At 71.2% G+C, this 53871-nt stretch carries 58 protein-coding genes and 3 pseudogenes (1 of these 61 only partly in view); 28 read left to right on the forward strand and 33 right to left on the reverse strand.

Annotation, left to right across the window (positions count from 1 at the left end; translation table 11 throughout):
- Positions 1–170: 170 nt before the first annotated feature.
- The 3 genes and pseudogenes from ABZ434_RS21135 to ABZ434_RS21145 all read left to right on the forward strand — a co-directional run bounded on the left by ABZ434_RS21135 (position 171) and on the right by ABZ434_RS21145 (position 2227).
- The gene (locus ABZ434_RS21135; RefSeq protein ID WP_359138905.1) at positions 171–1448 is read left to right on the forward strand and encodes a thymidine phosphorylase; all 1278 of its coding nucleotides are present in this window, start codon (positions 171–173) and stop codon (positions 1446–1448) included.
- Between the two features lie 53 nt (positions 1449–1501).
- Positions 1502–1836, forward strand: a pseudogene (locus ABZ434_RS21140) (Uma2 family endonuclease); the annotation flags it as partial.
- Positions 1837–1891: 55 nt separating this feature from the next.
- Entirely contained in the window at positions 1892–2227 is a 336-nt protein-coding gene (locus ABZ434_RS21145; protein ID WP_359138908.1) for an STAS domain-containing protein, read from the forward strand.
- A 26-nt stretch (positions 2228–2253) separates the two neighbouring features.
- On the opposite strand, the gene ABZ434_RS21150 is transcribed toward ABZ434_RS21145, so the two are convergent.
- From ABZ434_RS21150 to ABZ434_RS21165, 4 genes are all read right to left on the reverse strand, one after another.
- Complete coding sequence (locus ABZ434_RS21150; protein WP_359138910.1) at positions 2254–2565, reverse strand: hypothetical protein; 312 nt, start codon at positions 2563–2565, stop codon at positions 2254–2256.
- The gene (locus ABZ434_RS21155) at positions 2562–3560 is read right to left on the reverse strand and encodes a sigma-70 family RNA polymerase sigma factor (RefSeq protein WP_359138913.1); all 999 of its coding nucleotides are present in this window, start codon (positions 3558–3560) and stop codon (positions 2562–2564) included. The genes ABZ434_RS21150 and ABZ434_RS21155 overlap by 4 nt, the downstream gene beginning before the upstream one ends.
- Before the next feature lie 99 nt (positions 3561–3659).
- On the reverse strand, positions 3660–4376 hold the full coding sequence (locus ABZ434_RS21160) for a L,D-transpeptidase family protein (protein WP_359138916.1): 717 nt from the start codon (positions 4374–4376) through the stop codon (positions 3660–3662).
- A gap of 85 nt (positions 4377–4461) precedes the next feature.
- Complete coding sequence (locus tag ABZ434_RS21165; protein ID WP_359138919.1) at positions 4462–5778, reverse strand: MFS transporter; 1317 nt, start codon at positions 5776–5778, stop codon at positions 4462–4464.
- A gap of 63 nt (positions 5779–5841) precedes the next feature.
- Here ABZ434_RS21165 and ABZ434_RS21170 point away from each other — a divergent pair, with 63 nt between their 5' ends.
- On the forward strand, positions 5842–6795 hold the full coding sequence (locus tag ABZ434_RS21170) for a LysR family transcriptional regulator (RefSeq protein WP_359138922.1): 954 nt from the start codon (positions 5842–5844) through the stop codon (positions 6793–6795).
- Positions 6796–6799: 4 nt separating this feature from the next.
- On the opposite strand, the gene ABZ434_RS21175 is transcribed toward ABZ434_RS21170, so the two are convergent.
- Both ABZ434_RS21175 and ABZ434_RS21180 read right to left on the reverse strand, forming a co-directional pair.
- Positions 6800–6997: a DUF397 domain-containing protein gene (locus ABZ434_RS21175; RefSeq protein ID WP_359138925.1), complete on the reverse strand. Its 198-nt coding sequence runs from the start codon at positions 6995–6997 to the stop codon at positions 6800–6802.
- The gene (locus ABZ434_RS21180) at positions 6994–7842 is read right to left on the reverse strand and encodes a helix-turn-helix transcriptional regulator (protein ID WP_359138928.1); all 849 of its coding nucleotides are present in this window, start codon (positions 7840–7842) and stop codon (positions 6994–6996) included. The genes ABZ434_RS21175 and ABZ434_RS21180 overlap by 4 nt, the downstream gene beginning before the upstream one ends.
- A gap of 144 nt (positions 7843–7986) precedes the next feature.
- Here ABZ434_RS21180 and ABZ434_RS21185 point away from each other — a divergent pair, with 144 nt between their 5' ends.
- The gene (locus tag ABZ434_RS21185) at positions 7987–8436 is read left to right on the forward strand and encodes an ATP-binding protein (protein WP_359138931.1); all 450 of its coding nucleotides are present in this window, start codon (positions 7987–7989) and stop codon (positions 8434–8436) included.
- Between the two features lie 24 nt (positions 8437–8460).
- Here ABZ434_RS21185 and ABZ434_RS21190 read toward each other — a convergent pair whose 3' ends face one another.
- Positions 8461–8778, reverse strand: coding sequence for a hypothetical protein (locus tag ABZ434_RS21190; protein WP_359138935.1), 318 nt, complete (start codon positions 8776–8778; stop codon positions 8461–8463).
- A 69-nt stretch (positions 8779–8847) separates the two neighbouring features.
- Between ABZ434_RS21190 and ABZ434_RS21195 the strand changes: the two genes are divergently transcribed.
- Positions 8848–9744 carry a LysR family transcriptional regulator gene (locus tag ABZ434_RS21195; protein WP_359138938.1) on the forward strand — a complete coding sequence of 299 codons (897 nt, stop codon included), beginning with the start codon at positions 8848–8850 and terminating at the stop codon, positions 9742–9744.
- Between the two features lie 62 nt (positions 9745–9806).
- Here ABZ434_RS21195 and ABZ434_RS21200 read toward each other — a convergent pair whose 3' ends face one another.
- Positions 9807–10214, reverse strand: coding sequence for a hypothetical protein (locus ABZ434_RS21200; protein WP_359138941.1), 408 nt, complete (start codon positions 10212–10214; stop codon positions 9807–9809).
- 114 nt (positions 10215–10328) lie between these two features.
- Here ABZ434_RS21200 and ABZ434_RS21205 point away from each other — a divergent pair, with 114 nt between their 5' ends.
- On the forward strand, positions 10329–10739 hold the full coding sequence (locus ABZ434_RS21205) for a hypothetical protein (protein WP_359138944.1): 411 nt from the start codon (positions 10329–10331) through the stop codon (positions 10737–10739).
- 40 nt (positions 10740–10779) lie between these two features.
- On the opposite strand, the gene ABZ434_RS21210 is transcribed toward ABZ434_RS21205, so the two are convergent.
- Entirely contained in the window at positions 10780–11541 is a 762-nt protein-coding gene (locus ABZ434_RS21210) for an alpha/beta hydrolase (RefSeq protein ID WP_359138947.1), read from the reverse strand.
- Positions 11542–11711: 170 nt separating this feature from the next.
- Here ABZ434_RS21210 and ABZ434_RS21215 point away from each other — a divergent pair, with 170 nt between their 5' ends.
- Both ABZ434_RS21215 and ABZ434_RS21220 read left to right on the forward strand, forming a co-directional pair.
- The gene (locus ABZ434_RS21215; RefSeq protein WP_359138950.1) at positions 11712–12866 is read left to right on the forward strand and encodes an adenosine deaminase; all 1155 of its coding nucleotides are present in this window, start codon (positions 11712–11714) and stop codon (positions 12864–12866) included.
- Between the two features lie 134 nt (positions 12867–13000).
- The gene (locus ABZ434_RS21220; protein ID WP_359138952.1) at positions 13001–13315 is read left to right on the forward strand and encodes a hypothetical protein; all 315 of its coding nucleotides are present in this window, start codon (positions 13001–13003) and stop codon (positions 13313–13315) included.
- 71 nt (positions 13316–13386) lie between these two features.
- Here ABZ434_RS21220 and ABZ434_RS21225 read toward each other — a convergent pair whose 3' ends face one another.
- From ABZ434_RS21225 to afsQ1, 5 genes are all read right to left on the reverse strand, one after another.
- On the reverse strand, positions 13387–13593 hold the full coding sequence (locus ABZ434_RS21225) for a PspC domain-containing protein (RefSeq protein ID WP_148020372.1): 207 nt from the start codon (positions 13591–13593) through the stop codon (positions 13387–13389).
- 93 nt (positions 13594–13686) lie between these two features.
- Entirely contained in the window at positions 13687–14250 is a 564-nt protein-coding gene (locus tag ABZ434_RS21230; RefSeq protein WP_359138956.1) for a VanZ family protein, read from the reverse strand.
- Positions 14251–14339: 89 nt separating this feature from the next.
- Positions 14340–14957, reverse strand: a complete 618-nt coding sequence (locus ABZ434_RS21235) for a hypothetical protein (RefSeq protein WP_359138959.1) — start codon at positions 14955–14957, stop codon at positions 14340–14342.
- Positions 14954–16492: a HAMP domain-containing sensor histidine kinase gene (locus ABZ434_RS21240; protein ID WP_359138963.1), complete on the reverse strand. Its 1539-nt coding sequence runs from the start codon at positions 16490–16492 to the stop codon at positions 14954–14956. Before ABZ434_RS21240 ends, ABZ434_RS21235 begins: the two co-directional genes overlap by 4 nt.
- Positions 16489–17166 (reverse strand): two-component system response regulator AfsQ1, encoded by a 678-nt coding sequence (gene afsQ1 / locus ABZ434_RS21245; protein WP_185095372.1) that lies wholly within the window; start codon positions 17164–17166, stop codon positions 16489–16491. The genes ABZ434_RS21240 and afsQ1 overlap by 4 nt, the downstream gene beginning before the upstream one ends.
- Positions 17167–17358: 192 nt before the next feature.
- Between afsQ1 and ABZ434_RS21250 the strand changes: the two genes are divergently transcribed.
- Entirely contained in the window at positions 17359–18120 is a 762-nt protein-coding gene (locus ABZ434_RS21250) for a SigE family RNA polymerase sigma factor (RefSeq protein WP_359138965.1), read from the forward strand.
- Between the two features lie 266 nt (positions 18121–18386).
- On the opposite strand, the gene ABZ434_RS21255 is transcribed toward ABZ434_RS21250, so the two are convergent.
- Positions 18387–19037, reverse strand: coding sequence for a uridine kinase (locus tag ABZ434_RS21255; protein WP_359138968.1), 651 nt, complete (start codon positions 19035–19037; stop codon positions 18387–18389).
- A 141-nt stretch (positions 19038–19178) separates the two neighbouring features.
- Here ABZ434_RS21255 and ABZ434_RS21260 point away from each other — a divergent pair, with 141 nt between their 5' ends.
- Positions 19179–19595: a hypothetical protein gene (locus tag ABZ434_RS21260; RefSeq protein ID WP_359138970.1), complete on the forward strand. Its 417-nt coding sequence runs from the start codon at positions 19179–19181 to the stop codon at positions 19593–19595.
- Between the two features lie 56 nt (positions 19596–19651).
- On the opposite strand, the gene ABZ434_RS21265 is transcribed toward ABZ434_RS21260, so the two are convergent.
- The 3 genes from ABZ434_RS21265 to deoC are packed head-to-tail and all read right to left on the reverse strand — an operon-like array spanning position 19652 to position 22990.
- Positions 19652–20608, reverse strand: coding sequence for an aldehyde dehydrogenase family protein (locus ABZ434_RS21265; protein WP_359138972.1), 957 nt, complete (start codon positions 20606–20608; stop codon positions 19652–19654).
- Positions 20601–22037, reverse strand: coding sequence for an aldehyde dehydrogenase family protein (locus ABZ434_RS21270; RefSeq protein ID WP_359138975.1), 1437 nt, complete (start codon positions 22035–22037; stop codon positions 20601–20603). Before ABZ434_RS21270 ends, ABZ434_RS21265 begins: the two co-directional genes overlap by 8 nt.
- Before the next feature lie 5 nt (positions 22038–22042).
- Complete coding sequence (deoC, locus tag ABZ434_RS21275) at positions 22043–22990, reverse strand: deoxyribose-phosphate aldolase (protein ID WP_359139219.1); 948 nt, start codon at positions 22988–22990, stop codon at positions 22043–22045.
- Between the two features lie 181 nt (positions 22991–23171).
- Here deoC and ABZ434_RS21280 point away from each other — a divergent pair, with 181 nt between their 5' ends.
- A complete protein-coding gene (locus ABZ434_RS21280; RefSeq protein WP_359138978.1) occupies positions 23172–23810 on the forward strand; it encodes a PH domain-containing protein in 639 nt (212 codons plus the stop codon).
- 81 nt (positions 23811–23891) lie between these two features.
- Here the strand turns inward: ABZ434_RS21280 and ABZ434_RS21285 are convergent, their stop codons facing one another.
- The 3 genes from ABZ434_RS21285 to ABZ434_RS21295 all read right to left on the reverse strand — a co-directional run bounded on the left by ABZ434_RS21285 (position 23892) and on the right by ABZ434_RS21295 (position 27117).
- Entirely contained in the window at positions 23892–25535 is a 1644-nt protein-coding gene (locus ABZ434_RS21285; RefSeq protein WP_359138981.1) for a phospho-sugar mutase, read from the reverse strand.
- A gap of 184 nt (positions 25536–25719) precedes the next feature.
- The gene (locus ABZ434_RS21290; protein WP_359138984.1) at positions 25720–26544 is read right to left on the reverse strand and encodes a purine-nucleoside phosphorylase; all 825 of its coding nucleotides are present in this window, start codon (positions 26542–26544) and stop codon (positions 25720–25722) included.
- A gap of 135 nt (positions 26545–26679) precedes the next feature.
- Complete coding sequence (locus ABZ434_RS21295) at positions 26680–27117, reverse strand: gamma-glutamylcyclotransferase (RefSeq protein ID WP_359138987.1); 438 nt, start codon at positions 27115–27117, stop codon at positions 26680–26682.
- 252 nt (positions 27118–27369) lie between these two features.
- Between ABZ434_RS21295 and ABZ434_RS21300 the strand changes: the two genes are divergently transcribed.
- Positions 27370–28809 carry an NAD(P)H-quinone dehydrogenase gene (locus tag ABZ434_RS21300; RefSeq protein WP_359138990.1) on the forward strand — a complete coding sequence of 480 codons (1440 nt, stop codon included), beginning with the start codon at positions 27370–27372 and terminating at the stop codon, positions 28807–28809.
- A gap of 197 nt (positions 28810–29006) precedes the next feature.
- Positions 29007–29954 (forward strand): DeoR/GlpR family DNA-binding transcription regulator, encoded by a 948-nt coding sequence (locus ABZ434_RS21305; protein WP_359138993.1) that lies wholly within the window; start codon positions 29007–29009, stop codon positions 29952–29954.
- Between the two features lie 51 nt (positions 29955–30005).
- On the opposite strand, the gene ABZ434_RS21310 is transcribed toward ABZ434_RS21305, so the two are convergent.
- The gene (locus ABZ434_RS21310; protein WP_359138996.1) at positions 30006–30617 is read right to left on the reverse strand and encodes a helix-turn-helix domain-containing protein; all 612 of its coding nucleotides are present in this window, start codon (positions 30615–30617) and stop codon (positions 30006–30008) included.
- 172 nt (positions 30618–30789) lie between these two features.
- Positions 30790–32544, reverse strand: a complete 1755-nt coding sequence (locus tag ABZ434_RS21315) for a biotin carboxylase N-terminal domain-containing protein (protein ID WP_359138999.1) — start codon at positions 32542–32544, stop codon at positions 30790–30792.
- A 393-nt stretch (positions 32545–32937) separates the two neighbouring features.
- Here ABZ434_RS21315 and ABZ434_RS21320 point away from each other — a divergent pair, with 393 nt between their 5' ends.
- Positions 32938–33393 carry a hypothetical protein gene (locus ABZ434_RS21320; protein ID WP_359139002.1) on the forward strand — a complete coding sequence of 152 codons (456 nt, stop codon included), beginning with the start codon at positions 32938–32940 and terminating at the stop codon, positions 33391–33393.
- Positions 33394–33403: 10 nt separating this feature from the next.
- On the opposite strand, the gene ABZ434_RS21325 is transcribed toward ABZ434_RS21320, so the two are convergent.
- The 4 genes from ABZ434_RS21325 to ABZ434_RS21340 all read right to left on the reverse strand — a co-directional run bounded on the left by ABZ434_RS21325 (position 33404) and on the right by ABZ434_RS21340 (position 36122).
- Positions 33404–34021: a nucleoside triphosphate pyrophosphatase gene (locus ABZ434_RS21325; RefSeq protein WP_359139005.1), complete on the reverse strand. Its 618-nt coding sequence runs from the start codon at positions 34019–34021 to the stop codon at positions 33404–33406.
- Positions 34022–34046: 25 nt separating this feature from the next.
- The gene (locus ABZ434_RS21330; RefSeq protein WP_359078709.1) at positions 34047–34175 is read right to left on the reverse strand and encodes a hypothetical protein; all 129 of its coding nucleotides are present in this window, start codon (positions 34173–34175) and stop codon (positions 34047–34049) included.
- A gap of 142 nt (positions 34176–34317) precedes the next feature.
- Positions 34318–34524: an acyl-CoA carboxylase epsilon subunit gene (locus ABZ434_RS21335; protein ID WP_219570237.1), complete on the reverse strand. Its 207-nt coding sequence runs from the start codon at positions 34522–34524 to the stop codon at positions 34318–34320.
- Between the two features lie 14 nt (positions 34525–34538).
- A complete protein-coding gene (locus ABZ434_RS21340; protein WP_359139009.1) occupies positions 34539–36122 on the reverse strand; it encodes an acyl-CoA carboxylase subunit beta in 1584 nt (527 codons plus the stop codon).
- Between the two features lie 156 nt (positions 36123–36278).
- Here ABZ434_RS21340 and ABZ434_RS21345 point away from each other — a divergent pair, with 156 nt between their 5' ends.
- The 5 genes from ABZ434_RS21345 (at position 36279) to hutH (ending at position 42600) form a co-directional block, all read left to right on the forward strand.
- Entirely contained in the window at positions 36279–37181 is a 903-nt protein-coding gene (locus tag ABZ434_RS21345; protein ID WP_359139012.1) for a biotin--[acetyl-CoA-carboxylase] ligase, read from the forward strand.
- 175 nt (positions 37182–37356) lie between these two features.
- Positions 37357–38541 carry an adenylate/guanylate cyclase domain-containing protein gene (locus tag ABZ434_RS21350; RefSeq protein WP_359139015.1) on the forward strand — a complete coding sequence of 395 codons (1185 nt, stop codon included), beginning with the start codon at positions 37357–37359 and terminating at the stop codon, positions 38539–38541.
- Positions 38542–38876: 335 nt separating this feature from the next.
- Positions 38877–39689, forward strand: coding sequence for an enoyl-CoA hydratase-related protein (locus tag ABZ434_RS21355; protein WP_359139018.1), 813 nt, complete (start codon positions 38877–38879; stop codon positions 39687–39689).
- 95 nt (positions 39690–39784) lie between these two features.
- A complete protein-coding gene (locus ABZ434_RS21360) occupies positions 39785–41014 on the forward strand; it encodes a GGDEF domain-containing protein (protein WP_359139021.1) in 1230 nt (409 codons plus the stop codon).
- Positions 41015–41049: 35 nt separating this feature from the next.
- On the forward strand, positions 41050–42600 hold the full coding sequence (gene hutH, locus ABZ434_RS21365) for a histidine ammonia-lyase (RefSeq protein WP_359139024.1): 1551 nt from the start codon (positions 41050–41052) through the stop codon (positions 42598–42600).
- Between the two features lie 63 nt (positions 42601–42663).
- On the opposite strand, the gene ABZ434_RS21370 is transcribed toward hutH, so the two are convergent.
- The gene (locus ABZ434_RS21370) at positions 42664–42948 is read right to left on the reverse strand and encodes a hypothetical protein (protein WP_359139027.1); all 285 of its coding nucleotides are present in this window, start codon (positions 42946–42948) and stop codon (positions 42664–42666) included.
- Positions 42949–43086: 138 nt separating this feature from the next.
- Between ABZ434_RS21370 and ABZ434_RS21375 the strand changes: the two genes are divergently transcribed.
- The 4 genes from ABZ434_RS21375 (at position 43087) to ABZ434_RS21390 (ending at position 47471) form a co-directional block, all read left to right on the forward strand.
- The gene (locus ABZ434_RS21375; RefSeq protein ID WP_359139030.1) at positions 43087–43518 is read left to right on the forward strand and encodes a hypothetical protein; all 432 of its coding nucleotides are present in this window, start codon (positions 43087–43089) and stop codon (positions 43516–43518) included.
- Between the two features lie 285 nt (positions 43519–43803).
- Entirely contained in the window at positions 43804–45072 is a 1269-nt protein-coding gene (locus ABZ434_RS21380; RefSeq protein ID WP_359139033.1) for an Ig-like domain-containing protein, read from the forward strand.
- A gap of 151 nt (positions 45073–45223) precedes the next feature.
- Positions 45224–46678 carry an ABC transporter permease gene (locus tag ABZ434_RS21385; protein WP_359139036.1) on the forward strand — a complete coding sequence of 485 codons (1455 nt, stop codon included), beginning with the start codon at positions 45224–45226 and terminating at the stop codon, positions 46676–46678.
- Between the two features lie 109 nt (positions 46679–46787).
- Complete coding sequence (locus ABZ434_RS21390) at positions 46788–47471, forward strand: ABC transporter ATP-binding protein (RefSeq protein WP_359078734.1); 684 nt, start codon at positions 46788–46790, stop codon at positions 47469–47471.
- Between the two features lie 55 nt (positions 47472–47526).
- Here the strand turns inward: ABZ434_RS21390 and ABZ434_RS21395 are convergent, their stop codons facing one another.
- The gene (locus ABZ434_RS21395; RefSeq protein ID WP_359139039.1) at positions 47527–48135 is read right to left on the reverse strand and encodes an RDD family protein; all 609 of its coding nucleotides are present in this window, start codon (positions 48133–48135) and stop codon (positions 47527–47529) included.
- A 198-nt stretch (positions 48136–48333) separates the two neighbouring features.
- Between ABZ434_RS21395 and ABZ434_RS21400 the strand changes: the two genes are divergently transcribed.
- Together ABZ434_RS21400 and gdhA are read left to right on the forward strand one after the other, a co-directional pair.
- Positions 48334–48504 (forward strand): hypothetical protein, encoded by a 171-nt coding sequence (locus ABZ434_RS21400; protein WP_359139042.1) that lies wholly within the window; start codon positions 48334–48336, stop codon positions 48502–48504.
- Between the two features lie 346 nt (positions 48505–48850).
- Complete coding sequence (gene gdhA, locus ABZ434_RS21405) at positions 48851–50224, forward strand: NADP-specific glutamate dehydrogenase (protein WP_359139045.1); 1374 nt, start codon at positions 48851–48853, stop codon at positions 50222–50224.
- Positions 50225–50416: 192 nt separating this feature from the next.
- Here the strand turns inward: gdhA and ABZ434_RS21410 are convergent, their stop codons facing one another.
- The gene (locus tag ABZ434_RS21410; protein ID WP_359139048.1) at positions 50417–50779 is read right to left on the reverse strand and encodes a YrdB family protein; all 363 of its coding nucleotides are present in this window, start codon (positions 50777–50779) and stop codon (positions 50417–50419) included.
- A gap of 140 nt (positions 50780–50919) precedes the next feature.
- Between ABZ434_RS21410 and ABZ434_RS21415 the strand changes: the two are divergent.
- A pseudogene (locus tag ABZ434_RS21415) lies at positions 50920–51309 on the forward strand (TIR domain-containing protein); the annotation flags it as partial.
- Positions 51310–51597: 288 nt separating this feature from the next.
- A pseudogene (locus ABZ434_RS21420) lies at positions 51598–51735 on the forward strand (Rho termination factor N-terminal domain-containing protein); the annotation flags it as partial.
- Between the two features lie 84 nt (positions 51736–51819).
- Here the strand turns inward: ABZ434_RS21420 and msrA are convergent.
- From msrA to ABZ434_RS21435, 3 genes are all read right to left on the reverse strand, one after another.
- Positions 51820–52485 carry a peptide-methionine (S)-S-oxide reductase MsrA gene (msrA, locus tag ABZ434_RS21425; protein ID WP_359139051.1) on the reverse strand — a complete coding sequence of 222 codons (666 nt, stop codon included), beginning with the start codon at positions 52483–52485 and terminating at the stop codon, positions 51820–51822.
- Between the two features lie 73 nt (positions 52486–52558).
- The gene (locus ABZ434_RS21430; RefSeq protein ID WP_359139054.1) at positions 52559–52681 is read right to left on the reverse strand and encodes a hypothetical protein; all 123 of its coding nucleotides are present in this window, start codon (positions 52679–52681) and stop codon (positions 52559–52561) included.
- A 159-nt stretch (positions 52682–52840) separates the two neighbouring features.
- Positions 52841–53871, reverse strand: partial view of a hypothetical protein gene (locus tag ABZ434_RS21435; RefSeq protein ID WP_359139057.1) — the 3' portion only. 73 nt of this gene lie beyond the right edge of the window; 1031 of the gene's 1104 nt are visible here — the last part of the coding sequence; its start codon lies beyond the right edge, outside the window; it ends in the stop codon at positions 52841–52843.

Genomic DNA, 53871 nt, shown 5'->3' on the forward strand with positions numbered 1-53871 from the left:
GCGGGGTTCGCCCGGGCGAACCCCGCCGACGCGGCACCGGCAACCAGCCGGGCGGGCCCGCACGTGGCGGGCCCACCCGGCGGCTCTTTTCTCCTCTATGCGCGTAGAGTCAACGGGACTCATGCGTGCTCATCTGCGTACGTACGTACCGGCCGGAAGGACTCCAGACCATGGACGCCATCTCCGTCATCCGCACCAAGCGGGACCGAGGCGAGCTGACCCCCGAGCAGATCGACTGGGTCATCGACGCGTACACCCGCGGCGAGGTCGCCGACGAGCAGATGTCCGCCCTGGCCATGGCGATCCTGCTGAACGGCATGAACCGCACGGAGATCGCCCGCTGGACCGCCGCCATGATCGCTTCCGGCGAGCGGATGAACTTCGACTCGCTCTCCCGCCCCACCACCGACAAGCACTCCACCGGCGGCGTCGGCGACAAGATCACCCTGCCGCTCGCCCCGCTGGTCGCCGCATGCGGCGCCGCCGTACCGCAGCTCAGCGGACGCGGCCTCGGCCACACCGGCGGCACGCTCGACAAGCTGGAGTCCATCCCCGGCTGGCGCGCCCACCTCTCGAACGCCGAGATGCTGAACGTCCTCGACACCACCGGCGCCGTCATCTGCGCCGCCGGCGACGGGCTCGCCCCCGCCGACAAGAAGCTGTACGCGCTGCGTGACGTCACCGGCACCGTCGAGGCCATCCCGCTCATCGCCAGCTCCATCATGTCCAAGAAGATCGCCGAAGGCACCGGCGCACTCGTCCTGGACGTCAAGGTCGGCTCCGGCGCCTTCATGAAGACCATCGAGGACGCCCGCGAACTGGCCTCCACCATGGTCGCGCTGGGCACCGACAGCGGCGTACGCACGGTCGCCCTGCTCACCGACATGGCCACCCCCCTCGGCCTGACCGCCGGCAACGCCCTGGAGGTCCGCGAATCCGTGGACGTCCTCGCCGGCGGCGGCCCGAAGGACGTCATCGACCTCACGCTGGCCCTCGCCCGCGAAATGCTGGACGCGGCCGGCCTCAAGGACGCCGACCCGGAGAAGGCCCTCGCGGACGGCTCCGCGATGGACGTCTGGCGCCGGATGATCTCCGCCCAGGGCGGCGACCCGGACGCCGCACTCCCCGTCGCCCGTGAACAGCACGTCGTCACGGCCTCCGCCTCCGGAGTCCTGACCCGCCTGGACGCGTACGACATCGGCGTGGCCGCCTGGCGCCTCGGCGCGGGCCGCGCCCGCAAGGAGGACCCGGTCCAGGCCGGCGCGGGCATCGAACTGCACGCCAAGCCGGGCGACGAGGTGACGGCCGGGATGCCGCTGCTGACGCTGCACACGGACACCCCGGAGAAGTTCGAGTACGCGCTGAAGGCACTGCCCGACGCGTACGACATCGCCCCGTCGGGCACCCCGTTCGCCGCCGTCCCGGTGGTGCGGGAGCGTATCGCCTGACCTGCGGTTTCCTCGTACGGGCGAACGGGACCGGTGGACTGCCACCGGTCCCCGGGCTCTACATCCCCGACCTCGTGGTGCTGCCACGCGTGGTCGCCACCGGGCCGGGCAACCGCGGCCCGGCCGAAGAGGTACGGCTCGTCGTCGAGATCACCTCGCGGGCCAACGCCAACCACGACCGCATCGGCAAGACACACGGCTACGGGCAGGCCGGCGTCGAGCTCTTCCTGCTCCTCGACCCCTGGCGCTCCGGCCGCCCCACCGCACGCTGCACGGGGAGCCGGCCGACGGCACGTACCGCGTGCCGAACGCGGTCGAGTACGGCGAGAAGCTGAGGCTGCCCGAGCCGTTCGGCCTGCACCCGGACACCGCGATCTTCCCCGTGAGTCGAGAAGCACCCCAGCCCCGCGATGAGTTTCTCCCGCATCGCCGGTCTCCTAGGTATGGATCCCTTGTCACCGGCCGTATTCGTCCTCTCCGGACACGTCACCAGGGCCGGTACGCCCCGTCTATGCGCCGAGTTGGAGGCGCTGCTGGCCACGTCGGAAGCAGCGGTGGTGGACTGCGACGTGGGCGGCATCGTCGAGCCGAGCCTGGCTTCCGTCGAAGCGATCGCCCGCCTGTCCCTGGTCGCACGCCGGGCGGGCGGGAGGCGACTGAGGCTGCGCGGGACGCCGCCCGAGCTGCAACTGCTGCTCGACCTGCTGGGGTTGGGAGATGTGGTGGACCTGGACGACGGGTCGACGACGGTGGAGACGGGCCGGGCACCCGGCCCCTGACCGAGCCGGCCGTCACCGGCCCCGGATCAGTCGGAGACCGAGTAGTCGCAGGCCACGGCGGTGACCACGTTCTGTTTGCCTGTGGTGCCCTCGTGCTCCGGGGGCAGGGCTGTGGCCGATGGGGACGGGGGCGAGGCCATGCGAGACTTCGCGGCCCGTACCGCCTCCGCGCAGTCGAACTCCGGCTGCGGCCCCGGCTCCGCCCCGGAGCCCGGTGGCACGACGCGGGCCGGCCCCGACGTCGCCGCCGGCTCACCGACCCACTGCGTGACCCCCCACCCGGCGACGGCGAGAACCACCCACCCCGCCACCAGCCCCCGCCTCACGCCCCGTCTCACGCGGCGTCCGCCTCCAGGTGGTCCGGCAGGCCGAACAGCGGGAACCAGCGCGGGGTGTCCAGGAAGCAGTGCATCCCGGTGATCGCCCCGTCCTGGATGTCGATGACCTGCACCGCCCACGGCACGAACCCGGGCCCGTCCGGATTCGGCTTGTAGTGCGCGAAGGCCGGGGTGCCGTTCGCCGACGTGGCGACCAGCCGGGAGCCCTCGCAGGACGCGCCGATGGACGTCATGAACCCGGCGATGTCGTCGTGCCCCTGCAACCAGAGGTCGAACGGCGGCATGGTCATCACCGCGTCCTCATGGAGCAGCGCGGTCAGCGCCTTCATGTCGTAGCCCTCGAACGCCGCCACGTACCGCTCCAGGAGCTTCGCCTGCTCCTCGTCCAGGGGATTCGCCGTGTCGGCGGAGGCGGCATCGCCCTGGTGGTCGGTCAGCGTGGCCCTGGCCCGTTGGAGCGCGCTGTTGACCGAGGCGACCGAGGTGTCGAGCAGCTCGGCGACCTCGCTCGCCTTCCACGCGAGCACCTCGCGCAGGATCAGCACCGCCCGCTGCTTCGGCGGCAGATGCTGGAGCGCGGCGACGAACGCGAGCCGTACCGACTCGCGCGCGACGGCGGCCTCCGCCGGGTCCGCGACCGTCGGCAGGATCCGCCCGTCCGGCATCGGCTCCAGCCAGGCGTTCTCCGGGAGCGGGTTGAGCGCGGCCTGTGCGAGCGGGGTCGGGCCCGACAGGTCGACGGGCCGGGCGCGCTTGTTGCCCGCGTTCAGCATGTCGAGGCAGACGTTCGTCGCGATGCGGTAGAGCCAGGAGCGCAGCGAGGAGCGTCCCTCGAACTTCTCGATGTTGCGCCACGCACGCACCAGGGTGTCCTGGACCGCGTCCTCCGCCTCGAAGGCCGAGCCGAGCATCCGGTAGCAGTAGCCGGTCAGCTCGACCCGGTGTCCCTCGAGACGGCTGTCGATATCGGTCGTCGTCGCCGTCAGATCACTCATCGCGTCGCTTCACCCCTGTTGCGTTGTGACACCGCTCACTTCAGCACTTCGGAAGCTACCGCAGGGCACTGACAACGGGGGCGGGAAGAGCAGAAGCGGTCACGTCCCGAGCTTGCGCCCGTACACGTACACGTCGTCGCCGTTCTTCAACAGGTTCCAGTATGACTTCGCGTCGGCGGTGCGCATGTTGACGCAGCCGTGCGAGCCCGGCGGGTTCCACATCTTCACGCCCACCGCGTGGAAGGCCTGCCCGCCGTCGAAGAACTGCGAGTACGGCATCTTCACGTGGTAGAGCGACGAGACGTGGTTCTTGTGCTTCCAGTAGATCTTCTTCGCCCCGGTCCGGGTCTCGTACCCGTCCCGCCCGGTCCGCACCGGCACCGGTCCGAACTTCAGCTTGCTGCCGTCCTGGATCCAGGTGATCTGTCGGGTGAGGTCCACGCACGCGATGCGCCCCTTGTTCGTGGGGCACTTCTTGGCCTTGTTCGGGTTCTTCCCTGCCGCCTTCTGAGCGGTGAGCGTCTGCATGGTGCGCCAGGTGACGGGCCCCGCGTAACCGATCGTCGGCGTGACCCCGTACGTGCTCTGGAACGACCGGATCGCCTTGCAGTCGGCGGCCGACTGCTTGCCGTCCACCTTCAGGTGCAGGTACTTCTCCACCTGCTTCTGGTACGGGCCCCTGGACGTCGTGCAGGACGCCGCCTGGGCGGTGCCGCCGGTGCCGAGCACGAATGCCGGTACGGCCGTCAGACCGGCGACGGACAGCGCGAGAACGCGCCGTGCCCGCACACCCCGTATGTTCCCCGTGATCTTCATGTACGCCAACTCCCCTTCGCGCGCAGTGCGGTGTTTCCGCCTGCTAGACGCGCGCCGGGGAGTGGATGGTTGTGCGCCGAATGTCTCAGTTCTGTACGGACGCCGTCGCGGCCACCGGCCTGCGCCGCTCGACACGCGCTGCCCGCGTCCCGTACAGCGTGATCGATACGACCCCGAGCACCGCGACCAGCCCCAGCGTGACCGTGCCTGCCCAGCCGCCGGCGTGGAAGGCGACCGCGCCGAGCGTGCCGCCCGCGCTGGAGCCCAGGTAGTACGCCGACTGGTAGAGCGCCGACGCCTGGGCGCGGCCGGTGGTGGCCGTACGGCTCACGGAGGACGAGGCGACCGCGTGCCCGGCGAAGAATCCGGCCGTGATCAGGACCAGGCCGAGGAGCACGGCGGCCAGCTGGTCGGCGAGCGAGAGCAGCAGACCTGCGGCCGTGGTGGAGACGGCGAGGTAGAGCGCGCCCCGGCGCCCCAGCCGGGCGACGAGCCTGCCCGCGGCGGCGGAGGAGACCGTACCGACCAGATAGACCAGGAAGATCGACCCGACGATGCCCTGCGGGAGGTTGAACGGGGCGTCCACGAGCCGGTAGCCGATCACCGTGTAGACCGCGCCGAACACCGTCATGAACAGGGCGCCGATCGCGTACAGCCGCCGCAGCAGCGGATCGGCGAGGTGCCCGCCGACGGTCTTCGCCAGGGCCTTCGGGTTCAGCGAGCCGGGAGTGAAGTGCCGTGCCCGGGGGATCATGAAGTGGAAGACGACCGCGCAGGCCACGGCCAGCAGCCCGACCGCGCCGAGCGCCGCCCGCCAGCCCCACGCCTGGGCGATCCAGCCGGTGAGGATCCGGCCGCTCATCCCGCCGATGCTGTTGCCGGCCACGAACAGCCCGATCGCGGCGACCAGCGCCTTGGGCCGGACCTCTTCCGCCAGGTACGCCATCGCGGAGGCGGGCAGACCGGCGAGTGCGGCGCCCTGGATCGCGCGCAGCGCGATCAGCCAGCCGAGCGAGGGCGCGAACGGTACGAACAGCCCGACCACCACGGCCACCGCCAGCGAGGCGGTCATCATCTGCCGCCGCCCGAACCGCTCGGACAGCGCGCTCATCGGCAGCACACACAGGGCCAGCGCACCCGTCGCGGCGGACACCGTCCAGCTCGCCTGCCCGGCCGTGGCGCCGAAGGACGCGGAGACGGCGGGGAGCAGGGCCTGAGTGGAATAGAGGAGCGCGAACGTCGCGACACCGGCGGCGAAGAGCGCGAAGCTCATCCGGCGGTAGCCGGGCCGTCCGGGCTCGAGCCGGTCCGCTGCGACAGCGGGGACGGTAGCGGCGACGGGGGACGACTGGGTCGAGGCGGCCACGATGAGGGTGGACGCCCCGGTACTGGCAGGAGGCATGCCACGAAAGTAGGCCCGACACCTTTCATGCGTCCAATGCACAAACACGCAATAATCAATCCTATGGCGCATCAGTACAGCTCACAGCCTCGGCTGTCACCAAGCAGTTACGAAGAAGACATTCGCGCGGTCCTGGCGCCGCGCCTGGCGTACTTCGAGGCCGTCGCCCGCCACGAGCACGTCACCCGCGCCGCGCATGAACTGGGCGTCCCGCAGTCCACGCTCTCGCGGGCCATGGTCCGGCTGGAACAGGACCTCGGCGTCGCCCTGTTCGCCCGCAAGGGCCGCACGGTCTCCCTGACCCCCGCGGGCCGCACCTTCCTCGGCTCGGCGGAACGGGCGCTCGCGGAGGTGGAGAAGGCCGCCGACTCGGTCCGGGCGGACGCCGACCCCACGGCCGGCAAGGTCGCCTTCGGCTTCCTCCACACCATGGGCTCGGAAACCGTCCCCGCCCTCATCCGCGCCTTCCGCGTCGACCACCCCCGGGTCCGCTTCCAGCTCGTCCAGAACTACGGCGAGGCCATGATCGAACGCCTCCGCGCGGGCGGCCTCGACCTCTGCCTCACCTCACCGGTCCCGGACGCCCCGGATCTCGTCGCCCGCCGCCTGGACGAACAACGCCTGCGCCTGGTCGTCCCCGAGGACCACCGCCTGGCCACCCGCCGCCGCATCCGCCTGGCGGAGGCCGCCGACGAGACCTTCGTGACCCTGGAACCCGGCTACGGCCTGCGCCGCATCACGGACGACCTCTGCACGGAGGCGGGCTTCGTCCCCCGCGTCGCGTTCGAGGGCGAGGAGGCGGAGACGCTGCGCGGCCTGGTCGCGGCCGGCCTGGGCGTGGCGCTGCTCCCGCCCCCGGCGGTGGCCCGCCCCGGGGTGGTGGAACTGACGGTGACGGCACCGCGGGCTGCCCGGGAGATCGGCGTGGCCTGGCTGGACGGCCACCCGGACACTCCGCCGGTGGCGGCGTTCAAGAAGTTCCTGCTGTCGCGGAGGGGGAACCTGCTGCCGGAGTGACAGGTCAAGCGGCGGGCATGGTGGCGGACGCGTACGCGGTGAAGTCCGACCACGCGGCCGTGGAGACGGCGAACGGGCGCCGGTCGGTGTCCTTGGAGTCGCGGACGTGGACGGCGCGGGCGGCCAGGGCGACCTCGACGCAGTTGTCGCCATCGCCGCCGCTGTAGCTGCTCTTGAACCAGTTCAGCTCTGTGGTGCTCATAGCGCTCCTCGCATCCGTTCCAGCAAGCTCACCGTAGCCCGGCAATCCAGGGCCTGGGAACGCAGCTTGCCATAGCGCTGGAGCAGGATGCTGACTTCGCTCGGAGCGGTGAGCAGGGCGCTTGAGCGGTGGCCCTCGGTGTAGCCGAACCACTGGTTGGCCTGGCTCTCGGCCAGATACATCTGCCCGTCGATCCCGGTGTGGTCCTGTTGCCGGAGCGGCATGACCTGGATCTCCACGTTGGTGTGCCGCCCGATGTGCAGCAGGTGGTCGATGACGAGGGCGGTCACGCGCGCCCCGCCCACCTGGCGCTCCAGGATGCCCTGCTCGACGACGAAGCTGAAGGCGGTGTTGGGGCGTTCGCAGAGGAGCCGCTGACGTTCGAGTCGAGCCGTGACCTGTCGTTGGATCTGTGTCTCCGTGAGAGGCGGCAACTGGCGTTCAAACACGGCCCGGATGTATCCCTCGGGCTGTAACAGCCCAGGAATCCCCCGGCACTCGTACGCGTACAGCGTGATCGCCTCCTCCTCGATCCCCGCCCACTGCTGGAACCAGGAGGCGAGCCCGGCCCTCCTGCGCAGACTCCGCGCGGCGGCGCCGAGGACCTTGCCCGCGACCGGCCCCAGGGCCTCCGCCGCCCGCTCCGGCAGGTTCTCCGGCGGGAACCGCTTGCCCTGCTCGATCTTGGCGATGTAGGCGGGCGAGTACTGCACGCGGGGTGCGAAGTCCTCCTGGGTGAGGCCGGCGGCTTCGCGCAGGGCCTTCAGTACGGCCCCGAACGTCCGCAGGCTGTCGGACAGCTCGGGCTCGCCGTTCGTCGTGGTGCTCTCGTGGTCCGCCGTCATCGCCGCCCCGTCTTTCGCGCATCGATCAACGCGACAATGATCACGGACGGTTACCCACCCCGTCCAGAGCGTCAACCCATACAGAGGGATCTGTATGGGTGTTGTTCCTGCTGGCGCAGGTGGTCGAGGCGGAACGCTGGGTGCATGACAGCACTGCAAGCCCAACCACCCGTAACCGTAAGTGTGTTCGCCCAGAGGTGTTCCGCCACCCGCCTGGGCGCAACCCTCGCGCGCCGCCTGGCCGTGTGGAAGCTCGACGTCTGGGGGGTTCCGTACGGCACGCAGCTCTCCGACACCGTGGCGCTCCTCGTCGCCGAGCTGGCGGCCAACGCGGTCCTGCACGGGCGGGTTCCGGGGCGCGACTTCGAGTTGCGGCTCGTGTACGCGTACGGGACCGGAGTCGTACGCGTCGAGATCTCCGACACCCACGAGGCCCGCCCGGTCCCCGCTGCCGCGCCGCCGGCCGACCCGGAGGCCGACGGGGGCAGGGGCCTCCTCATCGTGGAGGCCCTCGCCTCCCGCTGGGGCGTGAGCGATCGGCTCGGGCCGGGCAAGACCGTGTGGGCGGAGACGGGGCCGGCGGTTACCCGGTGAGGACCGACTCCGGGCCGGACGCCGTCAGGAGAGCGGCTCGTGGTTGGCCCAGACGACCTTGTACGGGTGGCGGGACTGCCAGCACTTGATGACGTCCTCGAGTCCGGGAGCCGTGAACGAGGCGTTCAGCGCGTGGAGGTCGGCGAGGGCGATCTGCACGATCGCGGTGGCGGCGGGCCCGGGACTGTGGTCATCGGCGGCTACACGGATGTGCTGCGAGGCCGCGAAGGTCTGGATCTGTCCCGAGTCGCGCATGACCTGTTCGATGTCTTTGAGGAACTGATCCAGCTCGGCCGTCGGGACGGAGTCGGCGAAGGAGACGATCATTGTGTGGTGAATCATGGGTCAATCGAACCTCGCCCCCCGAACGAAGTCCAAGACCGATTGATTCTCCAGCGATAACCTGGAGGAATGATCGAATTGGAGACGCGTGAGCTGGAGTACTTCGTCGCGGTCGCCGAGGAGCTGCACTTCGGCCGTGCCGCCGCGCGCCTCGCCATCGCGCAGCCGGCGCTGTCGAAAGCGGTCCAGCGCGTCGAATCGCGGCTCGGCGTCCAGTTGCTCGTGCGCTCCAGTCGTCACGTCTCGCTGACCCCGGCCGGCGAGGCCTTGCTGCACCACGGCCGCCACGCGCTCAACGCGGTGAGTGCCGCGGCCCGGAGTGCGCGCCGGGCCGGTGACGTCCAGGCGCAGCTGCGGCTGGTGATCAAGCCCGGTGGCGATGCCAACCTGCTGTCCGGGATCCTCGCCGCGTATGCCGGACAGCCCGATGCGCGCAGGGTGGACATCCTGTTCGGCGGTGCCGCCGACCGCGCCGACTACCTGCGTGACGGAAGAGCCGATGTGGCGCTCCTGTACGCGCCGTTCGACGACCTCTCCGGACTGGAGTCCGAGACGCTGTACGTCGAAGGGCGCGTGGCGATTCTGCCGCGGGACCACCGGCTGGCCTCGCGCGGCGAGCTGTGCATGGCCGACCTGGAGCACGAGACGCTGCCGCGCTGGAAGGGCGTGCCTGACGGTGGGGCCGGGCCGGAGATCGTGGACGTGGCACAGATGACGCAGATGATCATGCTCGGCCGGACGATCGCGATCCTGCCGCGCTCGTCCATCGACCCCCTTCACCCCGGGCTGGTGTACAAGCCGGTGATCGATGCGGCGCCCAGCCGACTGGTCGTCGCGTGGTCGCGACTCGACCAGCGGCCGCTGGTCGCCTCGTTCGTCGCCGCCGCGGTTGCCGCAAGCCGTGTGCGGCGGGACCTGGCGTCGACCCCGGAGGCGGGCGCCTCCCCGGGCGGTGAGGCCGGATAGTCGCCGGGGACGCAGGTACAGGTGCTCCGCCCGGTTGAGGTCGAGACGGGGCTCGCTCCCGGTCAGAGTCCCCGCCGGCCGCCCCCGAATGACCTCGCGGCGCGTTGCCGTGCGGTGCGGGCGAGGCGGAAGTCGAGGTAGGCCAGAGCCATGACGATGAGGGGAGCGACGGTGCACATGAGCAGCAGTCGCAGGTCTCCGTCGGTCAGGGTGGCCACCAGAACGATCGCGACCGTACCTCCGACGAAGCCCGCGAGCTGCCGGTAGGACCGGAAGGAGCCGAGGGCCACCGAGGTGTTCGACTCCTCCGGCTCCTCCTCCGCGAAGGCGGCGCGGACGGGGTGATCGGCACCGTCGTGGTGTGCCTGCCGCCAGGCCAGGACCAGGCGGGTCAGCACGTAGAGGGCGAACGCACCGAGGTAGATCCACCACTCGGTCGCGCTGTCGGGTAAGGAGCGAGCCAGAGTCATGCCGTACGTGTGCCCCGGATCCCTGGGAAGAGCCCACGCCTCCACGGCCGACGTGGCTACCCTGACGCGGGAGTTGTGTGCGATCGGGACGAGCCGGCGCAGGTGTTCGGCTGGGTGAAGGCAACGGAGAACATGGTGCGCTTGATCAGGACGGTCGTCCCGGTGCTTGCTCTGCTCGTGGTGACGGCCGGGTGTTCCTCCGGTGACGGCAAGAGCGAACAGCGGCTGGCCGAGCAGCGCGAGAGTTACTGCACCCAGCTCGGGGCGTGGGAGGACGCTCAGGGAGAAGAGAAGGACGCTGAGGCGGAGGGCGCGGAAGCGGATGGGGCGTCAGGGTACGACATGGTCGGGGCCGTCGCCGATGATGTGTTCCTTGCGATGGAGCCGCTCCGGGACGAGTCCGTCGGAGGAGGACGCACCCTGGCGGAGGCCACGGCGGCGGCGCTGAAGAGCAATGATCGCGGGGCAGGCGGGCTCATCGTGCGCTACTGCCAGGACAACGGCTTCGAGGCCCAGGTCGGTTGAGCCGGGCCGGGGTTCTCCGGCCCGGGCCCGCAATGCCCTCTCATCCCCGCAACGACTTCCCGAACCCCGCGGCCAACGGCATCCGCAGCCCCAGCGGCGGTGGAGCCGCCAGGGCGTCGGCGACCGGGCGGGCGTAGCTGCGGCCGAAGAGGGAGCCGCGCACGAAGTCCGCTGCCAGGGCGGCGACTTCGGATTGGTGCTGGCGTAGCGCGTGGCCGTCCGAGTGGACCTCGAAGCGGCAGGTGTCGCGGTTGGACTTCTTGGCGCGTTCGGCCAGGCGGAACGACAGCTCCGGGTCGCAGTGGGCGTCGTTCGTCCCGTGGACCAGCAGGACGGGGCGGCCGACCAGGTGCTTGACCGGTTCCGGTTCGGCGTCCGGGTCGCCCGGGAGCCAGGGGGCCATCGCGAGGACCGAGGTGACTGCCGGGTGGCCGCCCGCGCGGAGGGCCGCGCGGCCGCCCATGCCGTGGCCGGCCAGGCAGACCGGGATGTCGCCGTAGCGGCGTACGACCTCGTCCACCGCCCATTCGGCGTCCGCCGCGAGGTGGGCGTCCGTGGTGTTCCAGCCGCGGCAGCGGTAGTGGACGACGTGGGCGGCGAGGCCGTCGGTGCCGCCGGCGCGGGCCAGGGACCGGGCCAGAGGGAGTCTGCGGGCGTAGGTGAGAGGGGAGGGGCGGCGGTGCGAGTAGGGCTCGCCGTCCGGGAGCAGCAGGACCACGCCGCTGACCGTGGTGGATTCTCCGGCCGTCCTGACGGCCCGTCCCAGCCTTGCAGCAGGCAGGGGGAGTGCGCGCTGTGCCATGACGTAACAGTGTCAGAAGGGCAGGTGTACGCCACCCGTATTCGCGGTCTCTGTTACGTATCGGCGAGGGGCGCGCGGCGGCGCTCCACGCGGGTGGGGCGCGGTCTCTGTTACGTATCGGCGGGCCGCGCCCCGCAGCGCTCTACGCGCGTAGGCGTTAGAGTGCGTGGATGATGAGCCCGACCCTCAATGTGCCCGGCCAGGATCAGATCCGGCGTGCCCCCAAGGTCCTTCTCCACGATCACCTCGACGGCGGTCTGCGCCCCGGGACGATCGTCGAACTCGCCGCGGTCAACGGATACGACGGGCTTCCGGAGAGCGATCCCGACAAGCTCGGCATCTGGTTCCGGGAAGCCGCCGACTCCGGGTCGCTGGAGCGCTACCTGGAGACGTTCGCCCATACGTGTGCCGTCATGCAGACGCGTGACGCGCTGGTCAGGGTCGCCGCCGAGTGCGCGGAGGACCTGGCTGCCGACGGTGTCGTCTACGCCGAGATCCGGTACGCCCCCGAGCAGCACCTCGAAGCCGGCCTGAGCCTCGAAGAGGTCGTCGAGGCCGTCAACGAGGGCTTCCGCGAGGGTGAGCGCCGGGCGCGCCAGGACGGGAACCGGATCAGGGTGGGCGCGCTGCTCACCGCGATGCGGCACGCCGCCCGTTCGCTGGAGATCGCGGAGCTGGCCAACCGTTACCGCGAGCAGGGTGTCGTCGGCTTCGACATCGCGGGGGCGGAGGCGGGCTTCCCGCCCACCCGGCACCTCGACGCCTTCGAGTACCTCAAGCGCGAGAACAACCACTTCACCATTCACGCCGGCGAGGCCTTCGGGCTGCCGTCGATCTGGCAGGCCATCCAGTGGTGCGGCGCCGACCGGCTCGGCCACGGTGTCCGCATCATCGACGACATCGAGGTCGCCGCGGACGGCAGTGTGAAGCTCGGCCGCCTCGCCTCCTACGTACGGGACAAGCGCATCCCGCTGGAGCTCTGCCCGACCTCCAACCTGCAGACCGGTGCCGCGGCCTCGTACGCCGAGCACCCCATCGGGCTGCTGCGGCGGCTCCACTTCCGGGCCACCGTGAACACCGACAACCGGCTGATGAGCGGTACGAGCATGAGCCGGGAATTCGAGAAGCTGACCGAGACCTTCGGATACACGCTCGATGACATGCAGTGGTTCACCGTCAATGCGATGAAATCAGCATTCATTCCTTTCGATGAACGTCTGGCGATGATCAGTGACGTCATCAAGCCCGGATATGCCGAGCTGAAGTCCGAATGGCTCTTCGAGCAGACCGCTGCGACCAGCGTGTCTACCTCGGTAGCCGGCTGACGGACCGCTCTCCGAGAACGGCCGGGAACGTGATTCCCGGCCGTTTTCCGTGTTTTTCGATGTTTGCGGGAAGGGCAAGGGGCTGACTACGTTGCAGAGCCGCTCACGTCCCCTTCCCCAAGGATGAATTTCACATGAAGCAGTCTGCTGCCAGGACTCTCGGCGTCGCCGCTCTCGGTGCCGCTTTCGCCGCTGCCGCCGCCGGTACCGCGTCGGCCTCCGCGCTGCCGCTGGACGCTGCCACCAGCGCCCTGCCCGTCGCCGGCGCCCTGGCGAACGCCACGTCGACCCTGCCGGTCCAGGACACCGCCAACGAGCTCCTCGGCACCAGCCAGACGAAGGTCCTGGGCGACGTCACCGCCCCGGCCAAGGGCCTTCTCGGCGGTATGCCCGCCGGTGGGCTGACGACCAGCGGTCTGTCGGCCAACGGGCTGCCGCTCGGTCGCTGAGACCGGTCCCGCACCTGCCTGTGGGCGGACACCCGATGCCGGGTGTCCGCCCACAGGCGTGCGTCGGGGGATTACCAGGCGGTCGCGGCGGACGACGGCCGCTCCTGGGGGAGCAGCAGCCACAGCGCCAGGTAGAGCAGGAACTGCGGGCCCGGCAGGAGGCACGAGACGACGAAGATGATGCGCATGGTCCTCGCGGAGGTGCCGAAGCGCCGTGCCAGCGCTGCGCACACTCCGCCGAGCATGCGTCCGTCACGGGGGCGGGCAAGTGCGGCCATGGTGGGCTCCTTCGCGAACCGTTGCTGAGGGAGCGGTCCGTTGCGCTCCCGGTGTATCCAGGATGGCCCTGGCGGCGGGGGCAAAGCGTCGCTCTACGGGGCGATACCGACCCTGGAAATCGTCGGGGTCGATCCCTGAGTCCCGTGAGAGGCCCGCGCCTCGTGGCCGGCCCGGACCGGCACGCGGCCCTGCGGCTCGTACCGGCGGCGGTGCCGCGCCCGCCAGGCCGGGACTATCAGGACGTGGGCGAGGGCCACACCGACGGTGTTCAGGAACAGCGAGTCGACGTCGACGACCTGACCGGGCACCCCGGTCTGGCCCAGTTCGATGACCAGCGAGATCAGCGACCCGGCCGCAACCGTGCGGGTCAGTGAGGACCACGGGGAGACCAGGAGCCGGCCCCCCGCCAGCGGCAGCAGCACGCCCAGGGGGGCCAGCAGCAGGAGTTCCTTGCCGATGCGGCGGACGGCGGTGACCGGGCCGAGGGACAGGTCGGCCTTGATGCCGGCGAAGGGCTGGAGGTTGGCGGCGGTCATCCACGGCACGTCCAGCGGGCGCAGAGTCAGCCACCCGACGAGCAGCAGATGCGCGAGGAGCAGTGACACTCCGACCGCGCGGAAGCGGATGACGGCCTGGCCGCCCGAACCTTGACGCACGTCACCCAAGACGCGGGCAGCGGCAGGATCGGTTCCGCTCCGCCGGGGGAGACCTGGCTCACCCGCCCGGCACGCCCGCGCCGACCTGCTCAGGGCAGTGGGGCCGCGTCCGTGGTCGGTACGGCCTCCGGGCTGGCCTTCGTCTCCGTGGTGCACAGATAGGCGCGCGGCGGGTAGCCGCCCGGGCCGCCGAGCGTCACCGAGCCGTCGGGGACGAGCGACTCGCTCTCGGCGTACGTACAGACGATCTGCGCCAGGGCCTCGGACGGCAGGTCCTCCGGCTGCTCGCTGAGACGCAGCGTGCCCTTCGGGTCGCCCGTGACGGGACCGCCGATGCGGAGCGCGGCGGGGACGTGGGTGGAGAATCCCGCCCGCTCCTCGGCGGCCGGTGGTTCCAGGCGCAGTTCGTCCAGGAGGGCCCGGGCGATCCGGAGCCGGTCCGATGCCGTCTCCGGGACCTGCGCCGAGCGGTCCACGGTGACCAGTTCCGAGGCGCAGACCAGATAGATCTGTACGGGGATGCCCTGCTGGGCCTGGGTGGTGATGTCCTCCGCCGGCATGGCGCACGGCACCCGCGACGGGGCCGGGCCGGCGTCCACGGGTACCGAGGTCGTCCTGATCCCGCAGCCCGCGGCCAGTACGGCGCAGAGCGCGGCAGCGGCAAGCGCCGCGGCGGGGCGGCGACCCCGGCGTTCGGTGGGCGTCACGTCGCGTCGTCCTCCTCGTCCGGGATCCCGGCGTCGTGACCCTCGGTGGTGCGGTTCAGCGCCTCGGCGTCGCGCGGCAGCCGCAGGACGAACACCGCGCCGTCGCCGTCCGGCGAGTTCGCGGCGGTGATGTCGCCGCCGTGGATGTGCGCGTTCTCCATCGCGATCGAGAGTCCCAGGCCGCTGCCCTCGGAGCGCGGCCGCGAGGCGCTGGCCTTGTAGAAGCGGTCGAAGACGTGCGGCAGCACGTCCTCGGGGATGCCGGGGCCGTGGTCGCGCACTTCGATGACGAGATCGTCGCCCTCGGTCCGTACCGTGACCCGTACGGGCGAACCGCCGTGCTTCAGCGCGTTGCCGATCAGGTTGGCCAGGATGACGTCGAGCCGGCGCGGATCGAGGCGGACCATCATGCCGCGCTCGGCGTCCAGGTCCACCGCGTCCAGCCAGGCCCGGACGTCGATGCAGGCGGTCACCTGGTCGGCGACGTCGACGGTGTCGAGGACGAGGCGGGCCGTGCCCGCGTCGAAGCGGGTGACCTCCATCAGGTTCTCCACCAGGTCGTTGAGGCGCCGGGTCTCGCTGACCACCAGGTGCACGGCGGGCGCGATCATCGGGTCGAGGCTGTCGGCCTCGTCCTCCAGCACCTCGGCGACCGCGGTGATCGCGGTGAGCGGGGTGCGCAGTTCGTGCGACATGTCGGCGACGAAGCGGCGGCTGGACTCCTCCCGCGCGCTCATGTCCGCGACCTTCTTCTCCAGGGAGCTCGCCGTTCTGTTGAACGTCCTGGAGAGATCGGCCAGTTCATCGGTACCGGACACCGTGAGCCGGGTGTCGAGCTTGCCCTCGCCGAGCTTGCGGGCGGCGTCGCCGAGCCGCTGCACGGGCCGCAGCACCGTCGTTGCCGCGGCCTGGGCGAGCAGGGCGGAGCCGACGAGGGCCAGGGCGGTGGCGATCCCCAGTGACCAGGCGAGGGAGTTGAGGTCCTGCCGTTCCTGGTCGAGCGACTTGAGCATGTAGCCGGTCGGGCCGCCGCCGATGATCTTCGTGCCGGCGACGAGGTAGGGCGTGCCGCGGATCGATATCCGCTGCCAGAACAGGTGGTACTCGTACTTGTTGCCCGCCTTGACCGGCTGCTTCCTGTCGACCTGCTTCTGCAGCGACACCGGAACGTTGTCGCGCGTGAAGGTGTCCAGGTCGGAGTTGCCGACGATCGGCTTGCCGGGATCGCGCTCGTCGATCAGCAGCACGCTGTAGCCGGGGCTGCTGCTCGCCATCTGTACGGCGGCGGTCTGCAGGTCCTCCTTGGTGGGCTTCAGCGGCAGTGAGGCCGCGCGGCCCTGCATCTCCTGCCGGAAGTCCCCGAGCGCGGAGTCCTGCGTACGCGTCAGCACCGCCTCGCGGTTCAGCCAGTACGCGATGCCGGACGCGGACACCGCGGCGGTGAGCGCGACCAGGGCGAACACGACGACGAGCCGCAGCCGCAGGCTGGTCCAGCGGAGCCCGGCAAGCAGGCTCCGCCGCACAGCCGGGCTCACTGCGGCGAGTCCAGCCGGTATCCCACGCCCCGCACGGTACGGATCAGGGTCGGCGAGGACGGCACGTCCTCCACCTTCGCCCGCAGCCGCTGGACACAGGCGTCCACCAGCCGGGAGTCACCGAGGTAGTCGTGCTCCCACACGAGGCGCAGCAACTGCTGCCGGGACAGGGCCTGGCCCGGCCGGCGGCTCAGCTCCAGCAGGAGGCGCAGCTCGGTCGGCGTGAGCTGCAGGTCCTCCCCGTTCTTGGTCACGGTCATGGCGGACCGGTCGATCACCACGCTGCCGAACGTGGCGGAGTCGGTCGACTCGCGCTCACCGCGCCGGAGCACCGCGCGGATACGGGCGTCGAGCACCCGGCCCTGCACGGGTTTCACCACGTAGTCGTCGGCACCGGACTCCAGACCGACCACGACGTCGATGTCGTCGCTCCGTGCGGTCAGCAGGATGATCGGCAGCTGGTCCGTGCGCCGGATGCGCCGGCACACCTCGAAACCGTCGATCCCGGGCAGCATCACATCCAGCACGACCAGGTCGGGCCGCTGCTCGCGCAGCAGGTTGAGGCCGTCCTCTCCCGTCGCCGCGGTGGCCACACGGTGGCCCTGGCGAGACAGCGAGAGTTCGAGGGCCGTGCGGATGGCGTCGTCGTCCTCGATCAGCAACAGGAAAGGCACGTTGGTCATTCTGACCCATGGGGGTGCCCCAGTTCGACAGTTGGTCCCCTCTCATGCATCCGGCAGCCCCGAATCGTGTCTGCGCCGGGCCCTGTGACAGGCCTGTGACAGTCGGCGGACAGGGCCATGAAATCGCCCCGGCAAGCTCGTTGACACAAGGAACGGACGGACTCCACCGACGGGGGGCGCGAGATGAACGCAACGCACAGCATCACCACCAGCGCAGTTGTCACGCGTCTCCACGACGTCGGGCGGAGCACCGAGAAGTCCGGCGCCGCAGTGAACGGGCGGGGGTGCGTTCGAGGCGCCGGGCGTCAGCACCCGTCATACATGACGGTGGTTGACGCGTCTGCCACCACGGGGGCGGGCAACGGGGGAAGCGCGTACGGGGAGGTCACGGGGGAGCGGAGGGCCCCGGAGCGGGCCGAGGACGCCGAAGCGGCGTTCACGGCCTACGTCCGGGAGCGCCGCGCCTCCCTGTACGCCACCGCCTACCACCTGACCGGTGACCGGTTCGAGGCCGAGGACCTGCTGCAGAGCGCTCTCTTCTCCACGTACCGGGCATGGGACCGGATCAGCGACAAGGCGGCGGTCGGCGGCTATCTGCGCCGCACCATGACCAACCTGCACATCAGCGCCTGGCGCAGGCGCAAGCTGAACGAATACCCGACCGAGGAGCTGCCGGAGACGGCGGGCGACACGGACGCGATGCGCGGTACGGAGCTGCGCGCCGTGCTCTGGCAGGCGCTGGCGCGACTGCCCGAGACGCAGCGCACGATGCTGGTCCTGCGCTACTACGAGGGCCGCACGGACCCGGAGATCGCGTCCATCCTCGACATCAGTGTCGGCACGGTGAAGTCCAGCATCTGGCGGTCGCTCCGCCGGCTGCGCGAGGACGAGGTCCTCAGCTTCGGCCGTGACGAGGAGGAGTCCTTCGGCGAGCTGGTGGCCTGAGGCAGCGGGGGGAACGGGGGCGTCGCTTCGGGGGAGGCGGCGGTGTCACGGGGGAAGCGGGGCCGCTGCTTCGGGGGAGGCGGCGGTGTCACGGGGAAGCCGAGGGGTCGGACGGGCCGGGGGGTCCCGTCCGGCCCCTCGGCGTTTGCGTGGGGCCGGAAGGTTCGGGGCGCCGGGCTTCGGGGCGCGCCGGGCGTCGGGGGCGCTGACCCCGTACCCCGCTCCTCAATCGCCGGAGGGGCTTGGGTGTGCCCTGGACGCGGGCGTCAGTCGCCGGCGGGGCTCGCCTTCGCTGTCGCGGGGGTACGGCACCGCCCCGCCGCGGCGGCGGCCAGGCGGCCCAGGGCCTCTGCCTTGCCGCAGGGGTACGCCCCCAGTTCCGCCTGGCGCGCCACGATGCGGCGTTCGGCGCGCATCAGGCGCCAGCCCCGGCGCAGCAGGAAGGGCACGGACTTGCGGCCTTCGCGCAGGTCGCGCAGCAGCCGGCGGCGGAACGTCGTCGACGGGCGGCCGCGCAGGCACAGCGCGTCCGCCAGGAGGCCCAGCGACTGGCACTGCCCGACGATGTCCGCGGCGAAGATCCCCTCGGCCACGAAGAGCGGTGTGCGCTCGATGTGGAAGCCCTCGTGCCCGGTCCGGGAGCTGGTCGCGATGTCGTACACCGGTACGTCGGTCCGCCCGGTGCGGCACAGCTCCGTGATCGCGGCGACTGCCGCGTCCGCGTCCCAGGACAGTGCGGAGTCCCAGTCGATGTCCGTGCTCCCCGTGACGAGCGGCAGCGTGGGGTCGCCTGCCTCCTTGTAGAAGTCGTCCAGCCGCAGCACCGGGAGACCGGTACGGGCGGCGAGGGAGGACTTGCCTGAGCCGGAGGGGCCCGCCAACAGGACGACGCGGGTCGAAATCGCTTGGGAACTCACAGAACACAAGTGTGAGGCATTGACCCGCACAGGGGATCCCCGGAGGTCTTGTTGGTATCCGGCATCACACCTCAACTACTCTGTGCACTCAACCGGTTACTCGATCGATGGTTCGAATCGGTCCGATCAGGTGGGAACCTCATGGCACGTCACGCACTTTCCAAGTCCCGGCGCCGCATTCTGCTGCGGGCAGGCCTGACCGTCACCGCGGTGGGCGCCGCGCTCGGTGCGGGGGGTGCGGCGGCCCAGGCGGCCCCGCTGCCCCTCGTGCAGGCGACGGGGACGGACACCAGCCTCGGGGAGGCCGGAGAGGCCGCGGGCGGTGCGGTCACCGGGGCGCTCGGCCACTCGCTCGACAACGGCATCGCGCCCGTGACGCATCTGCGCCTCGACCCGCTGGCCGGTACGGGCGTGGACCCGCTGGACAACGCGGTGGGGACCCAGGTCGCCGATTTCAAGCCGGTCTCCACCGCTGCCGTCACCGACCCGGTGACCAGCGGAGGCGCGCTGAAGGACCTGCCCGTGGTGGGACAGGTCGTGGGCCTGCTGCACGGCTGACACGGACGCGGCCCGTGCCCGGGATCTCCCGGGCACGGGCCGCTGCCGTATCCGAGTCAGTACGAGGAGCCCGCCGCGCCGAGCGCGCCTGTCGGGTGCCACACCGTCTTGGTCTCCAGGAACGCCGTCAGGCGGCGGGTCCCGGGGTCGGCCGACCAGTCGGCGTCCGCGCCGGTGTCCACAGCCTGTGGATGAGCGGCGCCGTTCGCCTCCTTCTCGGCGGGGTGGCGGGCGGCGGACGGGCGGGAGACCCGCTTCAGGTTGTCCGCGGCCGCGATCTCCAGCTCCTTGGCCAGATCCGCGTCGGCCCCCGTCAGGTCGATGCCGTTCACGTCCTGGTGGGAGGCGAGCGGCGTGGCGATCTCCGCCGTCCTCCCCGACAGGATGTTGACCACTCCGCCCGGCAGGTCCGAGGTGGCCAGCACCTCGCCCAGCGACAGAGCGGGCAGCGGGGACCGTGCCGAGGCCACGACGACCGCCGTGTTGCCGGCCGCGATCACGGGCGCGAGCACCGAGACCAGGCCCAGGAACGACGACTCCTGCGGGGCGACGACGGTCACGACGCCGGTCGGTTCGGGGGTCGAGAGGTTGAAGAACGGACCCGCGACCGGGTTCGCCCCGCCCACGATCTGGGCGATCTTGTCGGTCCACCCCGCGTACCAGACCCAGCGGTCCACTGCCGCGTCCACGACGGCCGCTGCCTTGGACTTCGACAGCCCCTCGGCCTCCGCCACCTCGCGGACGAACTGGTCCCGGCGGCCCTCCAGCATCTCCGCGATGCGGTAGAGGATCTGGCCGCGGTTGTAGGCGGTCGCGCCCGACCAGCCGCCGAACGCCTTGCGGGCGGCCACGACGGCGTCCCGCGCGTCCTTGCGGGAGGACTGGGGCGCGTTCGCCAGCCACTTGCCCTTGGAGTCCGTCACCTCGTACACCCGGCCGCTCTCGGAGCGGGGGAACTTGCCCCCGACGTACAGCTTGTAGGTCTTGAAGACGCTCAGTCGCCCGTCAGACATCGAGGTAGGCCTCCAGACCGTGACGGCCGCCTTCGCGGCCGAAGCCCGACTCCTTGTAACCGCCGAACGGCGAGGTCGGGTCGAACTTGTTGAACGTGTTGGCCCAGACGACGCCCGCCCGGAGCTTGTTCGCCACCGCGAGGATGCGGGAGCCCTTCTCCGTCCAGATGCCGGCCGAGAGGCCGTACTGGCTGTTGTTGGCCTTGGCGACCGCCTCGTCGGGCGTGCGGAAGGTCAGCACGGACAGGACCGGGCCGAAGATCTCGTCCCGGGCGACGGTGTGGGCCTGGGTGACGCCGGTGAACAGCGTCGGCGCGAACCAGTAGCCGGCCGAGGGCAGCTCGCACGGCGCCGACCAGCGGTCCGCGCCCTCGGCCTCACCGGTCTCGACGAGCGCGGTGATCCGGGAGAGCTGCTCCTCGCTGTTGATCGCGCCGATGTCGGTGTTCTTGTCCAGCGGGTCGCCGAGGCGCAGCGTGGAGAGCCGGCGCTTGAGGGAGTCCAGCACCTCCTCCTCGACCGACTCCTGCACGAGGAGGCGCGAGCCCGCACAGCAGACCTGGCCCTGGTTGAAGAAGATGCCGGTGACGATGCCCTCGACGGCCTGGTCGACCGGGGCGTCGTCGAAGACGATGTTGGCGCCCTTGCCGCCCAGCTCCAGCGTGGCCTTCTTGCCGGTGCCCGCGATCTGCCGGGCGATGGCCTTGCCGACCGCCGTCGATCCGGTGAAGGCGATCTTGTTGACGTCCTCGTGCTCGACGAGGGCCGAGCCCGCGTCCCCGTAACCCGTCAGGATGTTGACGACACCCTTGGGCAGCCCCGCCTGGCGGCAGATGTCCGCGAAGAAGAGCGCGGACAGCGGGGTCGTCTCGGCGGGCTTGAGCACCACGGTGTTGCCGGTGGCGAGCGCCGGGGCGATCTTCCACGCCAGCATCAGGAGCGGGAAGTTCCACGGGATGATCTGGCCGGCCACGCCGAGCGGGCGCGGGTTCGCGCCGTACCCCGCGTGGTCCAGCTTGTCGGCCCAGCCCGCGTAGTAGAAGAAGTGCGCGGCGACCAGCGGGAGGTCCGCGTCGCGGGTCTCCTTGATCGGCTTGCCGTTGTCCAGGGTCTCCAGGACCGCGAGCTCGCGCGAGCGCTCCTGGATGATCCGGGCGATCCGGAACAGGTACTTGGCGCGCTCGGAGCCGGGCAGCGCCGACCACTTCTCGAACGCCCGGCGGGCCGCCTTCACGGCCCGGTCCACGTCCGCGGAGCCTGCCTGGGCGACCTCGGAGAGCACCTCCTCGGACGACGGGCTGACCGTCTTGAAGACCTTGCCGTCGGCGGCGTCGGTGAACTCGCCGTCGATGAACAGGCCGTACGAGGGGGCGATGTCGACGACGGAACGGGATTCCGGCGCCGGTGCGTACTCGAATGCAGATGCCATGGGAATCAGTCCACCGTCACGTAATCGGGGCCGGAGTAACGGCCGGTGCTGAGCTTCTGGCGCTGCATCAGCAGGTCGTTCAGCAGGCTGGAAGCACCGAAGCGGAACCAGTGGTTGTCCAGCCAGTCCTCGCCCGCCGTCTCGTTCACCAGCACCAGGAACTTGATGGCGTCCTTGGAGGTGCGGATGCCGCCGGCCGGCTTCACGCCGATCTGGATGCCGGTCTGCGCACGGAAGTCGCGCACCGCCTCCAGCATCAGCAGGGTGTTCGCGGGCGTGGCGTTGACCCCGACCTTTCCGGTCGACGTCTTGATGAAGTCCGCGCCCGCCAGCATCCCGAGCCAGGAGGCCCGCCGGATGTTGTCGTACGTGGACAGCTCGCCGGTCTCGAAGATCACCTTCAGCCGTGCCCGGCCGCACTCGGCCTTCACGGCGAGGATCTCCTCGTACACCTTCAGGTAGCGGCCGGAGAGGAAGGCGCCGCGGTCGATCACCATGTCGATCTCGTCGGCCCCGGCGGCCACGGCGTCGCGGACGTCCGCGAGCTTCACGTCGAGCGCGGCGCGCCCGGCGGGGAAGGCCGTCGCCACGGACGCCACCTTCACGCCGGAGCCGGCCACGGCGGCGGCCGCGGTCGCCGCCATGTCGGGGTAGACGCAGACCGCCGCGGTGCGCGGGGTCGTGCGGTCGGTGGGATCGGGATTGACGGCCTTGGCGGCGAGCGCGCGGACCTTGCCCGGAGTGTCCGAGCCTTCCAGCGTCGTCAGGTCGATCATCGAAATGGCGAGGTCGATGGCGTACGCCTTGGCCGTCGTCTTGATCGAACGGGTTCCGAGAGAGGCGGCGCGCGCTTCGAGGCCGACGGCGTCGACGCCGGGCAGCCCGTGCAGGAAGCGGCGCAGCGCACTGTCGGACGCCGTCGCGTCGGCGAATGCGGGAGCAGTGGTGGGCATGGTCACCACATGAGCATATCTACGCGCGTAGCGGCCTGTACAGGGGGCCGTGCCGTTCGCGCATCGCGCGGCCCCGCGGCGGGGCGCCGGGCCGCGTGGGGCACCCGCCCCGCCGGAGTCCGTACGCGTGCCCGGGCGGCCGCCCCCGCGTCCGCCGCGCACGTCAGGCAGAATCGGGCTCATGACGAGCCCCACACCGCCCTCCGAGCCCACCTACGCCGACCGGACGTTCCGGTCTCCCGCCGGGCTGGTCGGGGGAGTCCTGCTGCTCCTGCTCGTCGGGTGGATCGGTGTGGACGCCGCCTTCCAGGGCGAGGGCCGCGTGCCGTGGCTGGCGCTGGCCGGTCTGCTGACCGTCGTGCCGCTGGTGGTCGCCTTCACCCTGAGGCCGGCGGTGTTCGCCAACGACCGGCGCATCCGCATCCGCAATCCGTTCCGGACGATCACACTGCCGTGGACCGACGTCGCGGACGTCCGGGCCGGGTACTCGAGCGAGATCTTCACCAACGGCGGCGCCAAGTACCAGCTCTGGGCGGTTCCGGTGTCGCTGCGGCAGCGCAAGAAGGCCGCCCGCCATCAGTCCCGGCAGGCGATCGACGACCCGTACGGCCGGACGTCCGCCACCGCCGACGTGCGCGACACGAAGGCGCGGGCGGCGGTCGCCGATCAGACGATGCACGACCTGCGGGAGCTGGCCGGGCGCGCGGGCGACACGCCCGTCTCCGGGGGCGTCGTCGGGTCGGTCAGATGGGCCTACGAGCTGATCGCACCGGCCGCGGTGGGTGCGGTGCTGCTGGTGGTCGTGGGCCTCATCGGATAGGGCGGGCCCGGCGGGCAGAATTCAACCCGCCACCGGGCCCGGGCGGCCGGGACTTTCACCCGCCACCGGGCCCGGCGTGCGTCAGATCCCGGCCGCGGCCGCCAGGTCCCGCTTGATGCCGGCCAGGAGCTCCGCACCCCTCGCGCGGGCCGCGGGCAGGTCACCGGCCGAGGCGACCGGCACCACGACCTCCAGGTAGCACTTGAGCTTCGGCTCGGTGCCGCTCGGGCGGACGATCACCCGGGCACCCTCCAGGTGGTAGCGCAGCCCGTCCGTGGGCGGCAGCAGCTCGGTGCCGTTCGACAGGTCCTCGGCCGAGGTGACGGCGAGTCCGGCCAGCGCGCTGGGCGGCTGCTCGCGCAGTCGTCGCATGGCGTCCGCGATGACGGACAGGTCCTCCACCCGGACCGACAACTGGTCGGTGGCGTGCAGCCCGTGGTCGACCGCGAGGTCGTCCAGCAGGTCGACGAGCGTGCGGCCCCGCTCCTTGAGCACGGAGGCGAGTTCGGCGACCAGGAGCGCGGCCGTGACGCCGTCCTTGTCGCGGACGCCGTCCGGGTCGACGCAGTAACCGAGCGCCTCCTCGTAGCCGTACCGCAGCCCGTCCACGCGGGCGATCCACTTGAAGCCCGTCAGCGTCTCCTCGTAACCGAGGCCCGCCTTCTCCGCGATCCGGCCGAGGAGGGACGACGACACGATGGACTCGGCGAAGACGCCGGTGACACCGCGGTCGACGAGGTGGGCGGCGAGCAGCGCGCCGACCTCGTCGCCGCGCAGCATCCGCCAGCCGCCGTCCACCGCCGGGTCCGGGACGGCGACGGCGCAGCGGTCCGCGTCCGGGTCGTTGGCGATGACGATGTCGGGGTCCGCGCGCCGGGCCGTGGCGAACGCGAGGTCCATCGCGCCGGGCTCCTCCGGGTTGGGGAAGGCCACGGTGGGGAACGCGGGGTCGGGCTCGGCCTGCTCGGCGACCAGGACCGGGGCGGGGAAGCCGGCGCGGTCGAAGGCCGCGGTGAGCACGGAGGCGCCGACGCCGTGCATCGCGGTGTACACGACGCGGGCGGTGCGCGGCGAACCCGCGGCCAGTACCGCGTCCGTACGGGCCAGGTAGGCGTCCAGGACCTCGTCGCCCAGGGTCTCCCAGCCGCTGTCGGGGCGGGGCACGGTGTCCAGCGGGCCGACCGCGGCGATCGCGGCGGCGATCTCGCCGTCGGCGGGGGGCACGATCTGCGAGCCGTCGCCGAGGTAGACCTTGTAGCCGTTGTCGCGCGGCGGGTTGTGGCTGGCGGTGACCTCGACGCCCGCGACGGCCCCCAGGTGCCTTATGGCGTACGCCAGTACGGGGGTGGGGAGCGGGCGGGGGAGCACGGCTGCCCGCAGACCGGCGCCGGTCATGACGGCGGCCGTGTCGCGCGCGAAGTCGGTGGACTTGTAGCGGGCGTCGTAGCCGATGACGACGAGACCGCCCTCCTGGCCCTGGTCCTTCAGGTACGCGGCGAGCCCGGCGGCGGCGCGGATGACGACGGCGCGGTTCATCCGCATGGGCCCGGCGCCGATCTCACCGCGGAGTCCGGCGGTGCCGAACTGGAGGGTGCCGGCGAAGCGGATGGTGAGTTCGTCGAGGTCCTCCGCGTCGATGAGCGCGGCGAGCTCGTCGCGGGTCTCGGGGTCGGGGTCCTCGGCGAGCCAGGTCCTGGCCCGGGTGATGAGGTCCTGCGTCGTCACGGTGTCCGCCTTTCCGGGGTGCGGGTGTGGTGTCGTGCGGGGGTGGGGGCGGAGGGTGGTGCCTGCGGCATGCCTGATCCCCTGCCCGCCCCTTCCCGTAACCGTGGCCGCGCCCCTCGAAGGCCGGCGAGGCCGGTTCCGTCGGCGTTCGGGGGGCGGGGCCACGGGGGCGGCCGGTGCCGGGTCAGATGCGTTCCAGGACCCTGGCCAGCAGTGCGCCCATCCGGGTCGCCGAGTCACGCCCCGCCTGCAGTACCTCTTCGTGGTTCAGCGGCTCTCCGCTGAGGCCTGCCGCCAGGTTCGTCACCAGGGAGATGCCCAGCACCTCCGCGCCCGCCTCCCGGGCCGCGATGGCCTCCAGCACGGTGGACATCCCGACGAGGTCGCCGCCCATCACGCGGACCATGTTGATCTCGGCCGGGGTCTCGTAGTGCGGGCCGGGGAACTGCACGTACACGCCCTCTTCGAGGGTCTCGTCGATCTCCTTGCACAGCGCCCGCAGCCGCGGGGAGTACAGGTCGGTCAGGTCGACGAAGTTGGCGCCGATGATCGGCGACGCGGCCGTGAGGTTGATGTGGTCGCTGATCAGGACCGGCTGTCCGGGGCGCATGCCCTCGCGGAGTCCGCCGCAGCCGTTCGTCAGCACGATGGTCTTGCAGCCCGCGGCGACGGCGGTGCGCACCCCGTGCGACACGGCGGCGACTCCGCGGCCCTCGTAGAAGTGGGTCCGGCCCAGGAAGACCAGGGCGCGCTTCTCGCCGATGCGGTACGAGCGGATCGTGCCGCCGTGGCCCTCGACCGCGGGGGCGGGGAATCCGGGCAGGTCCGTGACCGGGAACTCTGCCTCCGGGATGCCGAGCGCATCTCCGGCCGGCGCCCAGCCGGAGCCCATCACGAGGGCGACGTCGTGGGTCTCGGCACCGGTCAGCTCGCGCAGGCGGGCGGCGGCGTCGGCGGCGGCGGCGTGCGGGTCGCCCTGGATGTGGTCCGGAATAACTGATGCGTTCACGCGGATGAGCGTAACCGCTGAATCCCTACGCGCGTAGATGCTCCTGCACAGAGTCTTGTCGCGTTCGTTTGTGCGTTCCCACAGCGAGCTGCCGGAGATTCCGGGAAAGGGCAGATCAGGGCTGGTTCCCCGCGCTCAGCAGGGGCGCTTGCGGAGTTCCATCACATAGTCGTGCGGCGCACCCGCGGAATCGGCCGCGTCGGCCACCTCGCCCAGGTAACGGGCCGAGGGCAGCCCGCCCTCGTACCCGTTCAGCACATACATCCAGGCCGGCTCCTCGCCGTCCAGGGTGTGCACCCGGATCCGCATGCGGCGGTAGATGTCCAGGCCGACGCCCTCCCAGCGGTCCATGGAGTCCTCGTCCATCGGCGCCAGGTCGTACAGCGCCACGAACACCTGGGAGCGCGGCGCCTCGACCACCGTGGCCAGCGCGCCCTCCCAGCCCATCTGCTCGCCGCCGAACGTCAGCCGCCAGCCGTTCAGCCAGCCGGTGCCGCGCAACGGGGAGTGCGGTGCGCGGCGCGTCATCAGCCGCGCGTCGAGGTTGCCGGCGTACGCGGCGTAGAGCGACATGGGATCGAGGGTACGGGAGGTGACACCGGGAGCGTCGATTCCTGGGAGGAACAACCCCGCCCGGGGCGGCGGATCCACCGGCCGCTTACGTGTGCCGGGGCGCCCCGGCACACGTATGGAGGGCCCCGGGGCGAAGCACCTTGGCGCGTGCGGGACAATGAAGTACGTACTGCATTCCCCCGGGGCGGCCCCCCGGACCCCCGGCCGGGACAGCAGACGGCCGAGGGACGAGAAACGCGAGGCGGACTTTTCGTGACCCGGATCGTGATCATCGGCGGCGGACCCGGCGGGTACGAGGCGGCATTGGTGGGCGCCCAGCTCGGTGCGGAGGTGACCGTCGTCGACTGTGACGGCCTCGGCGGCGCGTCCGTGCTCACCGACTGCGTGCCCTCGAAGACCCTGATCGCGACGGCAGAGGTGATGACCACCTTCGACTCCTCGTACGAGGAGCTCGGCATCATCGTCGCGGACGACACGCCCCACATGGAGCAGGCGGCGCGTGTGGTCGGCGTCGACCTGGGCAAGGTCAACCGACGGGTGAAGCGCCTGGCGCTCGCCCAGTCCCACGACATCACCGCCTCCGTCACCCGTGCGGGCGCCAGGGTGATGCGCGGGCGCGGCCGTCTGGAGGGCCTCCAGGCCGCCGACGGCTCGCGCCAGGTCGTCGTCACCGCGGCCGACGGCACGGAGGAGACACTCACCGCCGACGCCGTGCTGATCGCCACCGGCGGTCACCCCCGCGAGATCCCGGACGCGCTCCCCGACGGCGAGCGGATCCTGAACTGGACCCAGGTCTACGACCTCGACGAGCTCCCCGACGAACTCATCGTGGTCGGCTCCGGTGTCACCGGCGCCGAGTTCGCCGGTGCCTACCAGGCACTCGGCTCCCGCGTCACCCTCGTCTCGTCCCGGGACCGGGTGCTGCCGGGCGAGGACCCCGACGCGGCGGCCGTCCTGGAGGACGTCTTCCGGCGCCGCGGCATGAACGTGATGGCCCGCTCCCGTGCCCAGTCCGCCAAGCGGGTCGGCGACCGGGTCGAGGTGACGCTCGCCGACGGCAGGGTCATCACCGGCTCGCACTGCCTGATGGCGGTCGGCGCGATCCCGAACAGCGCGGGCATGGGCCTGGAGGAGGCCGGGGTACGGCTCAAGGACTCGGGCCACATCTGGACCGACAAGGTCTCCCGCACCAGCGCGCCGGGCGTCTACGCGGCCGGTGACGTCACCGGGATCTTCGCGCTCGCCTCCGTCGCCGCCATGCAGGGCCGGATCGCGATGTACCACTTCCTCGGCGACGCGGTGGCCCCGCTGAACCTGAAGACGGTCTCCTCGAACGTCTTCACCGACCCCGAGATCGCGACGGTCGGCTACAGCCAGGCGGACGTCGACGGCGGCAAGATCGACGCCCGGGTCGTCAAGCTCCCGCTGCTGCGCAACCCGCGCGCCAAGATGCAGGGCATCCGGGACGGCTTCGTCAAGATCTTCTGCCGCCCCGGCACCGGCATCGTGGTGGGCGGCTGCGTGGTCGCACCGAAGGCGAGCGAGCTGATCCACCCCATCTCGATCGCGGTCGACAACAATCTGACCGTGGAACAGATCGCAAACGCCTTCACTGTGTATCCGTCCCTGTCGGGATCGATCGCGGAAGTGGCCCGGCAGTTGCACACCCGGAAGCAAGCGGGCGAGGCGTAGCCGGCTGCCGGGGAGCCGGGGAAACCGGCATTCCCCGGCAACCCCCGGCAACTCAGGCGGTCCGCCGGCCGCCGTTCGATCAGTACGGAACAACAACGGGGCCGCCTATACCACTTGGTGGCCCCTTGTATGTACAACTTCTGTTATTCGGCGCAAACAGCTGAAAACGCTCGGGCGGTCACGTTACTGTCAGTTTTGTGTTCGCTGCAGAACGTCGTCAGTTGATCCTCGAAATGGTGCGCGCCAACGGGGCGGTATCGCTCCGTGAGCTCGCCCGCGTCGTCCAGACCTCCGAAGTGACCGTACGGCGGGACGTGCGGGCACTGGAGGCAGAAGGACTCCTCGACCGCCGGCACGGCGGTGCGGTCTTGCCGGGCGGTTTTACGCGGGAGTCCGGCTTTCCGCAGAAATCCCATCTCGCCACCGCGGAGAAAACGGCCATCGCCGACCTGGCCGCCGGCCTCGTCGAAGAAGGCGAGGCCATCGTGGTCGGCGCCGGTACGACCACGCAGGAGCTGGCCCGCCGGCTCGCGCGGGTCCCCGGTCTGACCGTGGTCACCAACTCACTGCTGGTCGCCCAGGCGTTGGCCCATGCCAACCGGGTGGAAGTGGTGATGACCGGGGGCACCCTGCGCGGTTCCAACTACGCCCTGGTGGGCAGTGGGGCCGAGCAGTCGCTCCAGGGGCTGCGGGTCTCGCGCGCCTTCCTGTCCGGGAGCGGGCTCACCGCCGAACGCGGACTCTCCACGTCCAACATGCTCTCCGCGAGCGTGGACCGGGCGCTGGTGCAGGCCGCGGGGGAGGTGGTGGTCCTCGCGGACCACACCAAGCTCGGCGCCGACACCATGTTCCAGACCGTGCCGACGGATCTCATCACCCGGCTGGTGACGGACGAACCGGCAGCGCACGACGACCGTGCGGCCGCGGAGCTGCAGGCCCTGGCGGATCAGGGCGTGCAGATCGCGGTGGCGGGCGCCGGAGGGGCATCCGCCTCGGCCGACACCGCGCCACCGGGCCGGGGTGCCCGTCGCGACATGCCCCTGCCGGGGCAGCGCCGGACGCATGCGCAGCAGTTGCGGGGGGCGGTGCTGGCGGATCCGGGACAGGGGGACCGGGCAAGAGTGGCGGATCTGCGCCGCCGCTGACCGGGCGCCACGGGTGCGGGCTCCGGGGGCGCCGCCCCCGTACCCCGCTTCTCAAGCGCCGGAGGCGCCGGAACAGCTCAACCCACGCAGCGTCAGCGTCAGCAGCCGCCCCGCCAGCTCCGGATCGTCCGGGGACTGCTCCGCGGCCAGCGCGATGGCGTTCGTCAGCTGCATGAGGTCGTCGATGGACACCTCGGCCCGCACCGCCCCGCTCGACTGCGCCCGGGCCAGCAGCACCGAACCCGCCTCGCGCAACGGCACATTGCACGGCGACAGGGCCGATGTCTCGTCCCGGCACGTCGACATGAGTGCCTGGGCCAGCCCCCGGTACTCACCCGCATGAGTGATGAGCGCGCCCAGCCACTCCACCAGGCCGGTGCAGGGCTGCTCGGCCCCGGCCAGTTCGCGGGAGCGGGCGATCAGGGAGGCGACCGCCTCCTGGAAGACCGCGCTCATCAGCGCGTGCCGGGTGGGGAAGTGCCGGTACAGCGTGCCGATGCCCACGCCCGCCCGTCGCGCGACGTCCTCCAGGGAGGCGTCGGTGCCGTGCTCGGCGAAGGAGTCACGGGCCTCGGTCAGCAGCCGCTCGTAGTTGCGGCGCGCGTCGGCGCGCATGGGCCGTTCCGGCGTGCGGACCGGTGTCCGTGCCGTACTCATCGCCATAGCGCAGTCCTCCCTGTGTCCGCCCTGGGGTCCAGGATGCCATCGCGCAACCGGAGGTGCCCTCCGTAACGCCGGAAGTGCCGGGCCGGGCCCCGCAATGACCGGCGCCCCGGTCACGTCGTGCGACATGAGCGGGGCGCCGGTGGAACAGGTGGAACGGATGCCGTGCGGATCAGTCCTTGATCTCGCAGATGACGGCACCGGAGGAGACCGAGCTGCCGACCTCGGCGGCCAGGCCCTTGATCGTGCCGGCGCGGTGGGCGTTGAGCGGCTGCTCCATCTTCATGGCCTCGAGGACGACGATCAGATCGCCCTCCTTGACCTCCTGGCCCTCCTCCACCGCGATCTTCACGATCGTGCCCTGCATCGGGGAGGCGAGGGTGTCGCCGGAGACGGCCGAGCCGGACTTCTTCGCCGCACGGCGCTTGGGCTTGGCGCCCGCCGCGAGACCGGTACGGGCCAGGCTCATGCCCAGCGACGACGGCAGGGAGACCTCGAGGCGCTTGCCGCCGACCTCGACGACGACCGTCTCGCGGCCGGACTCCTCGTCCGCCTCCGCGTCGGCCGGAGCGGCGAACGGCTTGATCTCGTTGACGAACTCCGTCTCGATCCAGCGGGTGTGGATGCGGAACGGGTCGGACGTGAACGCCGGGTCGGCGACGACCGCGCGGTGGAAGGTGAGGGCGGTCGCCATGCCCTCGACGTTGAACTCGGCCAGCGCACGGGCCGCGCGCTGGAGCGCCTGCTGACGCGTCGCGCCGGTCACGATCAGCTTGGCGAGCAGGGAGTCCCAGGCCGGGCCGATGACCGAGCCGGACTCGACGCCCGCGTCGAGGCGGACACCGGGGCCGCTCGGAGGCGCGAAGACGGTGACGGTGCCGGGAGCGGGCAGGAAGCCGCGGCCCGGGTCCTCGCCGTTGATCCGGAACTCGAAGGAGTGACCGCGCATCTCCGGGTCGCCGTAGCCGAGCTCCTCGCCGTCGGCGATGCGGAACATCTCGCGCACGAGGTCGATTCCGGTGACCTCCTCGGTGACCGGGTGCTCCACCTGGAGGCGGGTGTTGACCTCCAGGAAGGAGATCGTGCCGTCCACGCCGACCAGGAACTCGACCGTGCCGGCGCCGACGTAGCCGGCCTCCTTCAGGATCGCCTTGGAGGCCGCGTACAGCTCCGCGTTCTGCGCCTCGGAGAGGAAAGGCGCGGGCGCCTCCTCGACCAGCTTCTGGTGGCGGCGCTGGAGCGAGCAGTCACGGGTGGAGACGACGACCACGTTGCCGTGGGTGTCGGCGAGGCACTGGGTCTCCACGTGCCGCGGCTTGTCGAGGTAGCGCTCCACGAAGCACTCCCCGCGCCCGAACGCGGCGACGGCCTCACGGACCGCGGAGTCGTACAGCTCCGGGATCTCCTCCAGCGTGCGCGCGACCTTCAGCCCGCGCCCGCCACCGCCGAACGCGGCCTTGATCGCGATCGGCAGCCCGTGCTCCTCGGCGAAGGCGACGACCTCGGCCGAGCCCTCGACCGGGTCCGGCGTGCCCGCGACGAGCGGGGCGCCGGCGCGCTGGGCGATGTGGCGGGCGGCGACCTTGTCGCCGAGGTCCCTGATCGCCTGCGGCGGCGGGCCGATCCACGTGAGACCGGCGTCGAGCACGGCCTGGGCGAACTCGGCGTTCTCCGAGAGGAAGCCGTAACCCGGGTGGATCGCGTCCGCCCCGGAGTCCTTGGCCGCCTGGAGCACCTTGGCCATGTCCAGATAGCTGGCGGCCGGGGTGTCACCGCCCAGGGCGAATGCCTCGTCGGCCGCACGCACATGCAGAGCGTCGCGGTCCGGGTCTGCGTAGACGGCCACGCTCCCGATTCCCGCGTCCCGGCAAGCTCGGGCAACACGGACAGCAATTTCGCCACGGTTGGCGATGAGCACCTTGCGCACGATGGCTCCCTCCTTGAAACAAGCTGAGTTTAGGGACAACCGACACGGTCCTACGACCCGTCCCCATTGGTGAGCTTGCCCACACGGAGTGTGATTCGAGGCTTGCTCGAGTCGCGAAATCCCTTGTGGCACCACGGTACGCCGGGAACCATGACCGCACAGTAGCCACGAGGTGTGGTCCAGGTCTCTGTCGGCACGGCCACCGACTCCCGGTGTTTCTTTGTGGACTTCCTACTAAGCGTCGGGTGATTCTTTGCCCGACGCACTTGAGCGCGCACAAGGGGGGCGTGAACCCGGCGCGTGCGGTGGTGCGATGGGGGTGCCGAACCCCTTGTCCGGAGCATTACCCGTTAGTAGGGTCCGCGCTATCGCACGTACTGCAGGTAACAGGGGGTGAGCGCCGTGGTGCGCAGGCCGGTGGCTTTCATAGCCGCGCTCGTGCTGTTCGCGGAAGCCGTGGGCATCGTGATCATCAACGTGGTCCTGGGAACGGTCGTGAAGAACCAGGACATGTCCCTGGCCGGCACCGATCCCGGCGTCATGTCCAAGGGGACCTGGGTGCTGGGCGGTGTCTCGGGACTGTTCCTGGTGCTGTGCGGCGTGCTGCTCCTGATGGCCGGCATCCGTGACCGGGCACCGGGCCGTACCGCCCGGATCCTGCTCATCAGCTGCGCCGTCGTCCACGGCGTGCTGGGTGCGCTGACGGTCGGCCTCGTGGGCTGGTCGGCGTTCGTCCTCATGATGGTGGTGCTCGGGCTGATCGTGCTGACCCTGGTGGCGTACGGGCCCGCGGACGAGGAACCGGTCGCCGCCGAGCCCGAGAAGCCGGTCGCCCCGGCCCCCGCCTGAACCGGGTCCCTCAGACCCAGAGGTCGGTGACCTGGATCCCGAGCTCGCCCAGCAGCCGTCGCAGCAACGGCAGCGAGAGCCCGATGACATTGCCGGGGTCACCGTCGATGGAGTCCACGAACGGCGCCGAGCGCCCGTCGAGGGTGAAGGCGCCCGCGACGTGCAGCGGCTCCCCGGAGGCCACGTAGGCGGCGATCTCGGCGTCCGAGGGCTCACCGAAGCGGACCGTTGTGGACGCGGTCGCGGCGGCGGTGCGCCCGCTCGCGGTGTCGGTCAGGCAGTGGCCGGTCCGCAGGACCCCGGAACGCCCCCGCATGGACTTCCAGCGGGCCGTGGCCTCCTCGGCGTCGGCCGGCTTGCCGAGCGCCTCACCGTCCAGTTCGAGCACCGAGTCGCAGCCGATGACCAGCGCCCCCGCGACCTGCGGCAGCCCGGCCACGACCTCGGCCTTGGCCCGCGCCAGGACGAGTGCGAGCTCGGCCGGCGTCGGGGCGCTCAGCGCGTCCTCGTCGACGCCGCTGACGATCACCTCGGGCGCGAACCCGGCCTGCCGCAGCAGACCCAGACGCGCGGGTGATTGCGAGGCGAGCACGAGCCGGCGGCGAACGGGATCAGTCATGGGCGCCATCGTACGAGGCGGGTGGGCGTGGCCCTCACCGCGTCCCGAGCACGATCATCGCGACCACCATGGCGAGCGCGAGCACCAGCCCCGCGCGCCGCATCATGTCCTGGGCGTCGCGCAGTTCCTTCGGCGGCTTGTTCTCGGGGTCGGACCACAACATGATCCGATCCTGCTGCGGGTCGCGCCGCCGCGCCTGAGTACCCGTACTCACCCGCCCTGGTGCGAACGGACCAGATCCTTCCGGTACGTGCCGGAGGCCCGGACCCCCGCAGGGAATCCGGGCCTCCGGCAACGCTCCGTGACTAACCGGGCCAGTACGTACGCGCCCAGGCGCGCGGTCCCGGCAGATGGCGTCCCCGCCGGGCCAGCCGACCCGGGTCGGACCACTGCGCGGGCAGTTCCGGCGCACCGGACGAGACGGCGGACGCCGCGGCGGCGCGCGCCCGGACCACCGCCAGGGCGGCGGCCAGTTCCTCCGGGGTCGGGTTGCCCCGTACGACCTTGATCATGGCCAGGACCCTTTCTAGAGGGGGATGTTGCCGTGCTTCTTCGGGGGCAGCGACTCGCGCTTGGTCCGCAGCTGCCGCAGCCCCTTCACCACCTGTGCCCGGGTCTCGTGCGGCATGATCACCCCGTCGACGTAGCCGCGCTCGGCCGCCACGTACGGGTTGAGGAGCGCGTCCTCGTAGTCCGCCATCAGCTCGGCGCGGGTCGCCTCCTGATCCTCGGCGGCGGCGATCGTGCGGCGGTGAAGGATGTTGACGGCGCCCTGCGCGCCCATGACGGCGATCTGGGCGGTCGGCCAGGCGACGTTGATGTCGGCGCCCAGGTGCTTGGAGCCCATGACGTCGTACGCGCCGCCGAACGCCTTGCGGGTGATCACCGTGATCAGCGGGACGGTCGCCTCCGCGTACGCGTAGATCAGCTTGGCGCCGCGGCGGATGATGCCGCCGTACTCCTGGTCGACACCCGGCAGGAAGCCCGGGACGTCGACGAACGTCAGCACGGGCACGTTGAAGGCGTCACACGTGCGGACGAACCGTGCGGCCTTCTCGCTCGCGTTGATGTCGAGGCAACCGGCGAACTGCATCGGCTGGTTGGCGACGACGCCGACCGGGTAACCCTCCACCCGGCCGAAGCCGGTGAGGATGTTCGGCGCGAACAGGGCCTGGGTCTCCAGGAATTCGCCGTCGTCCAGCACGTGCTCGATCGCGGTGTGCATGTCGTACGGCTGGTTCGCCGAGTCCGGGATGAGCGTGTCCAGCTCGCGGTCCTCGTCGCTGACCGCCAGGTCCGCCTCCTCCGGGAAGGCCGGGGCCTCGGAGAGGTTGTTCGACGGCAGGTACGACAGCAGCGACTTGACGTACTCGATGGCGTCCTTCTCGTCACCCGCCAGGTGGTGCGCCACACCCGAGGTGGTGTTGTGCGTGCGGGCGCCGCCGAGCTCCTCGAAGCCCACGTCCTCGCCGGTGACCGTCTTGATGACGTCGGGTCCGGTGATGAACATGTGCGAGGTCTGGTCGACCATGACCGTGAAGTCGGTGATCGCGGGGGAGTAGACCGCGCCGCCGGCGCACGGGCCGACGATCAGGGAGATCTGCGGGACGACACCCGAGGCGTGCACGTTGCGGCGGAAGATCTCCGCGAAGAGGCCCAGCGCCGCGACACCTTCCTGGATGCGGGCGCCGCCGCCGTCGTTGATGCCGATGACCGGACAGCCGGTCTTCAGCGCGAAGTCCATCACCTTGACGATCTTCTCACCGTAGACCTCGCCGAGCGAGCCGCCGAAGATGGTGAAGTCCTGCGAGTACACGCAGACGGGGCGGCCGTCGACGGTGCCGTACCCGGTGACGACACCGTCGCCGTACGGCCGGTTCTTCTCGATGCCGAAGTTCGTCGAGCGGTGCCGGGCGAATTCGTCCAGCTCCACGAACGAACCCTCGTCGAGCAGGAGATCGACGCGCTCGCGTGCGGTCAACTTGCCCTTCGCGTGCTGCTTCTCCACCGCACGTGCGGAGCCCGCGTGGGTCGCCTCGTCGATACGGCGCTGCAGGTCCGCGAGCTTGCCCGCGGTGGTGTGGATGTCGATCTCTTCCGGCTCGGACATCGGGTGGCGGCTCCCTGCCTGGTCACGGGGACGACTGTGCTGCTGATCAGCGGATGAACGGCTGACGGCCCGCAGCGCTGACGGCTACTGACCCGTAGCGTATCGGCGCGGATACGGTTCGGCAGTGCGTCGTTTGACACACCTAGGGTGGCTTGCATGACACCTCCGGATGCGCCACAGAGCCGTTGGTCGGACCTGGACCGGCCGCCCCTGAACGTCCCCGCGCTGCGCCGCGGACTGCTGCGGCCGGGCGGCCTGTGGACCGCCCTCGACGTCGTCGACAGCACCGGCTCCACCAACTCCGACCTCGCGGCGCGCGCCGCCTCCCTCACCGAAGGCACCGTCCTGGTCGCCGAGGAGCAGACCGCGGGCCGGGGCCGCCTGGACCGCACCTGGACGGCTCCGGCCCGCTCCGGCCTGTTCTTCTCCGTCTATCTGACGCCGCTCGGCGTGCCGGTACAGCGCTGGGGCTGGCTGCCGCTCCTCGCCGGGGTCGCCGCGGCGACCGGTCTCGCGCGGTCGGCGGGCGTCGACACGGCCCTGAAGTGGCCCAATGACCTGCTGGTCACCATCCCCGAGGACTCCGGCCGGCTCCGCCCGGGGGAGACCCCGTCCGGGGAGGAGCGCAAGACGGGCGGCATCCTCGCCGAGCGGGCCGGCGACGGCGTCGTCATCGGAATCGGCCTCAACGTCTCCCTGCGGGCCGACGAACTGCCCGCCCCCACCGCTGCCTCCCTCGCCCTCGCCGGAGCGGTCTCCACCGACCGGGAAACGCTGCTCAGGGGCGTGCTGCGTTCACTGGAGCAGTGGTATGGGCAGTGGCGCGCGGCCGACGGCGACGCGGCCGCCAGTGGGCTGCAGGAGGCGTACGCGGCGGGCTGCGCGACGCTCGGCCGGACGGTACGTGCCCAGCTGCCCGGAGACCGCACGATCACCGGCGAGGCGGTGGCGATCGACGGGGACGGCCGACTGGTCCTGTCCTCGGACGACGGCCTGCGCGAACCGGTCTCCGCGGGTGACATCGTGCACCTTCGCGGGGCGGCGGGCGGACTCACCTGAGAGGCTGTGGAGTGGGCCCGGGCCCACACGGCCTCCGGGCCGCGCCCGCGTCGTACGCCTCGACCCGTCCGGTAACGGCTCTACGACGTGAGGTAGGGCACACCTGCCGTATCGTTGAGGCGATCCACCGACAGATCGGCAGGGCAGTGCGCAGGGAACGGGCAGGAGGCGGCTGGTGACCGTCGGCGACACGACCTCCGGCGCGGGCGCGGAGCCCCCGTCGGACTCCTCGGTCCACGCGACACCGCATCACGAGGTCGACCACACGGCTGAACCGACCGACGACCCCCTGGCGATCCGGCTGGAACAGCTGATCCTGGGCGCCGACCGGCGCTACACCCCGTTCCAGGCCGCCCGGACCGCGGGTGTCTCCATGGATCTGGCGTCGCGGTTCTGGCGGGCCATGGGATTCGCCGACATCGGCCAGGCCAAGGCGCTGACCGAGGCCGACGTCCTGGCGCTGCGGCGGCTGTCCGGTCTCGTCGAGGCAGGACTGCTCAGCGAGCCGATGGCGATCCAGGTGGCCAGGTCGACCGGCCAGACCACCGCCCGGCTGGCGGAATGGCAGATCGATTCGTTCCTGGAGGGCCTCACCGAGCCCCCCGAGCCGGGAATGACCCGCACCGAGGTCACGTACCCCCTGATCGAACTGCTCCTGCCGGAGCTGGAGGAGTTCCTGGTGTACGTGTGGCGGCGCCAGCTCGCCGCCGCCACCGGCCGGGTCGTGCAGGCCGCTGACGACGAGGAGATGTTCGACCGGCGTCTGGCCGTCGGTTTCGCCGACCTCGTCGGATTCACCCGGCTGACGCGCCGCCTGGAGGAGGAGGAGCTCGGCGAACTCGTCGAGTCCTTCGAGACCACCTGCGCCGACCTCGTCGCGGCCCACGGCGGCCGGCTGATCAAGACCCTCGGCGACGAGGTGCTCTTCGCCGCCGACGACGCCGGCACCGCGTCCGAGATCGCGCTGCGCCTCGTGGAGGCGATGGCCCTGGACGAGACGATGCCGGCGCTGCGCGTAGGCATCGCGTTCGGCACCGTCACCACCCGGATGGGCGATGTCTTCGGCACCACGGTGAACCTCGCCAGCCGGCTGACCTCGATAGCGCCGAAGGACGCCGTCCTGGTGGACGGGGCGTTCGCCAAGGAGCTGACCCGTACCGGGGACGCCCCCGTCTCCGAGGCGCAGGCCGCGGAGGAGGCGGCGGCCGCCGCCGAGCGGGCCGAGAAGGAGGGCGCGGACGGCGAGGAGCCGGCTCCCCTGCCCAAGTACCGCTACGGCCTGCAGCCGATGTGGCAGCGGCCGGTGCGCGGACTCGGCATCGTCGAGCCGTGGCTGCTGGCCCGCCGCGGTACGTCCTGACCCGCCTGTGCCCTCCCGCGGGTGAGCCTGACCGGCCTCGGCCTTCCGCCCGGTACGTCCCGACCCGTCCGTGGCCGTCCCGCCGGTGAGCCCTGGCCGGCCCCGGCCTCCCGCCGCGGTACGTCCTGACCCGCCTGTGCCCTCCCGCCGGTGGGCCTGACCGGCCCCGGCCTCCCGCCCGGTACGTCCCGACCCGTCCGTGGCCGTCCCGCCGGTGGGCCCTGGTCGGCCCCGGCCTCCCGCCGCGTTACGTCTTGACCGGCACCTGCCCTCCCGCACCGGGAGAGCTCTAGGATCCCTTCGGTAACGCTCGTTAACCGACAGGGGTGCACTCCATGACCGTCACGTCCGAGCAGCGGTTCGGGGAATTCGTCGTCGTACGGGGCCATGAGGGCCTGGAGCACGTCGCCGAGCTGGTCCTCGACCGGCCCAAGGCCATGAACGCGGTGTCGACGGACATGGCCCGCTCGATCGCCGCCGCCTGTGCCGCGCTCGCCGCCGACCCCGGCGTCCGGGTCACCGTGCTCACCTCCAGCCACGAGCGGGCCTTCTGCGTGGGTGCGGATCTCAAGGAGCGCAACTCCTTCACCGACGCCGACCTGGTGCGCCAGCGGCCCACCGCGCGAGCCGCCTACACCGGGGTGCTCGAACTGCCGATGCCGACGATCGCCGCGGTGCACGGCTTCGCGCTCGGCGGCGGGTTCGAGCTGGCTCTGTCCTGCGATCTGATCGTCGCCGACCGGACCGCCCTGGTGGGTCTGCCGGAGGTGTCGGTCGGGGTCATCCCGGGGGGTGGCGGCACCCAGCTGCTGCCGCGCCGGGTCGGGGCGGCGCGAGCCGCCGAGCTGATCTTCACCGCGCGGCGGGTGGAGGCGGCCGAGGCCCGCGACCTGGGCCTGGTCGACCAGCTGGTCGCGGAGGGCGAGGACCGGGCCGAGGCGCTGGCACTGGCCGGCCGGATCGCGGCGAACTCCCCCGTGGGGCTGCGGGCGGCCAAGCGGGCGCTGCGGCTCGGGCACGGGCTCGATCTGCGGGCGGGTCTTGAGGTCGAGGACTCCGCGTGGCGGTCGGTGGCCTTCTCCGGAGACCGGGCGGAGGGCGTCGCCGCGTTCAACGAGAAGCGGAAGGCGAACTGGCCTGGCGAGTGACACGTCATGACTCCACGTAGTCGTGCCGCGACGCACCGCGCATGATCAGGTCCGCAGACTGATCAAAACATCACAAATCTACATAAGCTGGTGCGATGGGTGGTGACGATGCGCGGCTGCGGGCCGTGGTTTCACTGGCGCAGGCGATGGCGGCGGCGCACACCCCGCGGGGATGCTGGCGAGCAGCCGCGCTGGGGGCGTGCGAGGCGCTGGGCGGCAGCTTCGCCGCGCTGTCGGTCTGGGAGCGCGGACGCGGGCGGCTGCGGGTCCTGGTCAACGCGGGCGAGCGGGCCGAAGGGGAGGAGGAGTTCCCCGACGAGGAGGCGTACCCGGTGCACCAGTTCCCGGAGATCACCGAGTTCCTGCACGAGCGGTGGGCCGGGGGCGGTGAGCCGGACGCGTGGGTGGAGACCGCGGAGGGTCCGGTGGAGCCGGAGCCCGAGGGCGGGGACGCGGGGGGTGCGGACGTGTCGGGTGCGCATGGTTACGGGCGCGGCTACTGCCATCAGCGGGTGGCGGCGCTGCGCCGGCGCGGGCGGGGCTGCTGTGTGGTCGCGCCGATCGTGCTGCACGGGCGCGCCTGGGGCGAGCTCTATGTGGCGCGGCCGGTGGGGGAGCCGGTGTTCGGCCGCCGGGACGCGGACTTCGCCACCGTGCTGGCCGCCGTCGTGGCCGCCGGGATCTCCCAGACGGAGCGCCTGGAGGAGGTGCGCAAGCTCGCCTTCACCGATCCGCTGACCGGCCTCGCGAACCGGCGGGCCGTGGACATGCGGCTGGACGAGGCGGTGGAGCGGCACCGGGACGACGGTGCGGTGGTGAGCCTGGTCGTCTGCGATCTCAACGGCCTGAAGTGGGTCAACGACACGCACGGGCACGCCGTCGGTGACCGGCTGCTGGAACGTTTCGGCTCAGTGCTGTCCCGGTGTGGGGCCATGCTGACCGGAGCGCTGGCGGCCCGGCTCGGCGGGGACGAGTTCTGTCTGCTGGCCCTGGGCCCCGGGGCGGACGAGGTGATCGCGGTGGCCACCGAGCTCTGTGAGCGCGCCGCCGAGCTGGAGTTCGGCAACGGGGTCGCCTGCGGGATCGCGTCCACGGGGGACCCGATCGGCCCGGTGGTCTCTGCTCGGCGGCTGTTCCGGCTCGCGGACGCGGCCCAGTACCGGGCGAAGGCGGCCCGCTCCAGGAAGCCCGTGGTGGCGGGGCGTGACGGCGAGGTCATCCGGCTGGCCGACTCGCCGCCCAAATCCGCCCATGACCGCCGTCGGCTGCGGGGAGCCGTCCCCGAGGTGACGGATGAGGTAAGGGGTCAACCCGGCGACCACTAGTGACATCAAGGGTTTCAGTCCGTACGCTTCTGAATATGGATATGCATACAGTCGTGGTGGGGACGTCCGGTACCACTGCTCAGGACGTCATCGCCGTGGCCCGCGGCAACGCCCGTGTCGAACTCTCCGCCGCCGCGGTGAGGGCCCTGGCCGCCGCTCGCGAGATCGTGGACGCGCTCGCCGCCAAGCCCGAGCCGGTCTACGGCGTCTCCACCGGATTCGGCGCGCTGGCCAGCCGCCACATCAGTCCGGAGCTCCGCGCCCAGCTCCAGCGCAACATCGTCCGCTCGCACGCCGCCGGCATGGGCCCGCGGGTCGAGCGCGAGGTCGTCAGGGCCCTGATGTTCCTGCGGCTGAAGACGGTCGCCTCGGGCCACACGGGCGTGCGGCCCGAGGTCGCCCAGACCATGGCGGACGTCCTCAACGCCGGGATCACACCCGTCGTTCACGAGTACGGTTCCCTCGGCTGCTCCGGCGACCTGGCACCGCTCTCGCACTGCGCCCTGACCCTGATGGGCGAGGGGGACGCGGAGGGCCCCGACGGCACCGTGCGCCCGGCGGGCGAACTCCTCGCCGCCCACGGCATCACCCCCGTCGAGCTGCGCGAGAAGGAGGGCCTCGCCCTCCTCAACGGCACCGACGGCATGCTCGGCATGCTCGTGATGGCCCTCGCCGACCTGCGCAGCCTCTACACCTCGGCCGACATCACCGCGGCCCTCTCGCTGGAGGCACTGCTCGGCACGGACAAGGTCCTCGCCCCCGAGCTGCACGCCATCCGCCCGCACCCCGGCCAGGGCGCCAGCGCCGACAACATGCTGCGGGTGCTGGCCGGTTCGGGGCTCACCGGCCACCATCAGGACGACGCGCCGCGCGTCCAGGACGCCTACTCCGTGCGCTGCGCGCCCCAGGTCAACGGCGCGGGCCGCGACACCCTCGCGTACGCCGCGACCGTCGCCGACCGCGAACTCGCCTCGTCCGTCGACAATCCGGTGGTGCTGCCCGACGGGCGGGTCGAGTCCAACGGCAACTTCCACGGGGCGCCGGTCGCGTACGTCCTGGACTTCCTGGCGATCGTCGCCGCCGACCTCGGTTCGATCACCGAGCGCCGCACCGACCGGCTGCTGGACAAGAACCGTTCGCACGGGCTGCCGCCGTTCCTCGCCGATGACGCCGGGGTCGACTCGGGCCTGATGATCGCCCAGTACACCCAGGCCGCCCTGGTCAGCGAGATGAAGCGGCTCGCCGTCCCCGCCTCCGCCGACTCGATCCCGTCCTCCGCGATGCAGGAGGACCACGTCTCGATGGGCTGGTCGGCCGCGCGCAAGCTCCGTACCGCCGTGGACAACCTCGCCCGGATCGTCGCCGTCGAGCTGTACGCGGCGACCCGCGCCGTCGAACTGCGCGCCGCGCAGGGCCTGACCCCGGCCCCCGCCTCGCTCGCCGCCATCGAGGCGCTGCGTGCGGCGGGCGTCGAGGGACCCGGTCCGGACCGCTTCCTGTCGCCGGACCTGGCCGCGGCGGACGCCTTCGTCCGCGCGGGCAAGCTCGTCTCGGCCGTCGAGCCGGTCACGGGGCCGCTGGCCTGACCCGGGCCGCACACACGCGCGAGCGGCCACCGGGCGGACCCGGTGGCCGCTCGTGCGTACCGGTCACAGGGCCGGCCGCGGACCTCCGTGACGGCCCGAGTACGTGACGAAGCCCGCGCCGATGCCCAGGAACGCCATACCGCCGACGAGATACGGCGTCGTGTCGATCCCGGTTCCGGTCTCGGCGAGCGTGGTGGAGGCCGGGTCCGCCTCGGCGGCGGCGCCGCGGTCGGCCGTACCCGGCGCGGTGGTCGCATCGCCCGCGTTGGCGGACGGGACGAACCACAGGGCGCACAACAGCGTCCCCGCAGCGGTGGCGGTCAGGAGCGGGCGGCGGGTGATGGCCACGGAATCGATCCCCCTCGGGGCAGCCGTACGTGCGAGGGCTTCCCGAATGCCGGGTCCCCTCAAGCCTGTTGCGCCGATGCTAATGAACGCAGCGGGTCGCGGGAAAGCCATGGCGGCCGGCAGCTTACGCTCCGCCTCATGAGCACTTCTGAGTCATCACGATTCGTTCGCCTTCGTGTCGAAATGGTGTTGGAGATCACGGACGCCGATGCCCTGAGCGGGACCGCGCTGGAGAGCCTCGCCGCCGAGTACGGCGAGCCCGGCGGCGAGTCCGCCGAAGAACGCACGCATGCCGAGACCGCGGTACGGGAAGACGGTGCGGAGGCCCTCGCCTCACTGATCGATCCGTTCGACCTGGTCAGCGAGGTGCCCGGGGTCGAGCTGACCCAGGCCTCCTGGAGCAGCGAGACCATCGACTACGACCCGGAGGACCCGGACGGATGGGACCTCGCAGACGGCCAGGACGGTGACTACTACGACGACGAGGACGACGGCGACAGGAGCGCTGCCGGCGTCCCGCACAATGGGGAGGAGGACGACGAGCGCGGCAGCACGGAGCGGCGGGCCTAGCGGGTGGGAACACCGGCCCCGGCCCGCTTCCGGCGGGCCGGGGCCGGTGCGCGTGAGCGGCCGGTGGATCCGGATCGCGGACCTGCGGTACAACCGGGTCGTGCGGCGGCTGGTACATAGGTGATGAACAGCGGGAACCATGGCTGTCGCCACCGCGTCGATGAGTGGTGTTCCCCACATCCGAGGCAGATATGGAACGGGGCACCCGCTCGGAGTGTTCTTGGAACATTGACGGGCATCGCCGGCCGACGGGTCGGCACGGGGTTTTCGGGGATTTCGGCAACGATGGAGAAGCGTGTGATGACGGACAGCAAACGGCGCAAGGGCCTCATGGCCGCGTCGGCACTGCTCGGCGGCGTGCTGGTGCTTTCGGCCTGCAGCGACGGCGGCGACAAGGGCGGCCCCAGCCCCGACAGCTCGAAGTCACAGGCGGCCGAGGTCGACAAGGCGGCGGCCGAGGAGACCTCCGAGGCGCAGATAGCGATCTCGCCGAAGAACGGCGCGACCAACGCCAGCATCAACAACGCCGCCAAGGTCACCGTCACCAAGGGCAAGCTGACCGTCGTCACAATGACCACGGCGGCCGGTGAGAGCGTCAAGGGGACTCTCTCCGCCGACGGTACGAGCTGGAAGCCGGACGCCCAGCTGGAGCGTTCGACCACGTACAAGATCAACGCGACCGCGCAGGACTCGAAGGGCCGCGAGGCGCACGAGAACTCCTCCTTCACCACCGTGTCGCCCGCCAACAGCTTCATCGGGAACTTCACCCCCGAGGACGGCTCCACCGTCGGCGTCGGCATGCCCGTCTCGATCAACTTCAACAAGGCGATCACGGACAAGAAGGCCGTCGAGGCCGGCATCACGGTGACGTCCAGCAGCGGCCAGCAGGTCGCCGGCCACTGGTTCAACTCCCAGCGCCTGGACCTGCGCCCCGAGGACTACTGGACGGGCGGCTCCACCGTCACGCTGAAGCTGGCGCTGGACGGCGTCGAGGGCGCGGACGGCGTCTACGGCGTGCAGCAGAAGACGGTCACCTTCAAGATCGGCCGTAACCAGGTCTCGACCGTGGACGCCAAGACGCACACCATGACCGTCACCCAGAACGGCAAGACGATCAAGACCATCCCGATCTCGGCGGGTTCGTCGGACAACCCGACGTACAACGGCCAGATGGTGATCTCCGAGAAGTTCAAGGAGACCCGGATGGACGGCTCGACGGTCGGCTTCACCGACGACGACGGCAAGGGTGAGTACGACATCAAGGACGTGCCGCACGCCATGCGGCTGTCCACGTCGGGCACCTTCATCCACGGCAACTACTGGGGCGCCAAGTCGATCTTCGGCAGCGCCAACACCAGCCACGGCTGCGTCGGTCTCGCCGACGCCAAGGGCGCCGGCGATCCCAACGCGCCCGCCGCCTGGTTCTTCAACAACTCCATGATCGGCGACGTGGTCATCGTCAAGAACTCCCCGGACAAGACCATTCAGCCCGACAACGGCCTCAACGGCTGGAACATGAGCTGGGCCCAGTGGACGGCGGGCTCCGAGGCCTGAGCCTGCCGCACCCCCGAGCCCCGTACCGCAGGCGGCGGCTCCGCGATCCCCACGGATCCCGGAGCCGCCGCCTGCGGCGTTGCCGGCTGTTCTCATCCCGCTCTCATGGTGGCCTTAACCCACCATCACAAGCGGTCCCTAGCCTCGCGCCATGTTCTTCACCTACCTCCGGCGCGAGCTGCGCCGCCGCAGAAAGGCGGCGCTCGTCGTCGCCTCGGGGCTCGCCCTCGGCATTGCGCTCGTCATCATCGTCAGCTCGGTCTCCTCGGGCATGAGCAAGGCCCAGGACAAGGTCCTGGAATCGCTGTACGGCCTCGGTACGGACATGACCGTCACCAAGGCCGCCGCAGCTCCGGGTTCCACCACGGATCGCCCCAGGTTCCAGTTCGACGCCAAGGACAGCGACGACGACGCGACGCAGAGCACGGACCGCGTCATGGTCCAGGGCTTCCAGACGCTCGCCTCCACCACCGTCGGCAAGGTGGGCGGGCAGACCGGCGTCGCCGACGCCGTCGGCGGGCTGAGCCTGACCGTCATGAAGGTGGACGGCCAGTTCAAGCGCGGCGAGTTCAAGCAGGAGGGCGGCACGGCCCAGGGCGGCGGCCGCGGCGGCCCCGGCGGCGGCACCACCCAGCCGCAGGGCGAGGTGCAGGGCGGCGGCGCCTCCTTCGACGTCAACTCCTACACCGTGTACGGCACCGACGTCACCAAGCAGGACCTCGGCCCGCTCACCTCGTCGAAGATCACCGCGGGACGCACGTTCAAGACCACGGAGACCGACGCCGAAGTGACCGTGGTCGACGCCGCGTACGCCAAGGAGAAGAAGCTCTCCACCGGCAAGACGGTCACGATCCACGGCACCGAGTTCACGATCGTCGGCGTCTCGACGGCCGACAGCGGAGACGCGGCCGCCAATCTTTACATCCCGCTCCAGCAGGCGCAGACCCTCTCCGGCTCGAAGGACAAGGTCACCACGGTCTACGTGAAGGCCGCGGACTCGCAGCAGATCGACAGCGTCAAGTCCGCGATCCAGAAGAACGTCACGGGCACCACGGTCACCACCTCCGCCGACCTCGCCGACACCGTGTCCGGCTCCCTGTCCACCGCGTCCGACCTGGCCTCCAGCGTCGGCAAGTGGCTCTCCATCGCCGTGCTCATCGCCGCGTTCCTGGTGGCCGGCCTCCTCACCTCCTCCGCGGTCAGCCGCCGCGTACGGGAGTTCGGCACGCTCAAGGCGCTCGGCTGGAAGAGCGGCCGGGTCACCCGTCAGGTCATCGGCGAAGCACTCGTCAACGGACTGATGGGCGGCGTCCTCGGCATCGCGGCCGGCCTGGCGGGCGCGTACGCCGTCACCGCCGTCAGCCCCACCCTCACCGCTCAGCTCGGCTCCTCCGGCGGCGGTGGCGCGCGCGGCGGCATGATGGGCGGCCCCGGCCGGCAGACCGCGTCCAAGGCCCTCGACATCGCACTGACCGCGCCCGTCTCCCTCTCGATCATCCTGATCGCCGTCGGCCTGGCCGTGGCGGGCGGGCTGATCGCAGGCGCCTTCGGCGGCTGGCGAGCCTCCCGGCTGCGCCCCGCGGACGCGCTGCGCCGCGTCGAGTAGCCCGTACGGGATGACCGGCACCCGGGCATCCCGTACCCCGTCCCCCAGCGATCCGCGGCCCCCGACGGTCGCCCGGGATCCGCGATCACCGTCCAGCAGGAGTTGGCCCATGTACACGCTTCAAGGCGTCACCAAGCGCTACACGCGCGGCAAGTCCACCGTCCACGCGCTCGCCGGCGTCGACCTCACCATCGAGGACGGCGGGCGCCTGGTCATCCAGGGCCCCACCGGCGGCGGCAAGTCCACGCTGCTCCAGATGCTCGGCGGCCTGGACCGTCCCACGGACGGCAGCGTCGAACTCGACGGGGTGGACCTCGCCCGACTCAGCGAGGCCAAGCTCACCAAGGTGCGCGCCGAGAACATCGGCTTCGTCTTCCAGAGCTTCAACCTCATCCCCACACTCACCGCCCAGGAGAACGTCGAGACCGCCCTCGTCCCGCTCGGTGTCAAGGCGTCCGAACGGCGCAGAAGAGCTGCCGAGGCGCTCGACTCGGTCGGACTCGGCGAACGGCTCGGCCACCTCCCCGGTGAGATGTCCGGCGGCCAGCAGCAGCGCGTCGCCATAGCCAGGGCCCTGGTGAAGCAGCCCAAGGTGCTGCTCGCCGACGAGCCCACCGGCAACCTCGACGAGTCCATGCGCGACGAGATCATGGAGGTGCTGGAGACCATGTGGAAGGAGCACGGGCTCACCTTCATCATGGTCACCCACGACAGCGCGATCGCCCGCCGGGCCCCGCGCCTGGCGACCATCCGCAAGGGCAAGGTCACCATCACGGAGAACGCCGCGGCCTGACCCGGCACCACTCCTCACCCTCCGGCCGGCGGGCCCGTACGACGGATCCGCCGGCTCAGCCGGCCCGCCCCGCCACCGCCCGGCGGTGTGCCGCCAGATCGGTGCGGCGGACCTGGCGCAGACCGGCCGGGTCGCTGGATGCGGCGCCCCCCGCCCGCGCCCCGGGGCCGTCCGCCGCCAGACGGGCGCGCAGCCCGTACCAGGGCTGCAACGGCAGCCAGCACAGCCCGTACAGCCAGCGCCGCACCAGCTGCCCGGGGCCCGGGCGCCCTGTGCCCGGCAGGCTCACCACCCGTATCCCCATGATCAGCTTCCCCGCCCCCGCACCGAAGACCGCGGTGAGCACCACCTGATTGAGGAACGAGAGGGCGAGCACCGGCCCGATCAGCAGTCCGACGACCTTGGGAACGGCCGCCGAGTCCGCGTACGGCCGGACGAGTAAGCCGCCGGCGACCAGGCAGAGATAGCAGTCGAGTCCCACGGCGAGATAGCGGCGCATCTCGCCGGCCCGGGGCGGAGTCCCCGGCGCGGGCCGCTCCGCCCGCCCGGGAACGTACGGGGGTCCCGGCTGCCCGTAACCGAGCAGCGGTCCGGTGGCCAACGGCGTTGGCGCGTAAGGGGTATGGGGACTCCGGCCCTTGCCGTTCCCCCGTGATGTCGTCATGACGGAATCATGTCTGATAGTCCGTCACCGCGGGCCCGGACCGCGCACCTCGGTGATCCCGCCCCCACCCCCGTGGTGTAGCCGGCTGCACCACGGGTCCGGGGGCCCGGCCCCTCGTGCCGGAGTCCGCCCGCCGCGAGAGTGGAGGACACAGCCGGGCGGGGGCCCGGCGGCCCGCCCGACCTCCTGGAGGAACCCATGAAGCCGCTGCTTCGGACCGCGCTCCTTGCCGCACTCGTCGCGAACCTCTCGCTGAACTTCCTGGTGGAGCAGGAGGGGCTGCACATCGCCCTGAGCGTCGTCTCGGGCGCGGTCCTGCTCGCGTCGGCGGCCGGCCTGTGGATGCTGCGCGGCCCGCGTGAGAACTGAGACCGGCCGCCCCGCCTCACAACCACCCGTACGGCACTGTGAGGTTCACCACTTCGATGGATGTGCGAGCCCGTCGCAAGCCGGCCAATTCTGCCCGGAACCGGCCTGGGCCCGGGCGGTTGCGGCCTTCCCGGACAGGGCGGGAAGGGATCACCATGTGGATGCCCGTGGAGCATTCCGCCGCCCCACTGGGACACTCGATACGCCACAACGGTCCTGTACGTCGCTTTCGTGTGCACGGTATGCGTGATGTCGGGCGACGCCCTCAACAGTGAGGGGGGACCTGGCACCCCTCGGGACGGGGGTGCCTTCGCGCACGAGCCGATCCACGGAAGGTCTTGATCAGATGCCGGCCACCCCCGACTCCGCAACGCCGCACGCAGCCGCCCGCATCCTCGAGCCGCTGTACGCGGAGATCCTCCGCCGCAACCAGGGCGAGAAGGAGTTCCACCAGGCCGTCCGGGAAGTCCTGGAAACGCTCGGCCCGGTGCTGGCCCAGCGGCCGGAGTTCGTGGACGCCCGGATCATCGAGCGCATATGCGAGCCGGAGCGCCAGCTCATCTTCCGGGTGCCGTGGTCGGACGACTCCGGCGACATCCATGTCAACCGCGGATTCCGGGTCGAATTCTCCAGCTCCCTGGGTCCGTACAAGGGCGGGCTCCGCTTCCACCCCTCGGTGAACCTCGGCATCGTGAAGTTCCTCGGCTTCGAGCAGATCTTCAAGAACGCCCTCACCGGCATGCCCATCGGCGGCGGCAAGGGTGGTTCCGACTTCGACCCGAAGGGTCGCTCGGACGCCGAGATCATGCGGTTCTGCCAGTCGTTCATGACGGAACTCCACCGCCACCTCGGCGAGTACACCGACGTTCCCGCCGGTGACATCGGCGTGGGCGGCCGCGAGATCGGCTACCTCTTCGGCCAGTACAAGCGGATCACCAACCGCTACGAGTCCGGAGTCCTCACCGGAAAGGGCCTCGGCTGGGGCGGCGCCCTGGTGCGTACGGAGGCGACCGGCTACGGCTGCGTCCTGTTCACCGCCGAAATGCTCCGCAGCCAGGGGGACAGCCTCGACGGCCGGCGCATCGTCGTCTCCGGCTCGGGCAACGTCGCGATCTACGCGATCGAGAAGGCCCAGCAGCTCGGCGCCACGGTGGTGACCTGCTCCGACTCCGACGGTTACGTCGTGGACGAGAAGGGCATCGACCTCGCCCTGCTCAAGGAGATCAAGGAGGCCGGCCGCGGCCGCGTCTCCGACTACGCCGAACGCCGGCCCGAGGCCGTCTTCGTACCCGGCACCGGCGTCTGGAACGTCCCCTGCGACGTGGCCCTGCCCTGTGCCACGCAGAACGAACTCCACGAGGCCGACGCGCTGGCCCTCGTACGCCACGGAGTGAAGGCGGTCGCGGAGGGCGCCAACATGCCCACCACCCCCGAGGCCGTCCGCGTCTTCCAGGAGGCCGGCGTGGCCTTCGCCCCCGGCAAGGCGGCCAACGCGGGCGGCGTCGCCACCAGCGCCCTGGAGATGCAGCAGAACGCCTCCCGCGACTCCTGGACGTTCGCCCACACGGAGGAGCGGCTCGCGGAGATCATGCGCCACATCCACGACTCCTGCTACATCACGGCGGAGCGCTACGGCAGCCCCGGCAACTACGTGGCCGGCGCGAACATCGCCGGTTTCGAACTGGTCGCGGACGCGATGCTGGCGCAGGGCCTGATCTGACCCTTCCCGGCCTACGCAGACGGGGCCGGGGCGCGGATGCGTGCCGGCCCCGTCGTCCGAACCAGCTTGCCCGTGCGGGCGTCGACGCGCTCAGGTCACCGGACAGCCACGCCGGGGAGGAAGGCCCCCGCTGACCGAGAACGATCTCGAGGCGACCCGCGGACGCCGCCGGTGACCAGGCGCGGGCCCGCGCTACTTCGTAGGCGCCGGCCTGCGCCGGAACGTCTCCGCCAGCGCCGTGTTCACCACCACCACGACGGCCATGACCACAGCCGCCACCGGGTGCCCCACCGCGTACAGCGCGAGGGCGCCGCCGCCGAGCACCACGGTCTTCACCACGAGCACACCGCCCAGCGGCAGCCGGAACCGGGCGCGCGGGGCGGCGAACATTCCCCACAGGGCGATGGCTGCCGCCAACACCCCTAGCCCGAGAAGCAATTGGACGGCAAGAGCGTCCCCGAGGCTGAACCCCCACCAGAACAGGCAGGCCAGCGCCGCCAACTCCACGAGGAACGCAAGAACTTCGTTGGCGGCCCACCAGGGCCGCCCGGCCATGGACGGGATCGCCCGTCCGCCAGCAGGCTCTTCTCGCACTGTGCCCCCCCACACTCCACGTGGCCGTGAGCGTACCGGCCATTCTCGACGCGGGGGCCGTAGGCCACTCCCTGATATGTCAGAATGACGAGAAGGGGCTGATGCGACCCGCAGCCCTGCGGCCCGGAGGGGGTCCCGTGAAGGTGTTTCTGAGCTGGTCCGGCGAGCGCTCGAAGATGATGGCGGAGGCGCTGAAGACCTGGCTGCCCGACGTCATCCAAGCCGTCGAGCCGTGGGTGTCTTCGCAGGACATCAAGAAAGGCAGCCGGGGTCTTGCCCAGGTTGCCGACGAACTGGCCGAGTCCGACTTCGGCATCATCTGCGTCACCTCGGACAATCAGCACTCCCAGTGGGTCAACTTCGAAGCCGGCGCTCTGTCCAAGCAGATCAGTGAATCGCTGGTCGTGCCGGTGCTGCTGGACGTCCCGGTCGTCGACCTGACCGGCCCCCTGGCGCAGTTTCAAGCTGCCGAGAGCCGGTCGCGTGACGACTTCCGCAAGCTGATGCACGATCTCAACGCGGCCCTCGACGGCGCGGGCATCGCGCCTGAACGGCTTGACCGTTCCTTCGACCGCTACTGGCCGGACCTGCACCGGAACCTCACCGCGCTGCGCGAGAGGGCGGGCAGCCCCGCGCGGGCGAGCCGGACCACCCCCGACATGCTGTCCGAGGTGCTCGTTCTGATGCGCCAGCAGGAACGGCGGCTGGTCGACCTGGAAGGAATGCTCCGGCTCGGCCGGGGTTCCGCGGAAGAGCGGGACCTGGCCCCCGTGCCCTTCACCCGCGCGCGGCGCACGGGAGCAGGGCTGGACGGCATGGTGCTGGCGGAACTCCAACAGGTCGCCGCAGGGCTGGGCATCCGCGGTACCGCCAGGATGCGTAAGAGTCAGTTGATCGAGGTCATCCGCGAGCACCAGACGCCCCCACGGCATCAGTGACGGGCCCGCCCGCCTGAGAGGTCAGCCCCGGGCCGGTGCCACACCGCCCGCCCGCCTGAGAGGTCAGCCCCCGGCCGGTGCCACGCCGATCGGGCAGGAGACGCCCGTGCCGCCGATCCCGCAGTAGCCCGCCGGGTTCTTGTCCAGGTACTGCTGGTGCGCCGGTTCGGCGGGCCAGAAGGTACGGCCCTCGGCGGGGAGGATCTCCGTGCTGATCTCGCCGTAGCCGGAGCCCGTGAGGACCTTCTGGTACGCCTCGCGGGAGGCCGCCACGGCCGCTGCCTGCTCGGGGGAGTGGGTGTAGACCGCGGAGCGGTACTGGGTGCCCACGTCGTTGCCCTGGCGGAAGCCCTGGGTCGGGTCGTGGGACTCCCAGAAGACCTTCAGGAGCTGGGCGTACGTGACGGTCTTCGGGTCGTACACGACGCGGACCGCCTCCGTGTGCCCGGTCAGGCCCGAGCAGACCTCCTCGTACGCGGGGTTCTCCGTGTAGCCGCCCTGGTAGCCGACGAGCGTCGTCCAGACGCCGTCCGTCTCCCAGAACTTGCGCTCGGCACCCCAGAAACACCCCATCGCGAAGTCCGCCACCTCCAGACCCTCCGGGTACGGGCCGAGCAGGGCGTTGCCCAGGACCGTGTGGCGGGACGGGACGGTGAATTCCGGGGTGGTGCGGCCGCGCAGAGCCTCCTCCGGGGTGGGGAGCTGCGGGGTGCGGCGGTTCAGGAACATGCGGGGGCTCCTCCTGGGGTAGGCGTGCTGTCCCTAGAACGCGCCAGGGCCGCCGAGGATTCCTCCGCCCCGGTCAGCGGCGCGGTGTGCCGTCCTCGGACTCGACGGACTCGACGTAGGCGCCGGCGCGCTTGCGGGCCTTGAACCAGAAGTAGAGGCCGAGGCCGATCAGGATCAGGGGTATCAGTCGTGCCACGGGAACACCGGTCCTTGTCGCGGGGTCGGCCGCTGCTTCGCGGCGTCGGTGCCTCCACGGTCGCACACCGGCGGCCGGGGGAGGGCCGAGGCCCGAGGGCGTATTTTCGAAAGCCCCGCCTGTCCGGCCGGGCGGACGGCGCTACTTTCGAAACACGCCCTAGTGCGGCAGCGTGGCCGGGCTGCCGCCGTTCGCCTCGTAGCCGGCCACCGCCAGGGCCCGGTAGACGGTGTACTCGGCGGCCGGGTCGGAGTTCTCCGTCCACGGCAGTGCGCCCACGTGTCCGTCGATGTGGACCAGCTGGTTCATCGCCTCGGACCAGCGCTCCATCCGGACCAGGAACAGCACCAGGAGATGGCGGACATGCGCGAGCATGGGGTCGTCGGCGCGGGCCGCGTGGACCGCGAACATCGCGCCCTCGACCGCCCTGGTCACCACCTGGCTCCGGTAGAACCCCTGCACGAGATTGACCTCGGGCAGGTGCTCGTACACCGCGAAGAGCGGCAGCGCGGCCAGCAGCGAGCCCTGCGGGGCGCGGGCGGCGGCCGCGGTCGCGAAGCGGTCGGCCTCCTCGCGCGATCCGTGCCACTTCTCGCACCAGAAGTGCAGCGCGGCGATGTGCGCGCCCATGTGGGCCGGAGCCCGGTCGATGATCTTCGCCCAGAGCTGGTCGAACTCCTCGTGGGAGTAGCCCAGTCCACGGGCGACCGCCAGTTCCACCAGATACGGGACGGGGTCGCCCGGCGCCAGCAGGGCCGCCTCGCCGACCACCGTGCGGGCCTCCTCCAGAATGATCCGGAAGTCGTCCGTACCGGCCGTCGACGAACGCCACGCCTGCTGGACCAGGAACTCCGCGTGCACGGCCGCGCCGCCCGCGTCCTTCGGCGCCTCGGCCCGCCACTTGCGCAGCCACGCCCCGCCCGCACCCGGCCGCTGCATCAGCTCCAGCGAGGCGGCCCCGGCGAACGCCTGGACCCGCTGCCACCGCACCTCGCCGTCCTTCGGCGTACCGGACAGCAGTTGCGACGCGGCCCGCCACTCCTGGGTGTGCTGGACGACATCGAGCACATCAAGGAGATCCTGGTCGGGGCCCGGCATCCGGATGTCCAGCTCCTCCTGACGCACGAAGCCATAGGTGTCCGGGTCGGCGGCGTCCGGGGAACCGGGCGCCACCTGCCGGATACCACCGC

This window comes from Streptomyces sp. NPDC005761 (genome assembly GCF_040630635.1).
Taxonomy (GTDB): Bacteria; Actinomycetota; Actinomycetes; order Streptomycetales; family Streptomycetaceae; genus Streptomyces.

Bases quoted from the DNA above. Each gene is read 5' to 3' on its own strand.
- ABZ434_RS21135 (WP_359138905.1), top strand. From the start codon at position 171: ATGGACGCCATCTCCGTCATCCGCACCAAGCGGGACCGAGGCGAGCTG.
- ABZ434_RS21145 (WP_359138908.1), top strand. From the start codon at position 1,892: ATGGATCCCTTGTCACCGGCCGTATTCGTCCTCTCCGGACACGTCACC.
- ABZ434_RS21155 (WP_359138913.1), bottom strand. From the start codon at position 3,560: ATGAGTGATCTGACGGCGACGACGACCGATATCGACAGCCGTCTCGAG.
- ABZ434_RS21160 (WP_359138916.1), bottom strand. From the start codon at position 4,376: ATGAAGATCACGGGGAACATACGGGGTGTGCGGGCACGGCGCGTTCTC.
- ABZ434_RS21165 (WP_359138919.1), bottom strand. From the start codon at position 5,778: ATGCCTCCTGCCAGTACCGGGGCGTCCACCCTCATCGTGGCCGCCTCG.
- ABZ434_RS21170 (WP_359138922.1), top strand. From the start codon at position 5,842: ATGGCGCATCAGTACAGCTCACAGCCTCGGCTGTCACCAAGCAGTTAC.
- ABZ434_RS21175 (WP_359138925.1), bottom strand. From the start codon at position 6,997: ATGAGCACCACAGAGCTGAACTGGTTCAAGAGCAGCTACAGCGGCGGC.
- ABZ434_RS21180 (WP_359138928.1), bottom strand. From the start codon at position 7,842: ATGACGGCGGACCACGAGAGCACCACGACGAACGGCGAGCCCGAGCTG.
- ABZ434_RS21185 (WP_359138931.1), top strand. From the start codon at position 7,987: ATGACAGCACTGCAAGCCCAACCACCCGTAACCGTAAGTGTGTTCGCC.
- ABZ434_RS21190 (WP_359138935.1), bottom strand. From the start codon at position 8,778: ATGATTCACCACACAATGATCGTCTCCTTCGCCGACTCCGTCCCGACG.
- ABZ434_RS21195 (WP_359138938.1), top strand. From the start codon at position 8,848: ATGATCGAATTGGAGACGCGTGAGCTGGAGTACTTCGTCGCGGTCGCC.
- ABZ434_RS21200 (WP_359138941.1), bottom strand. From the start codon at position 10,214: ATGACTCTGGCTCGCTCCTTACCCGACAGCGCGACCGAGTGGTGGATC.
- ABZ434_RS21210 (WP_359138947.1), bottom strand. From the start codon at position 11,541: ATGGCACAGCGCGCACTCCCCCTGCCTGCTGCAAGGCTGGGACGGGCC.
- ABZ434_RS21215 (WP_359138950.1), top strand. From the start codon at position 11,712: ATGATGAGCCCGACCCTCAATGTGCCCGGCCAGGATCAGATCCGGCGT.
- ABZ434_RS21220 (WP_359138952.1), top strand. From the start codon at position 13,001: ATGAAGCAGTCTGCTGCCAGGACTCTCGGCGTCGCCGCTCTCGGTGCC.
- ABZ434_RS21225 (WP_148020372.1), bottom strand. From the start codon at position 13,593: ATGGCCGCACTTGCCCGCCCCCGTGACGGACGCATGCTCGGCGGAGTG.
- ABZ434_RS21250 (WP_359138965.1), top strand. From the start codon at position 17,359: ATGAACGCAACGCACAGCATCACCACCAGCGCAGTTGTCACGCGTCTC.
- ABZ434_RS21260 (WP_359138970.1), top strand. From the start codon at position 19,179: ATGGCACGTCACGCACTTTCCAAGTCCCGGCGCCGCATTCTGCTGCGG.
- ABZ434_RS21265 (WP_359138972.1), bottom strand. From the start codon at position 20,608: ATGTCTGACGGGCGACTGAGCGTCTTCAAGACCTACAAGCTGTACGTC.
- ABZ434_RS21270 (WP_359138975.1), bottom strand. From the start codon at position 22,037: ATGGCATCTGCATTCGAGTACGCACCGGCGCCGGAATCCCGTTCCGTC.
- deoC (WP_359139219.1), bottom strand. From the start codon at position 22,990: ATGCCCACCACTGCTCCCGCATTCGCCGACGCGACGGCGTCCGACAGT.
- ABZ434_RS21280 (WP_359138978.1), top strand. From the start codon at position 23,172: ATGACGAGCCCCACACCGCCCTCCGAGCCCACCTACGCCGACCGGACG.
- ABZ434_RS21295 (WP_359138987.1), bottom strand. From the start codon at position 27,117: ATGTCGCTCTACGCCGCGTACGCCGGCAACCTCGACGCGCGGCTGATG.
- ABZ434_RS21310 (WP_359138996.1), bottom strand. From the start codon at position 30,617: ATGGCGATGAGTACGGCACGGACACCGGTCCGCACGCCGGAACGGCCC.
- ABZ434_RS21325 (WP_359139005.1), bottom strand. From the start codon at position 34,021: ATGGCGCCCATGACTGATCCCGTTCGCCGCCGGCTCGTGCTCGCCTCG.
- ABZ434_RS21330 (WP_359078709.1), bottom strand. From the start codon at position 34,175: ATGTTGTGGTCCGACCCCGAGAACAAGCCGCCGAAGGAACTGCGCGAC.
- ABZ434_RS21335 (WP_219570237.1), bottom strand. From the start codon at position 34,524: ATGATCAAGGTCGTACGGGGCAACCCGACCCCGGAGGAACTGGCCGCC.
- ABZ434_RS21340 (WP_359139009.1), bottom strand. From the start codon at position 36,122: ATGTCCGAGCCGGAAGAGATCGACATCCACACCACCGCGGGCAAGCTC.
- ABZ434_RS21345 (WP_359139012.1), top strand. From the start codon at position 36,279: ATGACACCTCCGGATGCGCCACAGAGCCGTTGGTCGGACCTGGACCGG.
- ABZ434_RS21355 (WP_359139018.1), top strand. From the start codon at position 38,877: ATGACCGTCACGTCCGAGCAGCGGTTCGGGGAATTCGTCGTCGTACGG.
- ABZ434_RS21360 (WP_359139021.1), top strand. From the start codon at position 39,785: ATGGGTGGTGACGATGCGCGGCTGCGGGCCGTGGTTTCACTGGCGCAG.
- hutH (WP_359139024.1), top strand. From the start codon at position 41,050: ATGGATATGCATACAGTCGTGGTGGGGACGTCCGGTACCACTGCTCAG.
- ABZ434_RS21375 (WP_359139030.1), top strand. From the start codon at position 43,087: ATGAGCACTTCTGAGTCATCACGATTCGTTCGCCTTCGTGTCGAAATG.
- ABZ434_RS21380 (WP_359139033.1), top strand. From the start codon at position 43,804: ATGGAGAAGCGTGTGATGACGGACAGCAAACGGCGCAAGGGCCTCATG.
- ABZ434_RS21385 (WP_359139036.1), top strand. From the start codon at position 45,224: ATGTTCTTCACCTACCTCCGGCGCGAGCTGCGCCGCCGCAGAAAGGCG.
- ABZ434_RS21390 (WP_359078734.1), top strand. From the start codon at position 46,788: ATGTACACGCTTCAAGGCGTCACCAAGCGCTACACGCGCGGCAAGTCC.
- ABZ434_RS21395 (WP_359139039.1), bottom strand. From the start codon at position 48,135: ATGACGACATCACGGGGGAACGGCAAGGGCCGGAGTCCCCATACCCCT.
- ABZ434_RS21400 (WP_359139042.1), top strand. From the start codon at position 48,334: ATGAAGCCGCTGCTTCGGACCGCGCTCCTTGCCGCACTCGTCGCGAAC.
- gdhA (WP_359139045.1), top strand. From the start codon at position 48,851: ATGCCGGCCACCCCCGACTCCGCAACGCCGCACGCAGCCGCCCGCATC.
- ABZ434_RS21410 (WP_359139048.1), bottom strand. From the start codon at position 50,779: ATGGCCGGGCGGCCCTGGTGGGCCGCCAACGAAGTTCTTGCGTTCCTC.
- msrA (WP_359139051.1), bottom strand. From the start codon at position 52,485: ATGTTCCTGAACCGCCGCACCCCGCAGCTCCCCACCCCGGAGGAGGCT.